Origin of the sequence: Hydrogenophaga sedimenti (assembly GCF_051857515.1) — a bacterium.
Classification (GTDB): Bacteria; Pseudomonadota; Gammaproteobacteria; order Burkholderiales; family Burkholderiaceae_C; genus Hydrogenophaga.
This window is the reverse complement of the sequence record NZ_JBPZHA010000007.1, coordinates 170863-227174: the sequence shown is the minus strand read 5'-3', so window position 1 is coordinate 227174 and position 56312 is coordinate 170863. Positions and strand designations below refer to the sequence as shown.

Genomic DNA, 56312 nt, shown 5'->3' with positions numbered 1-56312 from the left:
GTGGATAGACTGGCGCTCGCACACGGGCTGCGCAAACGGGGGATTGTAGGAGCCTCGGCGGGTGCGCCGAAGGCGAATCGTCTCAGGTTGCGCCGGTCCATGTAAGTGGCTCGTAAGAGCCTTTGCGCACATTCGCCGGGTTCCCAGTTTCATACCCCCCAGAGGAGACACATCCATGTCCACGCCTTCGTCGTCGATCGAATCCACACTGGTTGAAAACCGCGTCTTCGAACCCTCCGAAGCGACGCGCAAAGCCGCCCGCATTTCCGGCATGGACGCCTACAACGCACTGTGCGCCGAGGCAGAAAATGATTTCGAAGGCTTCTGGGCCAAGCGCGCCCGCGAGTTCCTGACCTGGAGCAAGCCGTTCACCAAGGTGCTCGACGAGTCCAACAAGCCTTTCTTCAAGTGGTTCGAAGATGGCGAACTGAACGCCTCGTACAACTGCCTGGACCGCCACATGGGCACGCCGGTCGAGAACAAGACCGCGATCATCTTCGAGGCCGACGGCGGCGAAGTGACCAAGGTCACCTACAAGGAACTGCTGGGCAAGGTGTCGCAGTTTGCGAACGCGCTGAAGGCTCGCGGCGTGAAGAAGGGTGACCGTGTGGTCATCTACATGCCCATGACCATCGAAGGCGTGGTGGCCATGCAGGCCTGCGCCCGCATCGGCGCGACCCACAGCGTGGTGTTCGGCGGCTTCTCGGCCAAGGCGCTGCAGGAACGCATCCAGGACGCTGGCGCCGTCGCCGTGATCACCGCCAACTACCAGCTGCGCGGTGGCAAGGAACTGCCGCTGAAGTCCATCGTGGACGAAGGCATCGCCATGGGCGGCTGCGAAACGATCAAGGACGTGATCGTGTTCCAGCGCACCCAGACCGCCGTGAACATGGTGGCCGGCCGCGACAGCTTCATGCACGAAGTGATGGCCGGCCAGTCGACCGACTGCCCAGCCGAAATGGTGAGCGCCGAACATCCTCTGTTCGTGCTCTACACCTCCGGCTCCACCGGCAAGCCCAAGGGTGTGCAGCACAGCACCGGTGGCTACCTGCTGTGGGCCAACATGACCATGAACTGGACCTTCGATCTGAAGGACAGCGACATCTTCTGGTGTACCGCCGACATCGGCTGGATCACCGGCCACAGCTACGTCGCCTACGGCCCGCTCGCTGCCGGCGCCACCCAGATCGTGTTCGAAGGTGTGCCGACCTACCCGAACGCCGGCCGCTTCTGGCAGATGATCGAGAAGCACAAGTGCACCATCTTCTACACGGCCCCGACGGCGATCCGCTCGCTGATCAAGGCCGCGGAAAGCGACGAGAAGGTGCATCCGGCCCGCTCCGACCTGAGCAGCCTGCGCCTGCTGGGCTCGGTCGGTGAGCCGATCAACCCCGAAGCCTGGATGTGGTACTACAAGCATGTCGGTGGCGAGCGCTGCCCGATCGTGGACACCTTCTGGCAGACCGAGACCGGCGGCCACATGATCACCCCGCTGCCGGGCGCCACGCCGCTGGTGCCGGGTTCCTGCACGCTGCCGCTGCCGGGCATCACCACCGCCATCGTGGACGAGACGGGCAACGATGTGCCCAACGGTGCGGGTGGCATCCTGGTGGTCAAGAAGCCCTGGCCGTCGATGATCCGCACCATCTGGGGCGATCCGGAGCGCTTCAAGAAGAGCTACTTCCCCGAAGAGCTCAAGGGCTACTACCTGGCCGGCGACGGCGCCGTGCGCAGCGCCGACCGCGGCTACTTCCGCATCACCGGTCGCATCGACGACGTGCTGAACGTGTCGGGCCACCGCATGGGCACGATGGAAATCGAGTCGGCGCTGGTGGGCAAGACCGATCTGGTGGCCGAAGCCGCGGTGGTGGGCCGTCCGGACGACCTGACCGGCGAAGCCATCGTGGCTTTCGTGGTGCTCAAGCGTGCCCGCCCGACCGGCGACGAGGCCAAGGCGATTGCCAAGGAACTGCGCGACTGGGTGGGCAAGGAGATTGGCCCGATCGCCAAGCCCAAGGACATCCGCTTCGGCGACAACCTGCCCAAGACCCGTTCGGGCAAGATCATGCGCCGCCTGCTGCGCTCGATCGCCAAGGGCGAGGCCATCACCCAGGACACCTCGACCCTGGAAAACCCGGCGATCCTCGATCAGCTGTCCGAAAACAACTGACCGGTACGCCGCCTCGCATCCGGTGCCCTGGGCGGCACCGGGCAACAAAAAACCCGCTGGATTCCAGCGGGTTTTTTGTTGGAGCGCGAGAAGCGGATTACTTCTGGCTCAGGATCCAGGCGACCAGCTTCTTGGCTTCGGCTTCGCTCACCTGGGTGTTGGCGGGCATCGGGACGGCGCCCCAGACACCGGAACCACCCTTGAGGACCTTGGCTGCCAGCGCGTCGGCCGCCTTGGCATCGCCGGCGTACTTCTTGGCCACATCCTTGTAGGCCGGGCCAACCAGCTTCTTGTCGATGGCGTGGCAGGTCATGCAGTTCTTGGCGGTGGCCAGAGCCTGGTCGGCCATGGCCGAGGTGGAAATGGCGGCCATCGCGGCCATAATGATCAGAGCACGTTTCATGGTGTTGTCCTCGTGGGTAAAAGTGAGAAGCTCACAGACCATCATTCTATCGAGTCGGCCTGTGCGGTCACCACTGCTTACAGTTGCTTGCCGTGTTTTATCGAGCCTTTACCGGAGGGTGTGATGTATTTGTTGCTCGCAGGCATTGGCCTGCTCATCTGGAACTTCAACCGGATCGGTTTGGTCGCCGACATGTCCTGGTGGTGGGTGCTCTCGCCGTTCGCCCTCGCGGTGGCGTGGTGGACCTGGGCCGACATGACGGGCTACACCAAGCGCAAGGCGATGGAGAAGATGGACCTGAAGAAGCAGGACCGGATCGACAAGCAGCGCGCTGCCCTGGGCATCCGCACCCGCAAGCGCTGAGACAGCCCCGGGGCCGTGGTGGGCTTGACCGGTTTCGGTCGGGCGCTGCGGGATAATCCCGATTCCTTGCCGGCCTCTCGGCCTTAACCGTTTCCCCCCATGCCCGCCTACCGTTCCAAGACCTCCACCGCCGGCCGCAACATGGCCGGTGCCCGCGCCCTGTGGCGTGCCACAGGCATGAAGGATGGCGACTTCGCCAAACCCATCATCGCCATCGCCAACAGCTTCACCCAGTTTGTGCCCGGCCACGTGCACTTGAAGGACCTGGGCCAGCTGGTGGCGCGCGAGATCGAGGCTGCGGGCGGTGTGGCCAAGGAGTTCAACACCATCGCGGTGGACGACGGCATCGCCATGGGCCATGACGGCATGCTGTATTCGCTGCCCAGCCGCGAGCTGATCGCCGACTCGGTCGAGTACATGGTCAACGCCCACTGTGCCGACGCGCTGGTGTGCATCTCCAACTGCGACAAGATCACCCCCGGCATGCTGATGGCCGCGATGCGGCTGAACATCCCCGTGGTATTCGTCTCGGGTGGTCCGATGGAAGCCGGCAAGGCCCGCCTGGCCAACCCGCAGACCCAGACCATCGAGCTCAAGAAACTCGACCTGGTGGACGCCATGGTCATGGCCGTGGACAGCAAGGTCAGCGAGAGCGACTTGGCCGAGGTCGAGCGTTCTGCCTGCCCGACCTGCGGTTCCTGCTCGGGCATGTTCACCGCCAACTCCATGAACTGCCTGGCCGAAGCGCTGGGCCTGGCGTTGCCGGGCAACGGCACCGTGGTGGCCACGCACGCCGACCGCGAGCAGTTGTTCAAGCGCGCGGGCCGCACGGCCGTGGCGCTGTGCGAACGCTACTATGAGCAGGGTGACGAGACGGTGCTGCCGCGCTCGGTGGGCTTCAAGGCCTTCGAGAACGCGATCACGCTGGACATCGCCATGGGCGGCTCGACCAACACCATCCTGCACCTGCTGGCGATCGCGCAGGAGGCAGGTATCGACTTCACCATGACCGACATCGACCGCCTCTCGCGCGTCGTGCCGCAGTTGTGCAAGGTCGCGCCCAACACCAACAAGTACCACATCGAAGACGTGCACCGCGCAGGCGGCATCATGGCCATCCTGGGTGAACTCGATCGCGCCGGCAAGCTGCACACCGACGTGCCCACCATCCACGCGAAGACCATGAAGGACGCGCTGGACCTGTGGGACATCGCTCGCAACCCGTCCGACGAGGTCAAGACCTTCTACATGGCCGGCCCGGCCGGCATCCCCACGCAAGTCGCTTTCAGCCAGGCCACCCGCTGGCCCAGTCTGGATCTGGACCGTGCCGAAGGCTGCATCCGATCTTTTGAACACGCGTTCTCGAAAGAAGGCGGTCTGGCGGTGCTGCGTGGCAACATCGCGCTCGATGGTTGCGTGGTCAAGACCGCGGGTGTGGACGAGTCCATCCTGGTGTTCGAAGGCTCGGCCTACGTGACCGAGTCGCAGGATGAGGCCGTGGCCGAGATCCTGGCCGACAAGGTGAAAGCCGGTGACGTGGTGATCGTGCGCTACGAAGGCCCCAAGGGCGGCCCTGGCATGCAGGAAATGCTGTACCCGACCAGCTACATCAAGTCCAAGGGACTGGGCAAGGCCTGTGCGCTGCTGACCGACGGCCGCTTCTCGGGCGGCACCTCGGGCCTGTCCATCGGCCACTGCTCGCCCGAAGCGGCCGCTGGCGGCGCCATCGGTCTGGTGCGCCAGGGCGACCGCATCCGCATCGACATCCCCAACCGTTCGATCGACGTGCTGGTGAGCGACGAAGAACTCGCCAAGCGCCGTGCCGAGCAGGACGCCAAGGGCTGGAAGCCGGTCCAGCCGCGCCCGCGCAAGGTGTCGGCCGCGCTCAAGGCCTACGCCTTGCTGGCCACTTCGGCCGACAAGGGCGCGGTGCGCGACCTGTCGCTGCTCGGCGACTGAGTCCAACGCCTGACTTCCACGATCAACAGCCTCTTCGGAGGCTGTTTGTTTTGTTGCATCGTCAAAACCGCAGGCGCCGGCGGGCAGAGCGCTGCGTGCACAATCCCCAGCCATGTTGATTCATCCCCAGATCGATCCCGTCGCCCTGCAGTTTGGCCCGCTGGCCATCCACTGGTATGGCATCACCTACCTGGTGGCCTTCGGGCTGTTCCTGCTGCTGGCGCGTGCCAGGCTCAAGCACGAGCCTTTTGTTTCCATCCGGCAACCCCGGCCCTGGCAGTTGCGCGACGTCGAGGACATCCTGTTCCTGGGTGTCATGGGCGTCGTGATCGGCGGACGCCTGGGCTATTGCCTGTTCTACAAGCCCGCCTACTACTTCAGCCATCCGCTGGAGGTGTTCTATGTCTGGACCGGCGGCATGAGCTTTCACGGCGGCATGCTCGGCGTGCTGGTCGCCATGGTCTGGTATGCGCGCAGCCGCCAGCGGCCCTGGCTGCAGGTGATGGACTTTGTCGCGCCCTGCGTGCCCACCGGGCTGGCGGCCGGGCGGGTCGGCAACTTCATCAATGGCGAGCTCTGGGGTCGGGTCGCCGATCCTTCGCTGCCCTGGGCGATGGTGTTCCGTGGCGCCGGAGATCTGCCGCGCCACCCGTCGCAGGTCTACCAGTTCCTGATGGAGGGCGTGCTGCTGTTCGTGCTGCTGTGGCTGTACGCCCGCAAGCCGCGCGCGACGGGGCAGGTGGGGGCGGTGTTCCTGTTCGGCTATGGCGTGTTCCGTTTCATCGCCGAGTTCTTCCGCGAACCCGATGCGCATCTGGGGTTGCTGTCGCTGGGCATGAGCATGGGGCAGTGGCTGTGCGTGCCCATGATCGTCGGCGGCGCGCTGCTCTGGCTGTGGAGCAGCCGGCGCGCCGGCTGAGCCCTGTGGGGGAGGGCGCAAGGGCCTTCCCCTGAAATCCCTTCGGATGTCGCCGGTGCAAGGGTAAATACCGGTGATTGAGCTTGTGACTTGGATGAAAATTATCTGTAATTACAGGTAATCACAGATGCGACTGGTGCTCAACTCCCTGCACGACGAAGTGGCGGCCAAGCTGCGCGAACGCATCTTCGCGGGTGAACTGGCGCCCGGCAGCTTCATCGACGAACCGGCGCTGTGCGCCACGTTGTCCATTTCGCGGACGCCGTTGCGCGAGGCACTCAAGGTGCTGACGGCGGAAGGCCTGCTGCGCCATGAGCCACGCCGGGGCTGCTTTGTCAGCCAGATCACCGAGCAGGACCTGGACGAGATCTTTCCGGTGATTGCGTTGCTCGAAGGGCGCTGTGCCTTCGAGGCAGCCAACAACGCGACCGATGCCGACCTGGCCGCGCTGGAGCAGCTGCATGACCGGCTGCAGCGCAGCGCCAAAGCCAAACGCATCACCGAGTACTACGAAGCCAACTTCGCGATCCACGAAGCCATCATCGTGCTGGCCAACAACCGCTGGCTCGCCCAGGTGATCGGTGACCTGCGCAAGATCGTCAAGCTGGCGCGGCTGCAACAGCTGCACGCACCCGGGCGGCTGGAGCAAAGCCTGTCGGAGCACATGGCGGTGTACGCCGCGCTGAAGGCGCGCGACGCCGAAGGCGCCGAAGCCGCGATGCGCACCCACCTCACCCGCCAGCGCGTGGCGCTGCGCGAACTGGCCCGTCACCAGACCTCGAGGATTTCGGCATGAACACCCGCGAATGGCTGACCGAACGTGTCTCGCGCCTGCGCGCGCCTGCGCCCGTGCCAGTGGTGCGCTCCACGCAGGAGCGGCTCAAGGCGCGGCTGCGACAAGGGGAGGAGGCGCTGTCGCCCCGCGCGCTGCGGCAAAAGCTCGACGGGCTCAAGGCCATCGTGGACCCGCTGGTCAGCGAGATCGAGGGCGGTCGGCGCGCGGGCGCGCTGATCGACTGGTACTCGGGCGCCTCTGAGGCCCACCGGCGTGATCTCTGGCTCCTGATGAGCGAGCGCTTCGTGGCCGATCCGCTGCAGGTCAAGGCGGCACAGGAGCAGTACCTGAAGGCCGTGGGCACGCCCGACCAACCCGCTGCCGAGGTGCAGTTCCGCCGCGCGACCGTGTCGCCGCGGCGGCGCCTGCTGCAGCGCTTCAGCGCCCATCCGGACGGCATTCCCTTTCTGGTGAACCTGCGGGCTGAGATGCAGCCGCAGCTCAAGGCCGACAAGCGCCTGCTCGCGCTGGATGTGGAGATGGAGTACATGTTCTCCACTTGGTTCGACGTCGGCTTTCTGGAGCTGCGCCGCATCAGCTGGGACTCGCCCGCTTCGCTGGTGGAAAAGCTCATCAAGTACGAGGCGGTGCACGACATCCGCAGCTGGGACGACGTGAAGAACCGGCTGGACAGCGACCGCCGCTGCTACGGCTTCTTCCATCCGCGCCTGCCGGGCGAGCCGCTGATCTTCGTGGAGGTGGCGCTGATCAACGAGGTGGCGGCGAGCATCACACCGCTGCTGGACGAAGCCGCCGCGCCGGCCGACCTGGACCGCGCCACCACGGCGATCTTCTATTCCATCAGCAACACGCAAACCGGTCTCCGTGGCGTGAGCTTCGGCGACTCGCTGATCAAGCGGGTGGTGGAGTGTCTGCACGAGGAGTTTCCGCGCCTCAAGACCTTTGCGACGCTGTCGCCGATCCCCGGGCTGCGGGCCTGGCTCAACAAGAACGCGCCCGCCGAACTGCTGCAGGCCTGGGACGCCGCCCCCGAACTGGCCGAGAAGTCGCCGCCACGCGTGGCCCTCAAGCAGTGGGCGGCCCGCTACCTGGCCAGCGAACTGCAGGACGGCAAGCCGCTGGACGCGGTGGCGCGTTTCCATCTGGGCAACGGCGCCCGGGTGGAGCGGCTGAACTGGGCGGCCGATCCGTCGGCCAAAGGCCTCCGGCAGTCCTACGGGCTGATGGTGAACTACCTCTACGATCTCAAGAAGCTCGACAGGAACCGGGCCGCCCTCGCGCAAGGCAAGATTCCGATCGCCCCGGCGATCAAGGACCTGCTGCCCTGATACCGACACTTTGACAACCACAACGGAGACAAACCATGCAAGCAAACGGATTCCAGCGGCGCGATGTGCTGCGCCTCGCCGCGGCCAGCGCCACCCTGTTCGGCACCGTCGGCCACGCGCAGAGCACCTGGCCCAGCAAACCGGTGACCCTGATCGTGCCGTTCCCGGCCGGTGGTGGCACCGATGCCTTCGCCCGTCCGATGGCGGCCCAGTTCAGCCGGCTGGCCGGCAAGTCGCTGGTGATCGACAACCGCGGTGGCGCCGGCGGCACGCTGGGGGCCGGCATTGCCGCCAAGGCCGCGCCCGATGGCTACACCCTGTTCATGGGGGCGGTGCACCACACCATCGCGCCCAGCATGTACGCCAAGCTGGACTACGACCTGGAGCGTGATTTCGTGCCACTGATCCTGGTGGCCAGCGTGCCGCAGGTGCTGGTGGTCAACGCCAAGAAGTTCGCCAACCAGGACTTCAAGGCCTTCCTGGCCCAGGTCAAGGCCAACCCGGGCAAGCTCAACTACGGGTCGGCCGGTGGCGGCACCTCGCACCACCTGGCGGGCGAGCTGTTCAAGCAGCAGAGCAAGACCTTCATCACCCACATTCCCTACCGCGGCGCCGGCCCGGCGCTCAACGACCTGATTGCCGGGAACGTGGACATGATGTTCGACGGGCTCGGTTCTTCGGCGACGCACATCAAGGGCGGCCGGATCAAGGCGCTGATGGTCTCCGGCAGCAAGCGCAATGCGGCGTTCCCCGACGTGCCCTGCGCGGCCGAACTGGGGCTGCCTGACTACAACGTGACCACCTGGTACGGCATCTGGGCGCCCAAGGGCACACCGGCCGACGCGCAGTCGCGCGCGGTGGAGGAAATCCGCAAGGCGGCGCAGACCGACGAAGCGAAAGCGGTCTGGGCGGCGCAGGGCGCCGAGTTCCCCAACCTGACCGGCGCGCAGTTCGACGGCTTCATCAAGGCCGAACTCAGGAAGTGGGCGCAGGTGGTCAAGGCCTCGGGCGCCACGCTCGACTGATCCTCCACACACCCAGCAGAAAGGCACGCATGACCGGACAGGTCCGTCAGACCCTTGAAGGCAGCACCGCGAAGGTGACCCTGTCGAACCCCGCCAAGTTCAACGCCATGTCGCGCGCGATGTGGCGGGCGTTGCGAGAGGTATTCACCGGGCTGCAACGAAACCCCGAGGTGCGGGCCGTGCTGGTGGCCGGGGAGGGCGGGCATTTCTGCGCCGGCGGCGACATTGCCGAATACACCGACTTCCGTTTCCACCCCGACGGCCTGAGGGACTTCCACGAGAACGACGTCTGGGGTGGCCTGTCGGCCATGCTGGACTGCGACCTGCCCGTCGTGGCGCAGATCGAGGGCAACTGCATGGGCGCCGGCGTGGAGATCGCCAGCTGCTGCGACATCCGCGTCGCGGGGCAGGGCGCGCGCTTTGGCGCGCCGATCGCCAAGCTCGGCTTTCCGATGGCGCCGCGCGAGGCCGCGCTGGTGGCGCGCGAGGTGGGATTGGCCACGGCGCGCCAGATGCTGCTGGAAGCCGCGGTGCTGGACGCCGGCACGCTGCTGGCACGGGGCTTCCTGCACACGGTGGTGGCCGATGCCGACGTGCCTGCCGAAACCTTGTCGCGCGCCCAGCGCATCGCCCGCCTGGCGCCGCAGGCCGCCCGTCTGAACAAGCAGGCGTTGCGCGCCCTGGCGCAGGGACAGACCGCCGAGAGCCTCCTGCCGGCCGCCTACGACTACGCCGACAGCGCCGAACACCGGGAGGGGATTGCCGCCTTCCTGGCCAAGCGTGCGCCCCATTTCTGAACGTTTCCCCGACCACACCATGAACAACAGGAACCTCTTTGTCGCGTTGCGCGACGCCTTTCCCGCCGACCTCGACCGCGCCGCCGTCGAGACCGACAACGGCCTGACCTATTCCTGGCGCGACCTGGAACGCGCGACGGCCATGATGGCGAACCTGCTGGATTCGCTGGGCCTGCCGCCCCAGTCCCGCATCGCCGTGCAGGTGGAGAAGTCGGTCGAGGCAATGGTGCTGTACCTGGCCACGCTGCGCGCCGGCCACGTCTTCCTGCCGCTGAACACGGCCTACCAGAGCGCCGAGATCGAATACTTCATCGGCAACGCCGAACCGGCGGTGGTGGTCTGCAGCCCGAAGAACCACGGCTGGGTCAGCAAGATCGCCTTCACCGCCGGCACGCAATACGTCTTCACCCTGGGCGAAGATCGCAACGGCAGCCTGCTGGACCGCGCGGCGCACATGAGCGACCGACACTCCCCCGCCGTCAAGGGAGACGACGACCTCGCCGCCATCCTCTACACCAGCGGCACCACCGGCCGCAGCAAGGGTGCCATGCTGACGCACGGCAACATGCGCAGCAACGCGGTGATGCTGCGCGACTACTGGCAATGGCAGCCGGACGACGTGCTCATCCACGCGCTGCCCATCTTCCACGTGCACGGCCTGTTCGTGGCCATCCACGGCGCGCTCATCAACGGCAGCAAGATGATCTGGCTGTCGAAGTTCGATCCGAAGCTGGCGATCAGCAAGTTCTCCGAGGCGACGGTTTTCATGGGCGTGCCCACGCTGTACGTTCGCATGCTGGCCGAGCCGACACTGACTCGGGCCCAGGCCGCCCACATGCGTCTGTTCATCTCCGGATCTGCGCCGCTGCTGATCGAGACCTTCACCGAGTGGCAGCAGCGCACGGGTCACACCATCCTGGAGCGCTACGGCATGAGCGAGACGGTGATGCTGACCTCCAATCCCTGCGGGCCGGACGCGCGCTACGGGGGCGCGACCGAGCGGCGCGGTGGGACGGTGGGTTTCCCGCTGCCCGGCGTGAGCCTGCGCGTGATGGAAGACGATGGCAAGGCGGTGGCGCCGGGCGAGATCGGGGGCATCCAGGTCCATGGACCGAATGTGTTCAAGGGCTACTGGCGCATGCCCGAGAAGACGGCGGAAGAGTTCACGGCCGACGGCTTCTTCAAGACCGGTGATGTGGGCAAGGTCGATGCCGATGGCTACGTCACCATCGTTGGCCGCAGCAAGGACCTGATCATTTCCGGCGGCTACAACGTCTACCCGGCCGAGATCGAGGGCTACATCAACGACATGCCTGGCGTGGCCGAAAGCGCCGTGATCGGCGTGCCGCACCCTGACTTTGGCGAGGTCGGCGTCGCGGTCATCATCGCCAAGCCCGGTGCCACGGTGGACCCGGACCGGGTGATCGCCGAGCTCAAGGCCAAGCTGGCCAACTTCAAGATCCCCAAACGCTGTGCCGTGGTCAGCGAACTGCCGCGCAACACCATGGGCAAGGTGCAGAAGAACCTGCTGCGAGACCAATACAAGGGCGAGTTCGCCTGATCTGACCTTGCCAAGAAAAAGGCCCGCGACTGCGGGCCTTTTTCTTGGGTGTCTGCTCAGCGCAGCACGAGCACAGGAATGTGCGAGTGGGTGAGCACCTGTTGCGTTTCGCTGCCCAGCAGCAGGCGCTTGATGCCCTTGCGGCCGTGCGAGGCCATGACGATCAGGTCCACCTTGTTGCGCTTGGCGGCCGCGATGATGGCCTCGGCGATCAGGTCGGACTTGACGGTGACCGGCTTGACCTTGACTTCCATCTTCTGGCCAGCGGCCTTCACCGCATTGACGGCCTCCAGGGCTTCATCGTTCCACTGCTTCTCGATGCGGGCCACTTCGGCGGCTGCCAGTGCCACGCCACCTTCGAAATAGGTCTGCGGATAGCGTGGCACCACCTTGAGCGCAATGACTTCCGCGCCGGTGATGTCGGCCAGGTTGATGGCGTGTTCGACCGCCAGGTTCGACAGTTTGGAGCCATCGGTGGCCACAAGGATGCGCTTGTACATGGTTTTCTCCTATGGTGAGGGAACTTGAACAGACAATATAGGCTATGCGACGCTCGCCGGGTGGCGCTTGACGCATGTCAATCGAATGAATCGCGACCTCCAGTACCCTCGCGGCATGAACGAGGCTGCCACCGTGCCCCCGGTGGGGCTGATGATGAACAACGCACCCACGAACCCGGCGTCCCCTGCGGAAAGCCTGTTCGGGAGCCACCGTGGGCCGCTCACGGTCACCGACGACTTCACCGTCCTGGACGATCCGGTCGAGCAGCGCGAATTCACGGAAATCAAGGAAATCGACGGCCAATCGGTCGCGGAATCCGTGCTGCTGGTGCAGGGCATGTACTGCGCGGCCTGTGCAGACACGGTCGAGTGCGCCCTGCAGGATCTGCCGGGCGTGCGCAGCGCGCGCGTGCATGCGGCCACGCGGCGCCTGATGCTGCAATGGGACCCGTCCGCCACCCGCATGTCGGCCCTGGCCGGCGCGGTCGGTGCCACGGGCTACCGGCTGCTGCCGCTGCAGCAGGCCCTGTCGATCAGTGAGCGCCTGAAGGAAACCCGGTTGGCGCTGTGGCGCCTGTTCGTGGCCGGTTTCTGCGCCATGCAGGTGATGATGTATGCGTGGCCCGCCTATGTGGCCGGTCCGGGCGAGATGGAGCCGGACATCGAGCAACTGCTGCGCTGGGCCAGCTGGGTGCTGAGCGTGCCGGTCGTCACCTTTGCCAGCGGACCGTTCTTCCGCGGCGCCTGGCGCGACCTCAAGCTCGGGCGCGTGGGCATGGACACGCCGGTGTCGATCGGCATCTTCGTGGCCTTTGTGGCCAGTTCCGCCGCCACCTTCGACCCGACCGGGCCATGGGGCAGGGACGTCTGGTTCGACTCCATGACCATGTTCGTGTTCTTCCTGCTGGGCGGGCGTTACCTCGAACTCAAGGCGCGCGACCGCACCGCCGGAGCGCTGGATGCGCTGATGAACCGCCTGCCCGAGACTTGCGAGCGCCAGAGGCCCGATGGGGCCTTCGAGACGCTGTCGGTGCGGCGCCTGGAGGTGGGCAACGTCGTGCGGGTGCAGGCAGGGCAGGCCTTCCCCGGCGACGGGCGGCTGCTGGCCGCATCGGCCACCGTGGATGAAGCCCTGCTGACGGGCGAGTCCCGCCCGGTGACGCGCAGGGCGGGTGAGTCGGTGGTGGCGGGCAGCTTCAATCTTGCGGGCCCGGTGCTGGTGCAGGTCGAGCGGCTGGGCCGGGACACGCGCTTCTCGCAGATCGTGGCGCTGATGGAAAAGGCCTCGACCGAAAAACCGCGCCTGGCGGTGCTGGCCGACCGGATCGCGGCGCCGTTCCTGATGCTGGTGCTGGCGGCTGCCGCTGCGGCCGCCTGGTACTGGTGGCACATCGACCACTCCAAAGCCCTGGCGGTGGCCATCGCGGTGCTGATCGTGACCTGCCCCTGTGCGCTGTCGCTGGCCACGCCGGCGGCGATGCTGAGTTCTGCCGGCGCGCTGGCCCGCCGGGGCATTCTGGTGCGGCGCCTGCAGGCCTTTGAAACCCTGGCCAATATCGACACGGTCGTCTTCGACAAGACCGGCACCCTGACCCAGGACCGTCTGGTGCTCTCGGGCATCGCACTGCGGGATGGCGCAGACCGTCAACAGGCGCTGATGCTGGCGGGTGCATTGGCCATGGGGTCGCTGCATCCGGTGTCGCGGGCCATCGCTGAGGCCGCCAAGACAGAGGACGCGGAGATGCCGGTCCTGGCCGACATCGTTGAAACGCCAGGGCAGGGCATGCAGGGCCGCGATGCACATGGCCGCCAGATCCGTCTGGGCTCGGCCGCGTTTTGTGGCGTGGCGGATGCCGATGGCGATGCGGACACCCGGGTGTGGCTGGCCGATGGACAGGGCTGGCTGGCCCGCTTTTCGATGGAAGAGGGGCTGCGCGAAGATGCCAGTGCTGCAGTGGCGGCACTGCACGGTGCCGGGATCAGGACCCGGCTGTTGTCGGGCGATCGCGCTCAGGCCGCCGACACGGTGGCCAGGCTGATCGGGGTGCAGGAAGTCGTGTCCGGCGCCTCACCGGAGGACAAGCTGGCGGATGTGGTGCGTCTGCAATCGCAGGGGCGTCGGCTGGCGATGGTGGGCGACGGGCTGAACGATGGTCCGGTGCTGGCGCGCGCGGACACCTCTTTTGCGCTGGGCCATGCGGCACCGCTGGCGCAGGCGCAGGCCGACTACGTGCTGCAGGGCGGGCAGGTGATGGATGTCGTGTCGACGCTTCTCCAGGCGCGCCGCACCATGCGCGTCGTCCGTCAGAACCTTGTATGGGCTGCGGTGTACAACCTGGTGAGCGTTCCGATGGCCCTGGTCGGGTGGATGCCTCCGTGGCTGGCCGGACTCGGGATGGCGGCAAGCTCCTTGCTGGTGATCCTGAATGCACTGAGACTCGCCGCCGGGTCGAGAGCTTCCGAGCCGGGCGGGCTGGTCGCTGTTTCAGATTGAGATTTTTTTCAAGGAAGGATCCGACATGGACATCCTGTATCTGCTGATTCCTGTTTCCGTCGTGCTGGTCTTCGCGATCATCGGGGTCTTCTGGTGGGCCTTGCACGCAGGCCAGTTCGACAACGTCGAACGTGAGGGTGAGCGCATTCTTAGAGGCGATTGACGTAAGTCAAGGCGTTCACAGGGTTACATGTGGACACTTGAACAGTGGCATTAATGAGGAGTTCTGTATGTCCGTGACAACAAAGACCGGCCAACCGGCGGTCTACAACGACAGCGTCGTCCGCTGGTTCTCCATCGCAGCCGTGGTCTACGGCGTGGTGGGCATGCTGGTGGGTGTGATCATCGCGGCCCAGTTGACCTGGCCCGAGCTCAACATGGGGATCGAATGGATCACCTACGGTCGCCTGCGGCCGCTACACACCAACGCGGTGATCTTCGCGTTCGGTGGATGCACCCTGTTTGCGACGAGCTACTACATCGTGCAGCGCACCTGCCACACAGCCTTGTTCCTGAACAAGCTGGCGTGGTTCACCTTCATCGGCTGGAACATTGTCATCGTCTCGGCGGTGATCACCCTGCCGCTGGGCCTGACCACCGGCAAGGAATATGCCGAGCTGGAGTGGCCGATCGACATCCTGATCGCCGTGACCTGGGTGGCCTACGCCATCGTGTTCTTCGGCACGGTCGGCATCCGCAAGGTCAAGCACATCTATGTGGCCAACTGGTTCTTCGGTGCCTTCATCATCGCCGTGGCCCTGCTGCACATCGTCAACAGCGCTGAGCTGCCGGTCTCGCTCTTCAAGTCCTACTCGGCCTACGCCGGTGTGCAGGACGCCATGGTGCAATGGTGGTACGGCCACAATGCCGTGGGCTTCTTCCTGACCGCCGCCTTCCTGGGCATGATGTACTACTTCATCCCCAAGCAGGCCGAGCGTCCGGTGTACTCGTATCGCCTGTCGATCGTCCACTTCTGGGCCCTGATCTTCACGTACATGTGGGCGGGTCCCCACCACCTGCACTACACCGCGCTGCCCGACTGGGCGCAGTCGGTCGGCATGGTGTTCTCCCTGATCCTGCTGGCTCCCAGCTGGGGCGGCATGATCAACGGCATCATGACCCTGTCGGGTGCCTGGCACAAGCTGCGTGACGACCCCATCCTGCGCTTCCTGATCGTGTCCCTGTCGTTCTACGGCATGTCCACCTTCGAAGGCCCGATGATGTCCATCAAGACCGTCAACGCCCTGTCGCACTACACCGACTGGACCGTGGGCCACGTGCACTCCGGTGCCCTGGGCTGGGTGGGTCTGGTGTCCATGGGTTCGCTGTACTACCTGATCCCGCGTCTGTTCGGCCAGAAGAAGATGTACTCGGTGCCCGCCATCGAACTGCACTTCTGGATCGCCACCATCGGCATCGTGCTGTACATCGCCGCGATGTGGATTGCCGGTGTGATGCAAGGTCTGATGTGGCGTTCGGTCAACCCCGATGGCAGCCTGACCTACACCTTCGTTGAAGGTGTGAAGGCCACCTTCCCGTTCTATGTGATCCGTCTGCTCGGTGGCCTGCTGTACCTGACCGGCATGATCGTGATGCTCTGGAACGTGGTCATGACCGCCCTCCAAGGCAAGGCGCACAACGCCCCCGTCCTGGCCGTCAACCCCGCCCACGCCTGAGGAGAAGAACAACATGGCTAGCAATGAACATCTGTCCGGTCACGCCCGGATCGAAACCAGCAACTTCCTGATGATCGTCCTGATCACCCTCGTGGTGGCCGTGGGCGGTCTGGTGGAAATCGTTCCCCTGTTCTTCCAGAAGTCCACCACCCAGCCGATCGAAGGGCTCAAGCCCTACACCGCGCTGCAGGTGGCGGGCCGCGACATCTACGTCAAGGAAGGCTGCTACAACTGCCACTCGCAGATGATCCGTCCGTTCCAGGCCGAAACCCTGCGCTATGGTCCTTACTCGGTGGCCGGCGAATATGTCTACGACCACCCCTTCCAGTGGGGTTCGAAGCGCACCGGTCCCGACCTGCACCGCGTGGGCGGCCGCTACAGCGACGAATGGCACCGTGCCCACCTGAACAACCCGCGTGATGTGGTGCCCGAGTCGAACATGCCTGCCTACCCCTGGCTGGCCAACAAGACGGTCGACGCTGCCGGCATTCCTCCCCGGATGAAGGCCCTGCGCACGCTGGGCGCTCCGTACTCGGACGAAGAAATCGCCAAGGCTGCCGAAGACGTCAAGGGCAAGACCGAGCTCGAAGCCCTGATCTCTTACCTGCAGGTGCTGGGTACCGCCCGTACGGCTGCTGTCGCTGCAGCTGCGCAACCTGCTGCCGCTCCGGCAGCGGCTGCTCCCGCCGCCGCTGCGCCTGCAGCAGCCGCCCCGGCGGATGCCAAGCCCGCTGCGCCGGCCGCCGAAGGCAAGGCCCAGTAAAGGTACCCATCATGGACATCAACGATCTTCGCAGCATCGTCACGCTGATCAGCATGCTGACTTTCGTCGGCATCCTGGTCTGGGCCTGGTCCAAACGCAATCAGCGCGACTTCGAAGAGGCAGCCCAGCTGCCCTTCCAGGAAGACTGACTCCCTGCGGCACGAACAAGAGAAATCATCATGAGCGACTTCATCAACGACTTCTGGCATCTGTATGTTGCCGGCATTACGCTCGTCAGCATTCTTGCCTGCGCGGTCCTGCTGTACATCAGCGGCACCACCAAGGCAGCGACCCATGCGGACAACACCACCGGCCACGTCTGGGACGGCGACCTCCGTGAAATGAACAACCCGCTGCCCAAGTGGTGGGTGTACCTGTTCATCATCACCGTGGTGTTCGGTCTGGTCTATGGCGCGCTCTACCCGATGTTCGGCAAGTTCCAGGGTGCCCTGGGCTGGTCGTCCCGCGGTCAGCACGCGGCCGAAGTGGAGAAGGTCGAGAAGGCGATTGCCCCGATCTACGCTGCCTACAACGGCATGAAGCCTGAAGAGATCGCCGCCGATCCCAAGGCGATCGCCATCGGTGAGCGCCTGTTCATGAACTATTGCGCCCAGTGCCATGGTTCTGATGCCCGCGGCTCCAAGAGCTTCCCCAACCTCGCCGACGGCGACTGGCTGGGTGGTTCGGGTCACGAGTACATCAAGACCACGGTCACCAACGGCCGCACCGGTGTCATGCCGCCCATGGCTGCCGCTGTCGGTTCGCCAGAGGATGTGCGCGACGTGGCCAACTATGTGCTGAGCCTGTCGGGCAGCCCGCACGACTCCGTGCGCGCCGCACAAGGCAAGGCCAAGTTCGGCGCTTGCGCTGCTTGCCACGGTCCTGACGGCAAGGGCATGCAGGCAGTGGGCTCCGCCAACCTGACCGACGGCGTTTGGCTGCATGGCTGGGGTGAAGATGCCATCATCCGTGCCGTGAACAACGGCTTCACCAACCAGATGCCGGCACAGGCTTCCAAGCTCAACGCTTCGCAAATCAACGTGCTCGCTGCCTACGTCTGGAGCCTGTCGAACAAGCCGGCTGCCAAGCAATGATGGCCAACCGCCATTGATTTCCCTGTAGCCAGGTTTCCCGTGAGCTCTCCCAGTCCCGACGTTGTTTCATCTTCCGTTCAGTCACCAGTGATTGCCATCGTTCCCGGAGCGCCTCAGGGCGTGCCCGAGGACGATGAGGTGATGGTCTCCCTGTACGCCGCGCGTCAGAAGATCCATCCCAAGGCGGTGTTCGGACTGTTTTCGAAGTGGCGTTGGGTTCTGGTCTGGTTGACCCAGATCGTTTTCTACGGGCTGCCCTGGCTGGAGTGGAACGCCCGTCAAGCGGTGCTCTTCGATCTCGATGCGCGCCGCTTTTACATTTTCGGGCTGGTCCTGTATCCGCAGGACTTCATTTATCTGACGGGCCTGCTGGTCATCTCGGCGCTGGCCCTTTTTCTGTTTACTGCCATCGCCGGACGACTGTGGTGCGGCTATGCCTGTCCCCAGACGGTCTACACCGAGATCTTTCTCTGGATCGAGAAGAAGGTGGAAGGCGACCGGTCGGCCCGCATCCGCCTCGACGAGGCAGCGCTCAACGCGCACAAGTTCGGCAAGAAGTGGCTCAAGCACACGCTCTGGGTTCTTTTTTCGCTGTGGACCGGCTTCACCTTTGTCGGCTATTTCGCCCCCATCCGTGAAGTGGCCGCATTGACCTTGTCGGCATCGCTGGGGCCCTGGCAGACGTTCTGGATCTTCTTCTACAGCTTTGCCACCTATGGCAACGCCGGCTTCCTGCGCGAGCAGGTGTGCAAGTACATGTGTCCCTACGCGCGCTTCCAGAGCGCGATGTTTGACAAGGACACGATGATCGTGACCTACGACCAGGCGCGGGGTGAGCCCCGCGGGCCGCGGTCGAAGAAGGCCGATCCCAAAGCCCTTGGACTGGGGGCCTGTGTCGATTGCACCCTGTGCGTCCAGGTGTGTCCCACGGGCATCGACATCCGCAAAGGGCTTCAGTACGAATGCATCGGCTGCGGTGCCTGCATCGATGTGTGCGACGAGGTGATGGACAAGGTGGGCTACCCACGGGGGCTGGTGAAATACTCGACCCAGAACGGGGTGGCCCAGGGCTGGACGCGTGACCAGATGATCCGCCATGCTTTCCGGCCCCGTGTACTGGTGTACTCCGCCATCCTGGGGGCCATCACACTGGCCGTGTTCGTCAGTCTGTTCTTGCGCACCCCGCTCAAAGTCGATGTGATCCGGGACCGTGGCGCGCTGGCCCGCATGGTGGAGCAGGGGCGCATTGAAAACGTCTTCCGGCTCCAGATCATGAACGCGACCGAGTCGACGCAACACTATTCGATCAGCGTGGATGGCCTTGAGGGCGTCGTGATCGCTTCGGAGAGCTCCGCGGAGGTCCTGCCGACGGAGGTTCGCTCTGTCGCCGTCCGGGTCCAGACTCCGCCCAATGTGGCGCCAGCGGGCTCCCATCCGATTCGTTTCACCATCCGGTCCCAGGGACCGGAGGTGGCGCAGGTGGTGGAAAAGGCCGTTTTCATCGTTCCGCGCTAAACTGAAAGCACATTCCCATGCAAACCGTCATGTCTGCCCAACCTGCTGCCCCTGCCTCCCCAAACCGCACCCCCTGGTGGAAAGTGCCCCACATGTGGATGGTGGTCGGCGGCCCTCTGGCGGTGGTGGTGGCCAGCGTGGTGACATTCGTGATCGCTGCCAGCCATCCTGACCCTGTGCTCAACAAGGCGGACTACGAACGTGATCTTGCGGCGGCCCAGCGGCTGCAAGGGCAGGCGAGGGTGGACGCATTGATCACCCTGCAGCCGGCCGGCCAGGCACGCAACCACGCGGCCTCGCCGGTGGCTGGAACCACCGACCCGACCAAATAAGCGCCTCACCCACCCGTTGAGGCCTCAGACGAACAAGGAGACAGTTCATGAAGACTCAACGGTGGATGTGGATCGCGTGGCCAGCCTTTCTGGTCGCTGCTGTGCTGGAGATGATCGTGTTTGCGATGGTCGATCCTGGTGACCTTCACTGGTTTGGAAACCCGTTGGGGCTTTCGCGGCAGGCGATCTACACACTTGCCTTTTTTGTCTTCTGGGGCGTCACCATGGCCTCCAGTGCGCTGACCACGCTGTTGGCCATGTCCCCTTTCGAGGTCAATCGTTGCCCGGTTCCAGAGTCGCAACGTCCCGAGGACTGCGCCAGAAACGGGCAGTGCTGTTGAGAAGACTTCTGGTCTGAACAACAAAAAGCCCCGCATCAGCGGGGCTTTCTTCATGAGGTGCAGTGCTGCTGCTCAGCGGCAGGTCTGCGGATTCACGATCAGCTTGAGTGCGTCGGTGTTCTTGATGTGCACGTAGCGCTGCTTGACTTCGATGATGCCCTCGTCGACAAACTTGGAGAAGGTCCGGCTGACCGTTTCCAGCTTCATGCCCAGGTAACTGCCGATCTCTTCGCGCGTCATCCGCAGGATGAGTTCGGACTGGGAAAAACCACGTGCATGCAGGCGCTGCACCAGATTCAGCAGAAACGCCGCCAGACGCTCTTCCGCACGCATGCTGCCCAGCAGCAGCATCACGCTGTGGTCTCGCACGATTTCCCGGCTCATGATCTTGTGCACATGGTGCTGCAAGGTGGTGAACTCACGCGAGAGTTCTTCCACCTGGTCGAACGGCATGACACAGACCTCGGCATCTTCCAGGGCGATGGCGTCGCAGGAATGGCGGTCGCTGACGATGCCATCCATGCCAATGATCTCGCCCGTCATCTGGAACCCGGTGACCTGGTCTCTGCCATCCGCGGTGGTGACGCTGGTCTTGAAGAATCCAGAGCGCACCGCGTACAGCGAGGTGAACTTGTCCCCCGTGTTGAACAGTGCCGACCCGCGCTTGATGCGCCGGCGGGTCGAGATCACGTTGTCGAGCTTGTTCATCTCTTCGGGGTTGAGCCCCATGGGCAAGCACAACTCCCGCAGGTTGCAGCTCGAACAAGCCACTTTGATGCTTTGAATATCCATAATTCTTCCGGAATTGGGGCGAAGCTTAACCCATGGCTGGTGCCAGCATCAAGGCGTGGCGGGAAGCAGCAAGGGCGGCAGGGGGAAAACCCGAGAGGCTGAGGACCCCTTGATCAAGATCAAGGGCCTCGCCGGAGCCTTGGGGCACATTCGTCGCCTGCACTGGAGAATTGTTTGTGAGTCACGCCATTTCCGACGAATTGCTCAAGCGATTTGACATCCCCGGCCCCCGCTACACGTCGTACCCGACGGCGGACCGCTTTGTCGAAGCCTTTACGGAAGCCGATTACATCCAGGCACTGGAGCAGCGCCGGGCCGGCTCTCTGGCATTGCCGCTGTCGCTGTATGTGCACATCCCTTTCTGTGAATCGGTGTGCTACTACTGCGCCTGCAACAAGGTCATCACGAAACACCACGAGCGCGCGGCCGAATACCTGCGGTATCTGTCGCGGGAAGTCGAACTGCAGGTGCAGCACTTCGGCAAGGGACACAGCGTCTCCCAGCTGCACCTGGGCGGCGGCACGCCCACCTTCCTTTCCGACACGGAGCTCGAAGACCTGCTGGCCATGATCCGGCGCAACTTCACCTTGGTGCCGGGCGGGGAATATTCGATCGAGGTGGATCCGCGCACGGTGACGGGACAGCGTCTGCAGACCTTGGCCCGGCTGGGCTTCAACCGGCTGAGTTTCGGCGTGCAGGATTTTGATCCGGCGGTCCAGAAGGCCGTGCACCGCGTTCAGCCGGTGGAGCAGGTGTTCGAACTGGTCGAAACCGCTCGCAAGATCGGCTTCGAATCGGTCAACGTCGATCTGATCTACGGCCTGCCGCTGCAGACGCCCGAGTCCTTCGCCCGTACGCTGGCACAGGTCAACCAGTTGCGGCCGGACCGCATCGCGCTTTACGCCTATGCCCACCTGCCGACACGCTTCAAGCCGCAACGGCGCATCGTGGCGGCGGAGTTGCCCAGTGGCGGCGACAAGTTGTCGATGCTGTCGGCTTCGCTGGATGCGATGAGCGAGGCGGGCTATGTGTATGTGGGCATGGACCACTTTGCCCTGCCGACCGACGCGCTGGCCGTGGCCAAGCGCCAGGGACGTCTGCACCGGAATTTCCAGGGGTACAGCACACAGCCGGACTGCGACCTCATTGCTCTGGGTGTTTCCGCGATTGGCCGCATCGGGGCCACTTACAGCCAGAACGCGAAGACGATCGAAGAGTATTACGACGCACTCGACCAGGGGCGCCTGCCGATCGTGCGCGGCCTGGCGCTGACACGGGACGACCTGTTGCGCCGCTCGGTCATCATGTCGCTGATGTGCCAGGGCCAATTGCAGTTCGAATCCATCAATCTGGGTCATCTGATCGACTGCAAAACCTACTTTGCCAGGGAGCTCGAGGTCCTCCAGGACTATGCGAAGCAAGGGCTGGTTCGGATCGACGAGTCGGGTGTCGAAGTGACGGCGGCTGGCTGGTATCTGGTGCGTGCCATCGCCATGGTGTTCGACAAGAATCTCCAGGTGGATCAGGACCGCGCCAGGTTCTCCAAGATCATCTGAGCGGCACCGGTTCGACAGGCGCGGCGGGTGCGCGCCTGCTAGAGTTCCCGCATGCAAACCTCCATGGCCCTGACGGCCCTGTTCATGGGCATCGCCGGTGGTCCGCATTGCGTGGCCATGTGTGGTGCTGCGTGCGCCGGCATCAGCCGCGGTGCGGCCGGGCAGAAAAGCAGCAACGTCGCCTTGCTGACCTTCCAGGTCAGCCGCATGGTGGGCTATGCGACCTTCGGCGCGTTTGCCGCCGGTTCGGTGCAGGGGCTGGCCTGGCTGGGCACCAATACGGCGGTCATCCGCCCTGTCTGGGCCATGTTCCACGTCGCGGCCCTGTTGCTGGGCATCGTGCTGCTCTGGCAGGCCCGGCAGCCGGCATGGCTGGACGGTGTGGCACAAGGGGTCTGGCGTCGCACGAGACCGATGCTGCACCGCCTGGGTGGCCGTGCGCCTATGGTCCTGGGCGTGGCCTGGGCCCTGATGCCCTGCGGGCTGCTGTACTCGGCGTTGATGGTGGCCTCGCTGTCTGCGAGCGCGTTGCAGGGCGCGATGATCATGGCCCTGTTTTCCGTCGGCACTTCACTGTCGCTGACGATCGGGCCGTGGCTGCTGTTGCGCCTGAAGGGCGATGGCTCGGGCGGGTGGGGCATCCGGCTGGCGGGGTTGGCACTGGCGGCCACTTCGGGCTGGGCGCTCTGGATGGGCCTCACCAACCCCACGGGACTGTGGTGTGCCTGATCAGGAGGCCCTGCTCGGCAGCGTCGCCAGAACGAGCCCCAGCAGGGCCACCGCGAACGCCACGATCTGGCCCGGTGTCAGGGTCTCGCCCAGGAAGATGACGCCCACGGCGGCCGCGCTGACGGGCAGCATGACCGTGAAGACGCCGGCCCGCGACGCGGGAATCGACTTCAGACCGGTCATCCAGAGCCAGACGGTCCACATGCTTGCGGCGAGCGCATAGAAGACCAGCAACGCCCAGAGCGGCGGGGCGACGTTCGCGAAGGCGAAGTCCCTGGCCGCCCAGATGCCCATCGGCGTCACCAGGACGAATCCCCACAGATTGATGATGGCCGAGATGCGCTTGGGGCCAAGGCCTTCGGTGAGCCGCTTTCCGATGACCACATAGGAGGCTTCGCACACCACTGCCGCGAAGACCAGGATGTTGCCCCAGACTTGCCGCGAGAGTCCAAGCAAGGCTTCGGGGTCGCCATGGCTGGAGGGGCCCGATTTCTGCATGGAAAACAGGCCGATGCCCACCGCGGCGCAAACAATGCCCGCCGCGGTTTGCCGGGTGAGTCGCTCCCTCAGAAAGACCCATGAGAGCACGGCAACCACGGCGGGGATCGAGGACATGATCACGCCCGCGGAGACCGCCGTTGTCAGGGCCACGCCAAACAGCATGAACACCGAAAACAGAAAGTTGCCGAGGAACGACTCCAGAAAAAGCAGCCGCCTGGTGTGTGCTGACAACGGCTGCTCGTCCGCGGGCTTTTTCAGCCAACGCCACATGGCAAGCCCTCCGATGGCAAAGCGCATCCAGGCCAGCAGGAACACGGGGAAGGCGGCAACGAGCGGTTTGGACAGGGCGACATAGCTGCCGACCAAGGACATGCTGGCCGCCAGGCAGAGGTAGGGCAGGGCTTTGGCCACCACCCTCAGATTCGGTTGTGCAAGAGGCATGGGTCGGCATCATGCCGCAAGGGCCAGCCATGTCGGCCGCGGGCACGGCGAAGTGCATGAAGGCACCACGATGAACCAGCGTTGCCGAAGCCAAGGGGCAGCTGTTTCCGCATGGGGATACTTTGATTTTGCATTATGAGATGATCAAATGCTGCGGTGCACGAATATTTCTTGATACAAGAAAAGTATTTTCGCATTGCGGTTTGTGCCGGTTAAGCTGTTGATATGTAATGACAAAATTCATCTCTTATATAAGACATAAGAGCTTCAAAAAGTCTTCTATAAGACTTACATTTACTCCATCGGCACTGCACTTGCATGAGCAGTCCGCCAGACCCTTCTTCAACCTCAAGGAGTTAGCACCATGCCCCAATCCCTGAAAGAACAACTGAGCCGCCAGCAGCAGATCGAAGCCCTGGAAAAAGACTGGGCGACCAACCCCCGCTGGAAGCTGGTCAAGCGCGGCTACTCCGCCGCCGACGTGGTGCGTCTGCGTGGCAGCATGCAGCCCGAGTACACGCTGGCACAGCGTGGTGCTGAAAAGCTGTGGGACAAGGTCAACGGCGGTGCCAAGAAGGGCTACGTCAACGCCTTTGGCGCCATCACCGCCGGCCAGGCCATGCAACAGGCCAAGGCTGGCCTGGAAGCCGTGTACCTGTCGGGCTGGCAGGTCGCTGCCGACGGCAACACCAGCGAAACCATGTACCCCGACCAGTCGCTGTACGCCTACGACTCGGTGCCCACCATGGTCCGCCGCATCAACAACACGTTCAAGCGTGCCGACGAGATCCAGTGGGGCCGTGGCGTGAATCCGGGTGAAGAGGGTTTCGTCGACTACTTCCTGCCCATCGTGGCCGATGCGGAAGCCGGTTTCGGCGGCGTGCTCAACGCCTTCGAACTGATGAAGAACATGATCGCCGCCGGCGCTGCTGGCGTGCACTTCGAAGACCAGCTGGCTGCCGTGAAGAAGTGTGGCCACATGGGTGGCAAGGTGCTGGTGCCGACGCAGGAAGCCGTCGAAAAGCTGATCGCTGCGCGTTTCGCCGCCGACGTGATGGGCGTGCCCACCATCGTGCTGGCACGTACCGACGCCGAAGCCGCCAACCTGATCACCAGCGACCACGACGCCAACGACAAGCCCTTCCTGACCGGCGAGCGCACCCAAGAAGGCTTCTATCGCGTCAAGAACGGCCTGGAGCAGGCCATCAGCCGTGGCGTGGCCTACGCCCCCTACGCCGACCTGGTGTGGTGCGAAACCGGCGTGCCCGACATCGGCTTCGCCCGCGAGTTCGCGCAGGCTGTGCACGCAGCCTGCCCGGGCAAGCTGCTGAGCTACAACTGCTCGCCGTCGTTCAACTGGAAGAAGAACCTGGACGACAAGCAGATCGCTTCGTTCCAGGAAGACCTGTCGGCGCTGGGCTACAAGTACCAGTTCATCACGCTGGCCGGTATCCACATCAACTGGTTCAACACCTTCCAGTTCGCTCACTCCTACGCCCGTGGCGAAGGCATGAAGCACTACACCGAGATGGTGCAGGAACAGGAATTTGCCGCACGCGAGAAGGGCTACACCTTCGTGTCGCACCAGCAGGAAGTCGGCGCTGGCTACTTCGACGACGTGACCACCGTGATCCAGGGTGGTTCGTCTTCCGTGAAGGCCCTGACGGGTTCGACCGAAGAAGAGCAGTTCCACTGATCGCCAGGACCATCATCGCCGCCTCCGTGCGGTGATGACCGCGTCCCGCCGACCCCGGTCCGTCTTGTGCGCGGCCGGGGTTTTTTCTGGTGGAGGCTCAGACGTTTGTCGCCAATAACATACATTGGCCGCTGCGGCAGAGCGATAGACTCGGCCGGTGGGGAATTTGCCTCTGGTGGCAGGTCGTACCAAACGTTACGAAACAGGAGAGATTCACGTGTTGAGCAAATGGAAATGGGCCTCTGTGCTCGCTTTGGCTTCCTTGGTGTCTGCGTGTGGTGGTGGTGGTGACCCCACGGCGCGTGGTTCCATTGCTTACGATCCTTCCACCGGACGCGGTGCCATTGTGGTGGACTACACCTCCCAGCCAGAGGCGAACAGTGATGCCTTGTCTGCTTGTGGTGCGGCAGGTTGTTCTGTGGTGCTTGAGTTTTCGGGCAATGGTACTTGTGGGTCTATTGCGGTGTCTGGCAATGGGGCTTGGGGCGCCGCAAGTGGTGGCTCCAAGGAGCTTGCAGACTCGCGGGCTGTTGCCGATTGCCAGAAACGGGGTGGTGGTTCTTGCGCGATCCCCCAAGATTTGACAACCCAATGCAATTGATGTGGCGTCGCTGATGATGTCACGCACGCAGATGTGCAAAACGAAAACGCGGCCTTGGCCGCGTTTTTTGTTGCACGCGCCGGCAGGCTAAACACCGCGCAGATGCGGCATCCACAGCCCCCCGTCGTCCGAGTGCGCGGGTGTGAAGTTACGCTCTGGAGAGATGGCTTCCAGCACCGCGTCGGAATCGTCTGCCAGGTAGCCGTATCCGATCGGCTGGTACTTCCAGTCCGGGTCCAGGTGGGTGTAGAGCGCCGCTCTTGCTGCACGGCGCTCCGGGGTGAGCATTTTGAGGTGATACAGGTTGAAGGTGGTGTCCACCACCTGCACGTCGGGAATCATCCTGTCCCAGGGCGTGTGCAGCGGGCGTGGCTGCGGGTGCCACTGCGACGGCAACCTGAAGAGGCGCGTCTGGCGTTTCTGGCCCCACACCCCGTCGACGCGGTAGTGCTGTGTGGTGAACATCTCGCGCAACGCAAATGAGTAGGCGATCGGTCCCCGGGCGGCTGTCAGCAGTGGCATCGCCTGGGCCAGTCCGGCCTCGAAGCGCTCGTCAGGGTCGATGGCCAGTACCCAGTCGGCGCCAGCCGCCTTGGCGGCTTCCAGCAGCCGATGGCGGCGCGCAGGTTCGTCGCTGTAGAACTCGGTGCTGGCCCGGTCGTCCCAGGCAATCCATCCATCGACGAGCGGCCGGATGTTTGCCAGCAGATCCGGGACCAGGCCCGCGTCGTACCGGAAACAGAAGACGGCGAAGATGCGCTCAGTGGCCGCGGGGTGGCGTGGTTGGTGGTGTATGGAAATCATCGCGCGGCGCGTGCGGTGCTTGGCGTTGTTCGCGTTCCTGGCGTGCCTGACCAGGCGCCTGCTGCATAGACCAGGCCGCCCAACGCGATCAGGGGCAGTGCCACCAGCGTGCTGAGAAGGAACCTGCGCTCCGCGACACGCACCGATATCTGCATGGTCGACGCAATGCGGCCGAGGATGCCCCAGGCGAACGACCGGCGGCTGCGTCCTGCGATGGCCATCCATGCGTCCGAGGCCCGTTTTCCCCGTTGGTATTGATCGCCCACGAAGCCGCGCAGGGTCGACGGACCGCGGTGAACGGTTTGAACCGCCGGACACCAGACCGGGCGTTCGGCCGGGTCCAGCCGCAAGTGAAAATCGGTGTCCTCGCCGCCCTCGATGTCTTCGCGGAACAGCCCGTGCCGTTCGAAGAGCTTGCGGTCGTAGGATGCGCCGTAGCATTGCGCCAGCGCGGCCGGCACGCGGGGCATCCTTCTGCAGAACAAGGTGAGATGGGCAGCCAGCGCAATCGGGTGCCGGGGGCGGTGACACAGCAGCGCGCTGGCGACCGCGCCGTGTCCTGCTTTGTGGGCGTTCAGCCGCTCTGCGACCCAGCCTGGGCTGGCCAGGCAGTCGGACGCCAGGAATGCGATGTAGCGGTGTGCGGTCGATGCCAGCCCCAGGTTGCGGGCTCCTCCTGGGAAGAGCCGGGCATCCCGTTCCACCACCCGGACGCCGAGTCCGGCCTCTTGGAGCTTGGCCTGTGCCCCGCCTCCGCCAGAGTTGACCACCACCACATCCTGGGCATTCTGCTGAACCAGCAATGATCGGACGGCATCCACCAGGGAGTCTGGAGTCTGGTGCGAAATGACCACGGTGCAAAGCCCCCCGTCGGCCTCCGGTGTCCGGAGTCGGTCGTGGGCGGGCGGCGGCGTGGTGTCCCGATCGACCAGGGTGATTGCGACGACGCCTATGCCCAGAGCGCGGGTGTCTGGCCCCGTGCCATCGCCTTGTGGCGATGACGCGTGAGATGTTTCGAAGGAGATGAAGAGGGCGCCGGTTTCTCGCAGCGCTTCGCCAACCGGCACACATCGCCTACGGAGACCGTCGGCCGTTTCTCCATGGTCGATCCAGTGGGCCACAGGGTGACCGTTGACCGAGCAGAGGGTTTGCCGGGTCCCGACCGACGGCGACAGGTACGGGATGTAGTCGATCTCAAGCCACTGGGGCTGATCCGAGGGGGAGCGGACGGCCGTGAGCACAGCATGGTCCTGCGCCGTCCACTGTCCCCAGGGTTCCTGCCCGTGGAACCCGGTCAGTGCAACACGGCAACGGTCGTTGACGTCCGTCCGCTGGTCTGGCGTGAGGGGCATCAGGCCCGTCAGCTCGGTGACCCGCCGTGGTGCTCTGAGTGTTGCCTCCCGTCTCTCGGACGAGGCTGTGGCCGAACACCATTTCTCCATGTGCGTGGCGATGGCGGCGCTGTCGGCAACGGGTGCCTGCTCGCGAAAGCGTTCGATGCACATCCGGTACAGCGCCAGGTAGCGGTTGACCCAGGGCTCCAGCGAACAGTCCTGCCGCACTTGTTGACCGACAGTGGTGGCCTCGGCCTCCGAAAAGCGATCGATCTCCGCGAGCAGAACCTCTTCGGTCAGGGGGCGGGTCAAGGCCCGGAGGCCAAAGTTCTGGGCCCTCCATTCGGGGTAACGCGCCGTGTTGACGAACCCCGCCAGGCCCCGGTGGTCGCACAGGACGACCGGGCGCAGGCAGGCCATGGCTTCAATGGCCGTCAGTCCGCTGGCGAACACCAGGTCGTATTCAGGGAACAGTTGCTCAGGATGCTCGTGCGGGCGTCCGGTGGCCGTCCCGGCCACATCAAGCCGGATGCCACGCGCCTTGCAGGCCGCTTCGATGGGCGCCAGCTGCGCGCTTCCCTTGAGCATGACCAGTGCGTTGCGCGGGCGGGCTGGTGCCGGCGGCCCTGGCCGGAAAAGCTGCATGTCGGTGGCGTTTTCCACCAGGCTCATGCGGGAGGCTTCGATCCCGCATTCCACCGTCAGCCGGTCCCGGGTTGCGTCGCCGACGGCCACGAAATGAAGGATGTTGTCCAGTTTGGGCGGCTCGTCGTGCCAGGCGGTGAAGTCATGGCAAACGAAGATGCCGGGCACCTGGGGAAACCTGGCGGCAGCGACACCCGTCTGGATGACATGGTGCCCATGAAGGATGTCGGGTTCGGTCCTGATCTGATCGATCCGGGACAGCACCGGAATGCCATGTGCCCTCAGTTCTTCTGCGATGGATCCCAAATGCGGGCTGTAGACCATCGGCAGATGGCCCGCTGCCTGGAGGCCCAGCGCCAGATTGCGGGTGACGATTTCGGTGCCGCTGCGCCCGTCCAGGCGGATGTTGGTGATGAGAACGCGCAATGGTCGAAGCGGCGGAGTCATGAATGGGGCCACGGGCCAGATGATGCCTGCGATCACAATGTGCGAAACAATGTATCAGGACTTGGTCCCCAAAAAGTTCTTGGTACGCACCCGGTTTTGGGGCCGCGCGGACAGCGCGGTGTGACCCGGTCGGGTTCCGGCTCGAACTGTGCGAAAATCTCTGTCCAATTCATTTCGAATCTCGACCCACGGCAGCAGGTTATGACACCGCGAACTACTTCTAAGCCATTCTTCGGGGCCTTCTGACCCCAGCAGTTCGCGCCTGCCATTCCGTTCCCAGTCCATTTCCTCCGAAGCGCGGCCCCTGCCGCGCTTTTTTGTTTCCGGATCTTGCCCATGCCCAACATCACGCTCCCCGACGGTTCCCAGAGACAGTTTCCTGGTCCCGTGACCGTGGCCGAAGTGGCTGCCTCCATCGGCACCGGCCTGGCCAAGGCCGCCTTGGGTGGCAAGGTCGATGGCAAGCTGGTCGACACCAGCTTCCAGATTTTCCAGGATGCATCTCTGGCCATCATCACCGCCAAGGATCCCGACGGCCTGGAGATGATCCGGCACTCCACCGCCCACTTGCTGGCCTACGCGGTCAAGGAGCTTTTCCCCGACGCCCAGGTCACCATCGGGCCGGTGATCGAGCACGGCTTTTTCTACGACTTTGCGTACAAACGTCCGTTCACGCCGGAAGATCTTGCAGCCATCGAAAAGAAGATGGCCGAACTGGCCAGCAAGGACGAGGCCGTGGTGCGCCGGGTGCTGCCCAGGGACGAGGCGGTGGCCTATTTCAAGGGCTTGGGAGAAGACTACAAGGCGGAAATCATTGCCAGCATCCCGAGCAATGAGGATGTGTCGCTGTACCGCGAAGGTGCCTTTGAGGACTTGTGCCGTGGCCCGCACGTGCCCAGCACCGGCAAGCTCAAGCACTTCAAGCTGATGAAGGTGGCCGGTGCCTACTGGCGCGGCGACCACCGAAATGAAATGCTGCAGCGCATCTATGGCACGGCCTGGGCGAGCAAGGACGAACTGCAGCAGTACCTGACGATGCTGGAAGAGGCCGAGAAGCGCGACCACCGCCGCCTTGGCCGCGAGCTGGACCTGTTCCACATCGACGAGCACTCGCCGGGCACGGTCTTCTGGCACCCCAAGGGCTGGACGGTGTGGCAGGAGGTCGAGCAGTACATGCGCCGTGTGTACCGAGACAACGGCTACCAGGAGGTCAAGGGCCCTCAGATCCTCGACCAGGGCCTGTGGGAGAAGACCGGCCACTGGGACAAGTACCGCGAGAACATGTTCGTGACCGAATCGGAAAAGCGCGACTATGCGCTCAAGCCGATGAACTGCCCTGGCCACATCATCATCTTCAAGCAGGGCATCAAGAGCTACCGTGACCTGCCGTTGCGCTTCGGCGAGTTCGGCCAGTGCCACCGCAACGAGCCCTCGGGCGGCCTGCACGGCATCATGCGCGTGCGCGCCTTCACGCAGGACGATGGCCATATCTTTTGTACCGAAGAGCAGATCCAGGACGAGGTCGTGGCCTTTACCACGCTGCTGCAGAAGGTCTACAAGGACTTCGGGTTCACCGACATCATCTACAAACTCTCGACGCGTCCCGAGAAGCGCATCGGCACCGAAGAGAGCTGGGATCGGGCCGAGGCCGCGCTGGCCAACGGCCTGAAGGCCTCTGGCTGCGAATTCGAGTACCTGCCGGGCGAGGGCGCCTTCTACGGCCCCAAGATCGAATACACGCTGAAAGATGCCCTTGGCCGCCCCTGGCAGTGCGGCACCATCCAAGTCGATCCCAACCTGCCCGAGCGCCTGGACGCAGAGTTTGTGGGTGAGGACGGCTCGCGCCATCGCCCCATCATGCTGCACCGTGCCATTGTGGGCAGTCTGGAGCGCTTCATCGGCATCCTGATCGAACAGCACGCTGGCGCACTGCCGGTTTGGCTTGCTCCGGTGCAGGTTTCGGTGCTCAACATCACCGATTCCCAGGCGGATTACGTCCAGGAAGTGGTGAAAACGCTGCAAAAACAAGGGCTTAGAGTCGAATCTGACCTGCGCAACGAGAAAATTACGTATAAAATACGGGAGCACGCGTTGCAAAAGCTGCCCTATATCCTGGTCGTGGGCGACAAGGAGAAGGCTGCTGGCGCCGTGGCTGTGCGGGCACGAGGTAACAAAGACCTCGGTGTCATGTCGCTGGAGGACTTCTCCAAATTGATTGCGACAGACGTTTCCTCCAAAGTGTGATTTTCATCCGCTCCGGAAGGGCCCCTCGGCTGCTGCGCTCCATGCGTGGGCCCCGAGGGGCTTTGTTTTTTCAGCCAGTTCTGCCCACGACAAGGAATTCACCATAGCTACCAACTTTCGCGACCGCCGCCAGCGTGAAGAGCGTGCACACCGCCTGAACCGGGAAATCATGGCCCCTGAGGTTCGCCTCAACGGCCCAGAGAACGAGCCCTTGGGCATCGTCAGTCTCCAGGAAGCGTTGCGCATGGCCGGCGAGCTGGACGTGGATCTGGTGGAGATCGCTGCCACGGCCAATCCGCCGGTCTGCCGCCTGATGGACTATGGAAAGTTCAAGTACCAGGAGCAGAAGAAGGCGGCCGAAGCCAAGGCCAAGCAGACGGTCATCGAGATCAAGGAAATCAAGTTCCGTCCCGGTACCGACGACGGCGACTACAACATCAAGATGCGCAACATCCGCCGTTTTCTGGACGACGGTGACAAGTGCAAGATCACACTGCGGTTCCGCGGTCGCGAGATCACCCATCAGGAACTGGGCCTTGCGTTGCTGAACCGGATTCGGGACGACCTCGGTGACACCATCCTGGTCGAGCAGTTCCCGAAGCTGGAAGGGCGTCAGATGATCATGATGATCGCGCCCGGACGCAAGAAAGCTGGTGCCACGCTCAAGGGTGAAGCATCGGCCGCTGCGGAGCAGCCGGCGGCCTGAGCGCCGTCGTTTTGAGTTCAAGGATTGGAGAGGCAGGGTAGTCGCCTGCCTCCCGAGGCCAGTGGCAATTGCCGCTGAGCCGAATGAGTGGTCGAAAGACCGCTCTCAAAAAGTGGCTCGGGGCCAGCAAGTCCGCGGAAGGTTCGCGGCGCCTCACGAGCACAAATGAAAAGGAGCATGAAGATGCCCAAAATGAAGACCAAGAGCAGCGCGAAGAAGCGGTTTCGCGTTCGTCCCGGTGGTACCGTCAAGCGCGGTCAAGCCTTCAAGCGTCACATCCTGACCAAGAAGACCACCAAGAACAAGCGCCATCTGCGTGGTGCGGTGACTGTTCATGAGACCAATATGGGTCACATGGCACAGATGCTGCCCGGCACGGGCATTTGATCAACGACGAACAAGGAGTCACTCATGCCTCGCGTCAAACGTGGTGTAACGGCACGCGCCCGTCACAAAAAAGTTCTCGCCCTTGCCAAAGGTTTCCGCGGTCGCCGCGGTAACGTCTTCCGCATCGCCAAACAGGCGGTGATGAAGGCCGGTCAATACGCCTACCGTGACCGCCGCACCAAGAAGCGTGTTTTCCGTCAGCTGTGGATCGCGCGTATCAACGCCGGTGCACGTGCTTGCGGCCTGACGTACAGCCAGTTCGCCAACGGCCTGAAGAAGGCCCAGATCGAAATCGACCGCAAGGTCCTGGCTGATCTGGCCGTCAATGACGTTGCTGCTTTCAACAGCATCGTGGAGCAAGTCAAAGCCAAGCTGGCCGCTTGATTCACGACGGACGCCAGCCGGCCCGCAAGGGCTGGCATGGCGTCCACGTCGCTCAAAGGGGTTGAGGCTTGAGGGAATTCCCTCGCTGGCTTCAGCCCCTTTTTTGTTTTTACGCACAAGACACCCATGAACGAGTTGGACGCACTGGTCGAGAGCGCGCGCGCAGGTTTCGCGCAGGCCGCCACCCCCGCCGATCTTGAGAATGCCAAGGCGCTGTACCTGGGCAAATCGGGCCGCATCACCGAGCTGATGAAGGGCATGGCCACGCTGCCGGTCGATGAGAAGAAGACCCGTGGCGCGGCGATCAATGTGGCCAAGCAGGCCATCGAGGCCGCACTGACCGAGCGTCGCCAGGCCCTGGCCGATGCCGAACTCGAAACCCAGCTCAGGGCCGAAGCGCTGGACGTGAGCCTGCCGGGTCGTCAGCGCGGGCAGGGCGGTCTGCACCCGGTGAGCCTGACGCTTGAGCGCATCGAAGCGATCTTCGGCTCACAAGGCTTCGAGGTGGCCGAAGGCCCCGAAATCGAGTCCGACTGGTTCAACTTCACCGCACTGAACACGCCTGAGGACCATCCGGCGCGTTCGATGCACGACACCTTTTATGTGGAAGGTGGCAGTGCCAAAGCGCCCAACCTGCTGCGCACCCACACCAGCCCGATGCAGATCCGCCATGCGGTGCAGCACGTCAAGCGCCACCGCGCCGCCCTGGATGCCGGGTTGCCCATGCCCGAGATCCGCGTGATCGCACCGGGACGCACCTACCGCGTCGACAGCGATGCCACGCACTCGCCCATGTTCCACCAGTGTGAAGGCCTGTGGATCGGCGAGAACGTGAGCTTCAAGGACCTGAAGGTGGTGTTCACGGATTTCTGCCGCACCTTCTTCGAGTCCGACGATCTGGTGCTGCGCTTCCGTCCCAGCTTCTTCCCGTTCACCGAACCCAGCGCCGAGATCGACATCCAGTTCCAGAGTGGGCCGCTGGCCGGTCGGTGGCTGGAGGTTGCTGGCTCCGGTCAGGTGCACCCGAACGTGGTGCGCAACATGGGGCTGGACCCCGAACGCTACATCGGCTTTGCCTTCGGCATGGGCCCGGACCGCCTGACCATGCTGCGCTATGGCGTGAACGATCTGCGTCTGTTCTTTGACGGCGACATCCGCTTCCTGCGTCAGTTCGCCTGATCCTTTGCGCCGCTTGCCCACGTACCGAGTCGTCTCATGCAATTCCCCGAATCCTGGCTGCGTGCCTTCTGCAACCCGTCCCTGTCCAGCCAGCAGCTGGCCGACACCTTGACCATGGCCGGTCTGGAGGTCGAAGAGCTGCGCCCGTTCGCTCCTCCCTTCACCGGCGTGGTGGTGGGCCAGATCCTGAGCGCCGAACAGCACCCCAACGCCGACCGTCTGCGCGTGTGCCAGGTGGACGTGGGGCAGGGCGATCCGCTCAACATCGTCTGCGGCGCGCCCAACGCGCGCGCCGGCATCAAGATCCCGTGTGCCACCGTGGGGGCTCTGCTGCCGCCGGGTGAAGACGGCAAGCCATTTGCGATCAAGCTGGGCAAGCTGCGCGGCGTCGAAAGCCAGGGCATGCTGTGCTCGGCTAAGGAGCTGCAGATCTCTGAAGAGAGCAACGGCTTGCTGGAGCTGGGCGATGACGCGGTGATCGGCCGCAACATCCGCGAGCAGCTGGGTCTGGACGACATGCTGTTCACGCTCAAGCTCACACCCAACCTGGCGCATTGCCTGAGCGTGTACGGCATCGCGCGCGAGGTCTCGGCCCTGACCGACACCCCGCTGCAGCAACCCGAATTTCCCAAGGCAGCCGTGCAGGTGCCCGACCGCCTGCCGGTGAGTGTGCAGGCGCCCGACCTGTGCGGCCGTTTCAGCGGCCGCGTGGTGCGCGGCGTGGACACCAAGGCGCAGACGCCGGCCTGGATGGTCGAGCGCCTGGCGCGCTGCGGCCAGCGCAGCATTTCGCCGCTGGTGGACATCTCCAACTACGTGATGTTCGAGCTGGGCCGGCCCTCGCACATCTTCGACCTCGACAAGATCCACGGCGGCCTGCAAGTGCGCTGGGGGCGTGAGGGCGAACAGCTCAAGCTGCTCAACGGCAACACCGTCACCGTGGATGCCGAAGTCGGCGTGATCGCCGACGACAAGGAGGTCGAGTCGCTCGCCGGCATCATGGGCGGTGACGCCACCGCCGTGTCCGACGACACGCAGAACATCTTCATCGAGGCCGCCTTCTGGTGGCCCAAGGCGATTGCCGGCCGTTCGCGCCGCTACAACTTCAGCACCGACGCCGGACACCGCTTCGAGCGCGGCGTGGATCCGTCCACCACGGTCGAACACGTCGAGCGCATCACGCAACTGGTGCTCGATATCTGCGGCGGCCAGGCCGGTCCGCTGGACGACCAGACCCTGGCCTTGCCGGAGGGCAAGCCGGTCACGCTGCGCGTGGCCCGTGCCAACAAGATCATCGGCATGCCGGTCACGCAGGAACAATGCGCCGGTGCGTTGCGTCGCCTGGGCTTGCAAGTCACCGAAGGCGAAGGCACGGTCACCGTCGCTCCGCCGGCCTTCCGTTTCGACCTGCAGATCGAGGAAGACCTGATCGAGGAAGTGGCGCGCGTGATCGGCTACGAGCAGCTGCCGACCAACCCTCCGCTCGCACCGATCACCGCCAAGCTGCGCGCCGAGTCCAAGCGTGGACCGTTTGCCGTGCGCCGCCAGCTTGCCCAGCTGGGCTACCAGGAAACCATCAACTTCAGCTTTGTCGAAGAGCGCTGGGAGCGCGAACTGGCGGGCAACGCGGACCCGATCAAGCTGCTGAACCCTATCGCCAGCCAGATGAGCGTGATGCGCTCGTCGCTGCTGGGCAGCCTGATCGCGGTGCTCAAGTTCAATCTGGATCGCAAGGCCCAGCGCGTGCGCCTGTTCGAGCTGGGCCGCGTGTTTCGCAAAGACGCGTCGGTCCAGGACAGCGACACCAGCGTGGCCGGTTTCGACCAGCCCATGCGTGTCGCTGGTCTGGCCTATGGTGGCGTCGACAGCCTGCAGTGGGGCAGTGCCGAGCGCAACGTCGATTTCTTCGACATCAAGGGCGATGTGCAGTCGCTGCTGGCGCCGCTGCGTCCGACGTACAAGCCGGACGAACACCCCGCCATGCATCCTGGTCGCTGTGCGAGCGTCTGGCTGGGCGAGCGCTGCATCGGCCATGTGGGCGAGCTGCATCCCAAATGGCGCCAGGGCTACGACCTGGCCCAGGCACCGGTGATGTTCGAACTGACGCTGGACGCCGTGCTGCAGCGCGAGGTACCGGTGTTCCAGGCGGTCAGCCGCCATCAGCCGGTGGAGCGCGACATCGCCATCGTGGTCAAGGAATCGGTGACGCATGCGGCAGTGATGGACGCCATCCGGGCGCCGGGCAGCGCCCTGCTGCGCGACGCTGTGCTGTTCGACGTCTACCGCCCGAAGAAGCAGGCCGATGGCAGCGTGGCCGGTGGCCTCGCGGCGGACGAGAAGAGTCTGGCCGTGCGACTGACCCTCAGCCGCGACGACGCTACACTGACCGACGAGGAGATCGAATCGACGGTCGGTGCGGCGATTGCGTCGCTGGATCAACGCCTGGGCGCGCGCTTGCGCTGAGCCCGTTCACCTGGACACGTTTTTGGAGCACATCCCGATGGAACTGGCGGTTGAAAGTCTGGAAACACCAGCGCTGACCAAGGCCCAGCTGGCCGAATTGCTGTTTGACCAGATCGGTCTGAACAAGCGCGAATCCAAGGACATGATCGATGCCTTCTTCGATCTGATCACCGATTGCTTGGTCAACGGTACGGACGTGAAGATTTCCGGTTTCGGCAACTTCCAGATCCGGACCAAGGCACCGCGCCCCGGTCGCAACCCGCGCACCGGCGAACCCGTGGCAATCGAAGCCCGCCGCGTGGTCACCTTCCACGCCAGCCCCAAGCTCAAGGAGCAGGTGCAGGCCGCGGCAGTGTCCGGCTGATGGCCGGTCACCGGATTCGTTCAGCATCCTGAACCCGGCGCCGCGAGGTGCCGGGTTTTTTCATGGGTTTCGCCGCTGGATCGGTCTTCGGAACAGATACAAACGATGCATTTGCAACAGCTTGTACGTTTTTTTGAAGGTCAAGACCCGCTGGTGCGCCTGTTAGAGTAAATTTCAAGGTTCGGTTTCTACCGCTTTGATTTTCATGGAAAAATCGCTCCCCCCGATCCCAGCGAAGCGCTACTTCACCATCGGTGAAGTCGGCGAGCTCTGCGGTGTCAAACCGCATGTGCTGCGGTATTGGGAGCAGGAATTCACACAGCTTCGCCCGATGAAGCGGCGGGGTAACCGGCGCTACTACCAGCATCATGAGGTCCTCATGATCCGGCGCATCCGCGAACTGCTGTACGACCAAGGTTTCACAATCAGTGGTGCACGCAACAAGCTCCAGGAACTGGTGCAGGCTGAGCGCGAGAAGCGCCGCGTGGATGGTGATGAGTTCGGCGAAGTCGGGGATTTCGATGTGGTTGGAGACATTGACGACCGGGTTGACGATGCCGCTGCCGACGTGGTGCCTGACCAGACGTCTTCCCCCATGCCGGCCGCGGCTTGGATGGGGATGCGCCGTGAATTGCTCGAAATCCGCGAGCTTCTGAGCTTCCCGGCGTGAAAGCCTCCATTTACAGGATATAATCTAAGGCTTGTCGGCGTGTAGCGCAGCCTGGTAGCGCACTTGCATGGGGTGCAAGGGGTCGCGAGTTCGAATCCCGCCACGCCGACCAATAAAATCAACGGGTTAGCTCAGAAACGAGCTAACCCGTTTTTCTTTCCAGAGCCCGTGGGGTAAACGTTGGGGTAAACAGACTCAGCGCTGCTGGTTCTTCAACGGATCAGAAGAACGCCCACGACGGCAGGAATCACAATCCTGGCCTCCGCGACTTCCCCGTTCTTGGTTTTGTGGTGGTCAAGCAACGATGATCCGTTGCCTGTGCGGCTTGGCGCCATCCACGTTGGTTCGCCGACGAACGGCAATTTCTTGCCAGACTGTCGCTACACCCCGCGCAGCACACTGAATTCGCGGAAAAGCCGTGCCGGCAACGGCGTCTGCAAGCGCCAGACGATGCTCATGGGCCGGTCGCCCTCAGCAGACTCCAGCGTGACGGGGCCGCAGGCGCGGTAGGCCTCACCTTTGCGCGGTCTCACGAACAGTTGGAACTGCCATCCGTTGGTTGCGCTGTCGAGATAGCGCCGACCGCCAAGCGTGTCCGGGCCTGCGCTGTTCTGGGATTGCCAGTGAAAGCGCTCGGCGCTGATCGCATAGTCGTGATACGCGATGCGGTCGTGGTAGCCCTCGCTCTTGTCGAGCGTGACGAACAGCAGCTCGGTCTGGCGGCTGAGCAACGACAAGGTGCCGGCCTGGAACGGCACGCGGCGCGATGCCGTCAGCCAGCGCACCGCCGTGAGGATTTCGCGTGCACCGTAGCCAGCATGCAGGCACAAGGGCGTGTCTTCGAGACCGGGCACAGGATGCGCGCCCAAGGTGCTGCGGGCCTGCAGAAGGGCAGACAGCTCCACCAGCTCGGCCGTGATGGCTGGGTGACCCTCCATGCGCTCCAGGAAGGCTTCATGTCCCGCGGCCTGCTCGTGGCGTCCATCGATCTGATAGGCCAGCATCTGCACACCCAACGCGTCCTCTGCACTGATTGCTGACGAACTCCATTGGTGCGAACCCACAGCGGCCATCACATCGAGTCGGCGCGGATCATCCACATGCAGCAGATCACCGAAACGGCGACTGAAGTAGTCCTCTTCAGGTCCTGGCTCTGTGACGATCAGGCCCGCATCACGCTTGAGCGCTGTCCATCCGCTGCGGCCTTGTCCGGTCCCGGTGCGGTAGATGTCTTCCAGTTCCAGAGCCTGGTCGTGCAGGAAGTCGGCCAGTTGAATGGCCGATCGGCCACGCAGCGCGGCATAGGTTTGCAGCTCGGTCTTCAAACGGCGCCAGTTCTGCGAGGTCAGGGATCGCAGGCCTTGCAGCACCTGTTCTCGCGTCTGGCGCTGCAGGTGAATGTGGCAGCCGGGCGGCAAGCTGCCGAAGCCGTTCTCAACGCCGTCCACCAGCTCACGTCGCGACAAGCCGGTCAGGCTCGACAACATGCGGTCAAGCCGGAACTCGGCCCGGTGCTGGCCAACGAAGTCGAGCACCAGGCAGCTCTCCTTGCCGGGTGCCAACCGCAGGCCGCGCCCGATCTGTTGCTGGAACAGCACCGGGCTTTGCGTGGGGCGCAGCAGCAACAGCGTGTCCACCATCGGCAAGTCGATGCCCTCGTTGTAGAGGTCCACCGTGACCAGCGCGCACAGCTCGCCACTGAGCAAACGCTGCGGCGCACGTCGACGCTCTTCGGGTGCCGTCGTGCCAACCACACAAGCCGCTGGCAGACCCGCGCGGTTGAGCCAATCGGTCATGAACTCGGCGTGCGCCACAGACACACAGAAGACGATGGCTCGCGACTGCCGCGCATCGGACGCCAGGCGGCGCCATTCGTTGATGACCAGCTTGGCGCGCACGTCGTTGCCGGTGACAAGGTTGTCCACCGCCTCGCGTTCGCCTGGCCTGTCCCACGGCACTTCCGAAAAATCGGTGGCGTCGTCGCAGGCGTAGTACTCGAACGGCGCCAGCAGCTGCAGGTCCAGCGCGTGCCAGAGTCGCAGCTCGACCGCCGGGCTACCGTCCGGGCGCGAATCGAAATACGGCGCAATGGGTTGCCCGTCGCTGCGCTCAGGCGTCGCCGTCAGCCCGAGCAACACACTGGGGCGAACGGCCTTGGCAAAAGCGTCGAACCGATCGGCCGCCAGGCGGTGGCACTCATCCACCACCACCGTGTGCCAGTGGTCGGCGCCGACGGTGGCCACCAGGTCGCGGCTGGTCACGCTGTCGATGGTGGCGAACAGGTGGTCCCAGCGCTCGGGTTGATGACTTCCCGTGAGCAGATCGCCGAACTCGGGATCGCGCAGCACCTCGCGGTAGGTGCGCATGGCCTGGCGCAGGATTTCCTCCCGGTGGGCCACAAACAGCAGGCGAGGGCGCCCACCCTCGATGCGGCAGGTGTTCCGGTAGTCAAACGCGGCCACCACAGTCTTGCCCGTGCCGGTGGCCGCCACCAGGAGGTTTCGGGTCCGACCGTGGGCACGCTCGGTGTTCAGCTGCTCCAGCATTTCCAGCTGATAGGTCTTGGGCTGCAGGTCGAAGAAGCTGATCGTGGCAGAGGGTTCGCCGCCAAACGACTCGCGACCCAGCGCCGCCGCCAGGGCCTGCCGGTGTTCGACGTTGTCCGGGTCGTAGCGCTGAAACTCGCTGTCTGCCCACAGCGTCTCGAAGTGGGCCACGGCGCGGGCAAACAGCGCCTCCTGCGCGCGCTGGGTAAGCTTGACCGTCCATTCCAGTCCACCGGTCAGTGCGGCCCCCGAGAGGTTGGCGCTGCCAACGTATGCCGAACCAAAGCCGGTCTTGCGCTGGAACAGCCAGGCCTTGGCATGCAGGCGGGTGCGTCGGCCATCCAGCGACACGCGGACCTCGCACCCAGGCAGACGCGCGAGTTCGTCCAGCGCGCGAGCCTCCGTCGCACCCGTGTACGTGGTGGTGAGGATGCGCAGCCGGGTCTTCGGTGGCGCCTGCCCATCTTGCTGCGCACCCTTGGCCGTGATCTGCTGCAGCACATCCTGCAGCTTGCGCACACCGGAGACGGTGATGAAACTGACCAGGATGTCCACCTGATCGCTCGATGCCAGCTCGCGACGAATCTCCTGCAGCAGCGACGGCGAGCCTTTGCCGGCCGTGAACAGCCAAGGCACGCCCAGTCCTATCTCTGGTGACACCGGGAACTGCTGGTCGCGCTGCACGGCTCTCAGGACCCGTAACGGTGGTGCGACCAGGTCCACTACTTCGCCAGCCGCAGAGGCACCGTCTGCGCCGTTTTCTGCGAGCCGCTGACGCAGCATCACCAACAAGCCATTCACCAGTTCGAGCTGTCGCTTCGCTTTCTCGGCCTCGTCGCCGGACACATCGTCGAGGATGGTCGAAAGCTGGCGGGTGATGACATCAGCCAGGAACTCGGCGGCTCTACCCTTGAGTGCCGACACATCAGCTCGTGTCGGATCGATGTCTGCCAGCGATCGGGCAAGCCCCTCGGTCAACAGCAGGTCATACAGACCATCGGGCAATGCCATCGTTGTCCTTGCAGTCAGTTGATCGGGCGCGTGCCACGGCAGGCCGGGTAACCGGTGCAGCCCCAGAACTCGTTGCCGGCGTTGGCACCGCGTTTGGCGGTGCGCCGAACCATGGGTTTCGCGCACAGAGGACAAGCCAGCGCCTCGGCTGATGGTGCAGGGGAGTGCGCCACCGGAACAGCAGGCTTCTGGACAGGGGAGCGCTCAGCGCCCGCTTGCGCTTGCCGCAACAGCCCATGCAGCCTCGGTCCATCGACCAGCGTCACATTCCGACCGCTCGCAAAACTGATCGCCTCATCGGTGAACCGCCCCGAGGTCACCACGAACCCGCCGGTGGCACCCTTGGCGGCCATCACCCCGTACAGTTCGCGCACCACGTCCACTCCGACCTTGTAGGCGCGCCACTGCTTGCACTGCACGAGAAACTTCTCGCCGCCGTTCTTGCCCGGCTTGGTGAGCACGAGGTCAATGCCACCGTCGGCACCGCCGCCCCCGGTTTCCACTACCTGGTAGCCCTGCAACCGAAAACCTTCCCCCACGAGCATTTCGAACTCGCGCCAGCTCATGCCATCGAGCGCGTCGGTCGCCTTGCTCCTGGCCACATCAGCCACCAGGTTCTTTCGCTCTCGGCGCCGCCAGGCAGACGTGACCGCACCCAGCACGCAAATGAATGGAACGATGTACTGACCAACAGTGGCCAGCGATTTCCAGATGGACTGTGTGACCATCGCGCCCATTTGACCGGGCTGTGTGGGCGCCACCACCGGTTGAAATGCGATGTGGTGAAGCGCGAAGTAGCTCACCACCGCGAGCAGCACGCCGGCCCACCAGGGCAGCATCGCCACCAATTCCAGCAGGTCATCGGCCGTGCTGGTTCTCTTGCGTCTCGCCATTCTTGATTCCTCCCTTGATGACACTGCTGCCTGGCAGCCATTTGCTGGCGCTCAGCCTATCCTGCCATCCATCCTATCCGTCTCTCCTCTATTGCAGCTGACGGGGTCGGACTGTCCGACCCCTGCTTTCCGTGACTTGGCGAAGCGGCCAACCAGCGGGGCAATACAAAGGTAGGTGATCTGCAGATCGGCTTCATCTGTCAAGCTGCTTGACAACTCTTCTGCAGAAGAAGCACACCCCGATACAGCCACACTCTGCTCCCCACACCTGACCTCCATTCACGCAGCGCGGCCTCTGTGGCCTCATGCAGCGCAATCTTTTCACCCGTGCAAATCACACGTATGCTTTCCGCTCAGCGCTGGGACGTTGTCATTGCCTGTGCTGAACTCATGGCCTGCAATCAGAATGCCCTTGAGCACATAGCTGATCTCTGCGCGGCTGACGCCGAGCCCCGCCACACGGCTGCGATCACGCACGCGCTTGCCGGTAGGAATGTGGAAGGCCGACGAAGGCTGGTCCCGTAAGGGGTGAGCTGTTTGCGATCTTGGTGCAGCGTGATCCGCGAAACGGAGAGATCACAGATGTTATTCGTTTAATATTTGTCTATGGGAGATCGTTGCTGTCTCCGACGGAAATTTGCAGTTGCACCCCTATGAATCCCCCCTTCGTTGATTGGGGAGTACACTTAGACCGTTACTAAGGAGGGTTTTATATGGCCGAACCACGTGCATTTATCAGTTTTGACTTCGATCACAATAGCACTGAGAAGATGCTCTTCGCTGGGCAAGCAAAGAACGCGCGCACGCCGTTCTCCATTCAAGATTGGTCTTCGAAGTCATCGCTTCCCCAGGCGCAGTGGGAGGCGCTGATCAAGGACAAGATCAACAAGTGCAACATGCTGATTGTCCTAGTAGGCAAGACCATGGCGAGTGCCACTGGCGTTGCCAAGGAAATCAAAATGGCCAAAGACCAGGATGTTCCGGTCTTTGGCGTGTACGTCGGGGGTGCCGACTCTTCCAGCAGTCTTCCTGACGGGCTTCAGCGAAATCGCACAATCTCATGGGACTGGGAAAAGATCGCATCCGCGATCGACCAAGTTATGGGGGAAGGAAAGAACAAGTCGTAGATTCGCCCGTCTCTTCTTGTGTCAGATGCACGAGCGAAATCACTCACATTATTAGTTCATATGAATTTCGTGAAGATGCGAGTCGCGTATTTCAAAAAAGGGCGTGAAACAATAAAGTTGACAATTACGCCCCGATAATAAGTCTGCCGAAAGCACCGCTGGCCGGGCCGTCATCCATTACGGGGACGGGGGCTAAGAACATGGGGCAAACAGTTGTGAGGGAAAAGGGATGATTCGTGCTGCGGTATTGATCGGGGTAAACCGGGTGAGGGGGTTGCCGGCGCTGAATGATGCCGTGCGAGGCGCCAGGCGGATGCATGAGTGGGTCCTGGCCCAAGGCTTTGCCCCCGACCACGTGGTACTCATCACCGATGAGAGCGGGCCGGTGGCCGCGTCAGGCGTGCAAGTTGCGATCAAGCGCCTACTAGACCCTATGGCCGGCATTGAGCAGTTGCTGATCTATTTTGCTGGCCATGGGCTCAATATCAATTACGGTGAGTTCTGGCTGCTGAGTCAGGGGCTGGAATGGCCGACCGAATCCGTGGACGTGGCCCGCAGCGCGGTACTTGCCCGCTACAGCAGCGTTCCCCATGTGATATTTATCTCCGACGCCTGCAGAACGGCCGCAGCCGGAGTGCAGCAGCAACTCATCACTGGTTCGCCGATATTTCCTATGGTCGCCAGTGGCGGGATTGAGAAAGCGGTGGATCAGTTCTTCGCCTGCACCCTGGGCAATCCGGCACTGGAGGTTCAGGCCCAAGATGCAGCCAATGCGGGTACCTTCGTAGCACTGTACACAGAAGCCTTGTTGGCAGTACTCGACGGCGACGAGCCAACAATCATCGAGGTGGCCGGCGACGGTGAGATGCCGAAGGGGGTGATCCGTCCGTGGCCCCTCAAGCATGTGCTGCGCGAAAGGGTGGGCAAACTTCTCGTCGAACGCGGTCTACACACCCGGGCCTTTCAGACGCCAGATGCGCGCATCTCCTCCGACCCGCAATTGGCGTGGATCGCTCGGCTAGCGCTCACCCCGCCGCCTGGACCGGTATCACGCAATAGTGATGTGCTGAATTTCAGTGTCAGGGCGACGCGCAACTTTGGACGAGTCGGCTCAGATCAGTCCGCGCCCAGCTTGCCGAACTGGGCTGATGCGACGCTCGACACCCTGCTTGGTCGACGGAGGCTTCCGGCCTTTTCGGCCAACCCATCCGAGGCCAAGGAAATCGTCAAGCAGGCCCAGCGCCAAAGCGAGGAATTCGCTCCCCTATGTTTTGACACCCGGTGCGGCATCAAGCTGCGCGGTGGGAAGGCCATGGAGGCGATCTGCCCCGGCGCGCACGTAGAGTGGGTCGTCGAGGGCGAGATCCTGCGAGCATTTCCCCAGTCACCCCAGGCCAATGATCGGGTCCTGTTGATCTTCGAGGATGGCTCCGGCGTGATGGTGCCATTGCTGCCTGAGTTCATCGCAGAGCTGTCTTTCGACAACGGCCAGTGGGTGGGCCTCGCTTACGAGGCTTCCGAGAACTCCCAACTCCACGAGTCCGATTTGGCGAAACGAGTCCAGGATCGCTATCTGCGCGAATTCGTGGCGGCGGCGGTTGAGCGCGGAATCTTCCAGCCTAACCGAGGCACTCTGACCGCGCTCTCCGCGCGATTGCTGAAAGCACCAGCTCCCGATCCAATGCTATTGCTCTATCTTGCATACGCCCTTGACGATGTTGGGATGGTGGGGCAACTTCGCGATCTGCTTATCGCGTTGCGGGCTAGTGGAATTCCCCTTCTCTTCGACATGGCGCTTCTGGTCAGCAGGCCAGGAGAGGGTTTGGATGAGTTGAGCGCCATATCACCAGGTATGCCCCTGCTCGCTCGCGGCTGGGCTGGTCTCGCCGCTCGGGGCGGGAAACTTTCCGAAGAACTGAGCAACATTTCGCGGATGCGCCATCCAACCATGTGGTCCCACTTTACGTCAGAGGCCGTCCATATCATTCGACAACAACTGCGTCCACCGGAGGTTCATCATTATGCGTGATTTGGTTTTTGTTCATGGCCGTGCCCAGCAGCATAAAGATTCCATGGCTCTTAAAGACGAGTGGATTTCCGCTTGGGCCGATGGCCTGAAAAAGAACGGACTCTCTGTGCCGCTACCCCATAGCCAGATTCATTTTCCATACTATGGCGACACTCTCGACCAGTTGGTGGCAGGCAAGTCGCCCGAGGATGCAGCCAAGATTGTCGTCCGAGGGGTCGCCCCCGGGGCTGGCGGCGAACTCTCGCTGGAAGAGAAGGCTTTCATTGAGGCTGTACTGCTTGAATCGGTGGAGCACTTCGAGAAGGATCCGGAAGGCGCGATTCAGCGTGCCCTGCCACCGGGCGCGATCATCGAAAAGGGGGTCCTCAACTGGGGATGGGTGCAAGCCATTCTGGAAGTGCTTGACAAGCACGTCCCTAGCGCGAGCGGCATGAGCGTGGCATTGGCTACGCGGGATGTCTACCAGTACCTCACCAACGACGTCACCCGCACCGTGATTGATACAGGAACCGCATCAGCGATCCCGGAAAACAAGGAAGCTGTGGTCGTTTCACATTCACTTGGCACAGTGGTCGCGTACAACGTACTACGGCAGAACTCCCAAAAGCAGCGCTGGAAAGTGCCACTCTTCGTGACGCTGGGGTCGCCGCTGGCTGTCGCGGTCATCAAACAGAAACTTGCCGGCATCAAGCCACTCGGCTTCCCGGCGAATGTGGCAGCGTGGTTCAACGCGATGGATGAGCGAGATGTGGTCTCCCTGTACCCACTAGACAAGGAGAATTTTCCGCTTACTCCCGCCATCGACAACAACACCGATGTGCACAACGGCACGTCGAACGCCCACGGCATCTCGGGCTATTTAGGTGACAAAGTAGTGGCAAAGAGGATCTACGACGCGGTAATAGCGGAGGCCTGAGTTATTCGGTTTCCCCACCCTTAGCCCCATCACCAAGGAGTTACCTCGTGCGCATAGCTCTAATTGTCGGGATCAACTATTACGACCATGGAAATCCTCTTTACGGATGTGTCGATGATGCACATGCTGTGAAGGCGATCCTAAATCGCCATGGCGATGGATCGATCAACTTCGATTGCAGAATTTTTACAGGAACCGGACCAACGGATCGAGTTGATCGGTCTCTCCTGAAAGACAATGTGATGGAGCTTTTTAAAGAACCTGCCGAAATTGCCCTCTTTTATTTTGCCGGTCATGGGCACATTGAAGCCACCGGTGGCTACTTGCTGTCAACGGATTCTCGGCGTGGCGATGAAGGGCTGTCGCTTTCCGAGGTCTTGACGATAGCCAATCAATCTCCAGCACGGAACAAAATAATCATTTTGGACAGTTGCCACTCAGGTATCGCTGGAACACTTCCATCCGCACAAGGTCTTGCCAGCTTGGCTGAAGGCTTGACGATCCTTACAGCTTCATCCGCCGAGCAATATGCAACAGAAGAAAACGGCAGAGGTGTTTTCACTACATTGTTAGTGGACGCCCTTCACGGAGGAGCGGCCAATCTCACCGGCGACATCACTCCGGGAAGTATCTACGCGCATGTTGATCAATCTCTTGGTTCCTGGGGGCAGCGCCCCATTTTCAAGACCAATGTTAGGCAATTCGTATCCCTGAGAAAAGTGCTCCCGCCGATCCCCCTTGACGAGCTTCGGCGGATTATAGAATTTTTCCCTGGGCGAGGCCACGAGTTCCAACTTGACCCGACGTTTGAGCCGGAGATAAAAGGTAGGGATCCGGGAATGCCGGATCCGATTCCCGAGAACACCAGACAATTTGCTATTCTGCAACGATACAATCGCCTGAATCTTGTCGTCCCTGTTGATGCACCGCACATGTGGCACGCCGCAATGCAAAGTAAATCATGCAGGCTCACGGTTCTAGGTGAGCATTACCGCAGCCTTATCGAAAAGCAACGCATATAGTTCCAAAGTTAGTCCAAAAATCGCCGCAATGAAAATTTTTCTGTCGCACCAAAAATTGGATTCAACAATCGCCGTCGAGGTTAAGAGTCATCTGAAATCAAGACACAATATCGATTGCTATCTCGATCTGATTGACCCAAAAATCAAAGATGGCGAGGATATAGCGGCGCATGTGAAAGAGGAGTTGGGTCAATGTACGCAGCTGCTCGCGATAGTCACTGAGGCGACCAAATTATCATGGTGGGTGCCGTGGGAGATTGGAATTGCCACGGAAAAGGACTACCCACTGGCAACATTCGGACGAAATGTCGCACTCCCAGAGTATTTAATGAAATGGCCATACCTCAAAAATCTGACTGATCTTGACACATATGCTGTTGTATCAAAAGAGTCAGCTAGGCGCGTGACGACTGCAGCCTTGGATTCCGTCTCGTTGGAGTCCTTCGTCTATAGGCGGGATGCAACAAAACATTTCTACCAAACTCTGCGCAGAAGACTCGGTCAGTAATTTGGTCATCCATTTTTAGGAAAATGCTTTACTTTCAGTTGTTCCGAGAAAGTCGAGCAATCTGAATTCGCCTATCTCGCACCAGCTACGGGAGCTATTGACTTTGCCCAACCTTAGCAGCACTGCTTCTTACACCCCGCCCTCCACATTGGCGCCTTCCCGGGGGGGGGGGGGAGCTGCAGAGGAGAGTTCTGGCTATTGGCCGAGAAAAATGCTTCTCTCCTCAGAGTTACCCCCTTTTGCCAGGGACTTTTCTGTTAACCCAGTGGCGAATACGCAATCAGTGAAGTGATTGTTTCGAAACCACTCGGGCTTAAAATATCCTTCAAAGCGGACTCGAACAAACTGCACTCCGTCAAAAATGATCTCTTTCTCCGGAGTTCCCATGTCTAAGGTACCAGCGTCCGGCGGCATGCTTCTCTGAACGATCCAACTGTCTTCCATGATCGACACATCTGAGGAGGACAGGATGTCATTTGGGGGCAAGCGAGAAAGAAAACGGAGCCCCGCTGCCCCGCTGAGGTCCAGCTGCGCTCCTCGGAATTTGCTGTTCAAGAACTCGACGTCCATCATCTGTGTTCCGTCGATGCGCAGGAACCATATGTCAGCATTCACGATACGAGATCGCGCCAGGCTCATGCCCTCCTTGTTTGAGGTCGGTCCGGCCCCGAACAGCAAGCCAGCCATCCGTACACGATCTAGCCTGAGATCGCTGATATCGCCCGTGGCATAGGTAGTGTTCGCCCAAAGCGTATCGGTCAGACGCCCACCCTTCCACCGAATCTGAGGCACATGGACACGCCATTCCTTTTGCCGGCCTAACTCAGCTGCATTCAAGGCTTGCCAGCCGTTGACGCGAACGGTAGCGGCACGCCCGGGGTCCTCTGCAATTCTGCGTAGCCGGTCACTGAGTCCCGGCGCGGTGCCCAAAGACTCCACTCTGTTGCGAACCTCATCACCGGACCAAGCAATAGTCGCTTCGCCAATGTCGGCGATCAGTGCGTCAACGCGGCGGCTCATGTTCAGGGCATTTACTCGGTCCACGGCGAATTGCATCATGGCAACAGCAGCGACGATGACTAGCATCGCGCCACCGGCGCGGACGCCAAGCTTGGTGCGGCGGCGCTTCGCTGCCCTGCGGATTTGTTCCCCGAGTCCATGATTAACAGCATCCCAAGGCAGCCGCTGAATGTCCCTGAGCAACCGCTCTAACGCATCCGGGAGGCGGCTGCCGGTATCGCGCTGCACAACAAAAACAGACATTCCACTTGCAAGGGCATGCTGTACCTCTGCATGGCACCAACTACTCCGTGCCGAGGTTTCGGTTAGAAGCAAAACCAAGCCATCCTGGCGTTCAAGTTGAACATTCAGATCTCGGACGAAATCGTCACCTACAAGCACTTCCTTGCGATCAATCCAAACGCTACATCCCTGTCTCTCCAAGGCCACGGACAAGATGTCAGCAGCATCTTTGTCACTGCGCGAATAACTGACAAAGAGTCGAGGGCGAAACAGTTGAAGTCCCATAACTACCGCCTAGCATTGTTAGACAGAACGTCAAGTGGCTTGCATCGATGAAGCCAACGGCTGCACTGCCAACTGTACTTCCTTCGTCTTGAGGAAGGCCGACAAGGGATGAGCGCAAGGTTGCCGTTCGGCGACAGCCATCGAGTAATCTTGAACCCGGACTTCCACTTTTGATTGGTACGTCTACAGGGGGAAGGTCATCCGAACTAGAGTCAGGCACTGGACTGCGCCAGTTGGTGGCCAGTACGGCCGCTCTGGAGCGAAGGCCGGATGCAGCTGATTAACGCTCCATATCGACAGAGGGCCTGGTTTTCACAATCTCTCGCGTCTGCACCGGGGCGGGCGGTTGTTTGTCCCGGCGCGCAATCTCGCGCTGAATCCGAGGCCAGACCTCTTTGAGGTACGCCGATTCGCCGATGAACCGCAGGATGTGTTTGGCCAGTTCCCGGTCCTCCGGAAGATCGGATGCCTGCAGCGCATTCTTGATGTGCCCCCACGCCTGGAATGCCCCGTCGTGGCTGCGCTCGTAGCTTGCACCTGACTTGACCTGCGGCGCGTCACGCTGGCTCAACCGCCCGTCCTGCCGCGCCTTCACCTGCCAGATGCGTTCATCCCGGCGGTTCGCCCCGCGTGAGGCCTGTCGCGTCGCCTCCGCCTCCACGCCGTACCCGCGCAGCTGCTCGGCAAAGGTCTCGCGCCAGCGGTGCAGGTCGGTCTTGCGCGGGTTCAGTCGCTTGCCGGTGATCGACTCGGCTTTCACGCTCAGATGCACGTGCGGGTTGGCCTGGTGCTCGTGCAGCACCATCACGTAGTGGTGGTCCCTCAGCTCGCGCCTCGCAAACCCGCGCGCGGCCGCCAGCACGATCCGCGCATCGGTGCCCTGCGGCATCGACAGCATGATGTTGAAAGCTTCGCGCCGGTGGCTGGTCTCCGGGATCAGCGATCCACTCACGCGCCATTGTTCGGCGAGGTCGTGCATGGCCTCCTTGCCCTGGCTCACAACGCCCCGGTCGTCCTCCATGCGCAGCTGCCCGTTCTTGCAGATGTAGCGAAAGTGCGCTGCGATGGCGCCCATGCCACGGCCACCCCCGGTGACCTTCACCATCACCTGCGGCGCCCGCCGCATCACGGTGGCGGCGATGCGCTGGCGGATCATGGCCGCACTAGGCCGGTTCGGGTTGTTCAGGCGCGGCGTGGTATCCGGTTTGACGATGCGGCTGGGCGGGTAGAACAGCCGCTCGCCCCACTGCACCAGCACGCCGTCGATGGATGTGCCAGTCGTCATAGGGTGCGTCGGGTGGCCCGCAGCTCGGCCACCAGCTGTGCTGCCACAGCCAGGTGGCCACGGATGTCCTTGTTCAGCGTATCGATGCCAGGCCGATATCGGTCCAGCTCCTGCGACGCACCGGGCTTGACCGTGCGCATGATGCGCAGGAAGTCGCTGAGGTCGGTGCTGATGACGGCCAGCCTGTTGGTGGAGGCCTGCAGCGCGGCCACGGTCTGGGCGTGGTTCGTGGGCGGCGGAGCGCCTTCGATGAGGGAGGCCACATAGAGGCTCTTCGAGACATCGGCGGTGCGGGCCTGCATGTTCATCAACGTGACGTGCGCGGCGGGCAGACTCAGCGTGACCTTGACGACCCGCTTGTCGCGCACCATGGTCACGAGTTTCCGGTCAGGTGCCTGGTCGCCGGACTTCAGCGTAAGGTAGGCCAGCACCGCCTGGCGCACCAGGGCCGCCGGGGTCATCTGGTACAGCTGAGCGTGGTTCTGCAACGGCGTGCGTAGGCCGCGTAGATCGATGGTCACCCGGTCACGCTGAGGCTTTCCCATGGCCGACCTCGGCACGGACGGGTGTGGTTTCGGGAGCCAGTCTGGCGGCCAGTTCGGCGACACGCTGGCGCAAGGCCAGCAGCTGATCTTGGGGGAGGGCGTGAATGCCTCCCGACCGGTTCAGCCGCTGCAACGCGGTGTCCAGCCGGTCACAGAGCCCGGTGGCGCGGGCCAGTGCCTGCGCCATCTTGTCCGGGCGCGGGGGTGTTGGTGCCGGCCTGTCAGCTGGGGGCACAACCACGCGAGCCGCATCACGCAGGCTGGCCACGGCCTCGCGGGTGATGGGCTCCGAACCAGAGACAAGCGCCGCGACTTGCTCCGGCTGTTCTTCGTGCAAGCGACTGAGTTCGTGGAGCGTGCGCGGGGATTCGCAGCGCCCGCTCCTGAGCGCCTGTTCGAGCACGGGCGGCAGGCTGAGCAGGGCGAGGTGGTGTGCCACTGTGCTCAGGTCCATGCCCAGCTGGCGGCCGACCTCGGCGTTGGATTCACCAGCATCCACCCGCAAGCGGATGAACTGCGCGAGTTCGAGCGGGGAGAGGTTCTGCCGCTTCAGGTTCTCGGCCACCTGGTCGTAGGCATTGCGAACCTCGACCGCGAAGATGACGGGCACGGTGGTCAGCCCAGCCTGGATGGCGGCCCGCCAGCGCCGGCTGCCAAAGCGGATCAGATAGCGACCCTTGTCGTTCCGGTCGCTGACCACGATGGGCTGCAGCATGCCGCGTTGGGCGATGTCCTGCGCCAGTTCCTCGATGGCCTCCGCTGAAAATTCCTTGCGCGGGTTGTCCGGGTCTTCGTCCAGCTGGTCGACAGGCACCAGCAATGCCAGTCCCGTTGGCACGGGTTTGCCCTCGAACAGGTCCAACTGATCGAGACTCAGTCCAGGGGACTTGCGATTGGCAAGGAAGTTGGAAAGCGCGCCCATGATCTATCGCCGAAGGTGACGACGACCACTCTAGGAGGCAGAGCAGGCTGGTGGCGCGCTGGATTCGGGCTGAAATCAAGCGGGGAAGGCGGCGGTCTTGGCCGCGATGACTTGGTGGCAATGTTCCGATTTACCGTCGAATGTTTGGATTCGACGAAACAACGGAACATTTCTTCGAGAAGCTTGATCGGGTCAAATGCATCAAATGCTATTCTCTGTGTCCTAAGGACACAGAGAATAGCATTTGAACGGGTCTAATTTTTTTGCCACGCATCTGCCATCAGTGATGAAGGCCATCCAGCAAAAGCTGGGCAACTGGGAGCGTCCGGTCGTGACCGACTACGAGCTGGCTGTGCTCGTGACTTCACAGATGGCGCATCTTGAAGAACGGCCAACCCTTCGCCTATATGAGGAGGTCGTCGACAGCCTGAGTTCCTTTGGCCTGATCTCCCCAAGCAAGGATTTCAAGCCATGGACGGTGTACCACCTGTTTGGGCGCGCAAAGCCGAAGGCCATGGAGGTCGCGTGTGCGGCAGACCCCTTTGCCTACATCTCTCACCTCAGTGCCATGGAGTTCCACGGGCTGACGGACCAGTTCTCCAAGATCCTGTACCTGACCACGCCACCCGACACCGAGTGGAAGGAACTGGCCAAGGACCGGATGCTGAAAGACTTGCGTGAGCACATGGAACCCTTTCAGAAGGCCAAGTTGCCACTGCTCAGGCGCCCCGTCTTTGATCGCGTCGAAGGCATGCGTGTCGAGCTCATGCGTCGCTCCAGCCGGGGGGCATTCAAGGCCATCAAGTCCCCCACGATCCGGGTCGCCATGGTCGGCAGGGCTTTCCTGGACATGGTGCGTGAGCCGGGCAACTGTGGCGGGATGCAGCACGTCGTGGACACGTACCTCGAACATGGCGCCAGGTACCTGGCGCTCATCGCCGAGGAGGTGGAGCAGCACGGCAACGCGGTTGAAGAAGTCCGTGCGGGCTACCTGCTCGACGAGGTCTGCCGGCTTCAGCACCCGCTGGTGGACGGCTGGACATAGAAGGCCCAGCGCGGTGGCTCCAGGCTGCTGGACCCCCTCGGGGAGTACGTCCCCCATTACTCGGAGAAGTGGAAGCTCTCGATCAACGTGGCGTCCCTGATGCCCGGGGGGGCGGAGGACGCTTCGTAAACAAGATCGACAACCAGGGGGCACCGCGCAGGGGAAAGGAGAGCGCTGTGTTGATCCGAACTTTGACCCCAGGTCGTTCAGGCCTCGGGTCGGTTCTCGAAGAAAAAGCACTCGGGCAGGAAAGCTGGTGCAATGTAGTCGATGTCCTTGGCTGATACGCCGCAGGCAAAGAAGCTCTCCTGCCAGTGCCGGACAACATCGACCAGACGGTCGATTTCCGCACGCGCGTCGGCCGCAGACAGACCAAACCGCCCGGCCTGCGAAATCAGGTTGTAGATGCTCGCCGTGCGGCCGTGGTCGCCAATGCTCAAGGCCAGGTCGCGCCTCTCCAGGCTGACCACGGGCGAGGGCACCAGATCGTAGGCGGGCGACAACCGCCATCCCTTCTGCCTGTGCAGCAGGGCGTGGTTGCGGGGGTGGTCGTCGTTGTTGGTCACGGCCGCGTTGAAGACCATGCGCCGGAACAGCTCCGTGCAATCGGCCTCTGGCTTGTCGGACCAGCGCCGCAGGTTGTCGGCCAGCAGCGGATAGGACCAGCGCTCCCGGTCCAGGTGGCTGTCACCACAGTCGAGGACGGTCAGCCCGCTGACGAGGCCGAAGCGCAGATAGCCCTGGTTGGTGTGTTCACGGTCGAAGCGCTGCACCATGAGCACATCGCTGGCGCCCACCGCCTGCAGCCGAGCCTGCGCGACGTTCAGGCCACAGCGGCGTGCGAGGTCGAGGGTCGCGAATTCGACGCGCTGCAGATTGAAGCGATCGTCGCGTGCGGGAAACTTGCCGAGCCACAGGCTCTGCGCGTCCTCGATCGTGGCCTTGGGGCGCGCCCCGCCCATGCTGGTGCCAGGGTCGAGCTGTTCGAGCAGATGTGCAGCCACTGGTCGCCCGTCCTCAATCGCCTGGGTCGCCGCGATCAGTTCGGCCAGCTGGTGCGTGCGGTTGTAGGTGCGCCTCGGTGCGGGGGGATCCACCTTCAGTCCGAAGCTCAGGCAGCCCGCCCCGTCTTGTGGTCCGTGCAGCAGGTAGTCGATCTCCTGAAGGTCGGCGGCGTTTCGCTGCAGGGTGTGCTCGATCACACGCCGACCCCAGGCATCGGGGCTGGCGTCTCGCACTGCTCCTGGGATTCCCTTGAGCTGCGTGAACTCGTACACCGTCCTTGCAAGGGGAAGCCGAAATGGATCGAGCGCGACGGCGTCAGGGCGTTGCAGGTAGCGGTCGCCGTACCGGAACCGCCCGATCCGCACCCCGTCGGACAAGGTCTGCACCTTGAGCAGCGCGGCAGGCACCGTTTCCAGGGTGCCGGGCAACTGGATGTAGACGTAGGCCTGGCGTTCAGAAGTCATAGCTTTCGCTGGGCTTCGTGGACCTGCCCGCCCGCGCCGGACGGCGCGAGGATTCGAGTGCCTTGCCGTGCAGGTCGGTGTCGGGGTCGGCGACAGCGTCCAGCGTCTTGTCCAGGCCCAGCGCCCAGAGCACGGTGAAGCACACGCCGACCGCTGTGCCCGGCCGGCCGAGCTCCAGCGCGGTGAGGGTGTTGCGGTTGATGCCTGCCTTGCTGGCCAGATCGGCAACGGACCAGCCCCGCCGGATGCGTGCGGTCCGGATGCGCTGTCCCAGCTGCGCCACCTGTTCGACCACCTGCGGCGGCGTTGAAAAGTTGCTCATTTAGATGGGCGTTAATGAATTTAATGCTCATCATAATAGGCAAATATCAATCGGATGGCAACGCTGTAGTATCAGTTTTGATGCTTTAAGTAGGCGCAATGATGGATAACGCCCAGTATGTTGGGCATCTTGTGGGGGTTCTGAAGCAAGAGGGATCGGTTATGCCGTGCCTGCCTGCGCCAAGATGGCATCAATCTGCTTCCCCAGCTTCTCCCAGGCCGCCTTCTTCTCATCGGCGAACTCGTGGTGCAGGTAGTGCCGCCGCACCCGGCTGCCGGCCATGACGTGGTTCTGGCAGCGGTCGATGATGTCGGGCAGGACGCCCAGCGCCTGCATCATGGTGGCGCCGGTGCGCCGCATGTCGTGCGGGGTCCATTCACGGTGGCTGCCGCTCTTGAGGACCAGCGCGTTGTCGTTGGCCCGGCGTGACAGGTCCTTGCGGTTCTTGAACTGGATCTGGCGGTCACCGACCTGCTTGGACACGGTCTTGACGCAGACGTGGGTCTCTTCCTTGAGGTTGCGGGCCGGGAAGCAGTAGGGCGAGGTTCCGGTCATCTCCTTGAGCGCCTGGAACTGGCGCAGCGAGAAATCCGAGAGGTAGACCCGGTGGCCTTGCTTCTTGCCCATCGGCCCCTTGACGTTCGCGACCGGGATGGTCCAGTAGCGCTCCGCCAGGTCCACGTCTTCCCAGCGCGTCATCAACAGCTCGCCAATGCGGCACAGCGTGCCCAGGCAGATCCAGACCGCCGGTTGGGTCTCGCGCTTGAGCGGGCGCTGCACCTCGTACTTGTGACCGGCCGGGGTCTCTTCGTAGTCGGCCTCCATGCGTTCGAAGATCGACTGCAGTTCCTGCAGCTCCCTGGCCGTCAGCACGCGGTCGCGCTCGTTGACCATGTCAAAGTCCTTGGAGACGATCTTGCGGATCTCGATCAGGTCGGCCGGATTGCCTTCGATCAGCAGGCCGCGCCAGGGCTGGCGCTTCTCGGCCCAGGCGAACAGCTGCACCAGGTCCTGGTGCACGCGCACGGACATGCGGTTCACGCCGCGAGCCACCATGGTCCGCAGGACCTTGCGCAGGTCGTGCTCGGTGATGCTGCGCACGGGCTTGTCGCCCAGTACGGGCAGCACGTCTTTCTCGAACGAGCGGCGCAGTTCGGCGTTGCCGT

Annotated in this window: 51 protein-coding genes and 1 tRNA gene (1 of these 52 running past the window's edge); 37 read left to right on the top strand and 15 right to left on the bottom strand. The window is 62.9% G+C overall.

Going from position 1 to position 56312, the window contains the following annotated elements; translation table 11 throughout:
* The first annotated feature begins 175 nt into the window (after positions 1-175).
* Positions 176-2170 (top strand): acetate--CoA ligase, encoded by a 1995-nt coding sequence (acs, locus tag ACS5NL_RS13735; protein ID WP_439354422.1) that lies wholly within the window; start codon positions 176-178, stop codon positions 2168-2170.
* A gap of 97 nt (positions 2171-2267) precedes the next feature.
* Here acs and ACS5NL_RS13730 read toward each other — a convergent pair whose 3' ends face one another.
* On the bottom strand, positions 2268-2573 hold the full coding sequence (locus ACS5NL_RS13730; protein ID WP_439354421.1) for a c-type cytochrome: 306 nt from the start codon (positions 2571-2573) through the stop codon (positions 2268-2270).
* 123 nt (positions 2574-2696) lie between these two features.
* Between ACS5NL_RS13730 and ACS5NL_RS13725 the strand changes: the two genes are divergently transcribed.
* From ACS5NL_RS13725 to ACS5NL_RS13690, 8 genes are all read left to right on the top strand, one after another.
* The gene (locus tag ACS5NL_RS13725) at positions 2697-2936 is read left to right on the top strand and encodes a TIGR04438 family Trp-rich protein (RefSeq protein ID WP_439354420.1); all 240 of its coding nucleotides are present in this window, start codon (positions 2697-2699) and stop codon (positions 2934-2936) included.
* 99 nt (positions 2937-3035) lie between these two features.
* Positions 3036-4895: a dihydroxy-acid dehydratase gene (gene ilvD / locus ACS5NL_RS13720; RefSeq protein WP_439354419.1), complete on the top strand. Its 1860-nt coding sequence runs from the start codon at positions 3036-3038 to the stop codon at positions 4893-4895.
* A gap of 112 nt (positions 4896-5007) precedes the next feature.
* A complete protein-coding gene (lgt, locus tag ACS5NL_RS13715) occupies positions 5008-5814 on the top strand; it encodes a prolipoprotein diacylglyceryl transferase (RefSeq protein WP_439354418.1) in 807 nt (268 codons plus the stop codon).
* 127 nt (positions 5815-5941) lie between these two features.
* Entirely contained in the window at positions 5942-6610 is a 669-nt protein-coding gene (locus tag ACS5NL_RS13710) for a GntR family transcriptional regulator (RefSeq protein WP_439354417.1), read from the top strand.
* Positions 6607-7938, top strand: coding sequence for a malonyl-CoA decarboxylase domain-containing protein (locus ACS5NL_RS13705; RefSeq protein WP_439354416.1), 1332 nt, complete (start codon positions 6607-6609; stop codon positions 7936-7938). The genes ACS5NL_RS13710 and ACS5NL_RS13705 overlap by 4 nt, the downstream gene beginning before the upstream one ends.
* A 35-nt stretch (positions 7939-7973) precedes the next feature.
* On the top strand, positions 7974-8963 hold the full coding sequence (locus tag ACS5NL_RS13700) for a Bug family tripartite tricarboxylate transporter substrate binding protein (RefSeq protein WP_439354415.1): 990 nt from the start codon (positions 7974-7976) through the stop codon (positions 8961-8963).
* Between the two features lie 29 nt (positions 8964-8992).
* Complete coding sequence (locus tag ACS5NL_RS13695) at positions 8993-9760, top strand: enoyl-CoA hydratase/isomerase family protein (protein WP_439354414.1); 768 nt, start codon at positions 8993-8995, stop codon at positions 9758-9760.
* Positions 9761-9779: 19 nt separating this feature from the next.
* The gene (locus tag ACS5NL_RS13690) at positions 9780-11321 is read left to right on the top strand and encodes a malonate--CoA ligase (RefSeq protein WP_439354413.1); all 1542 of its coding nucleotides are present in this window, start codon (positions 9780-9782) and stop codon (positions 11319-11321) included.
* Between the two features lie 56 nt (positions 11322-11377).
* Here the strand turns inward: ACS5NL_RS13690 and ACS5NL_RS13685 are convergent, their stop codons facing one another.
* Complete coding sequence (locus tag ACS5NL_RS13685; RefSeq protein ID WP_439354412.1) at positions 11378-11821, bottom strand: universal stress protein; 444 nt, start codon at positions 11819-11821, stop codon at positions 11378-11380.
* Positions 11822-11936: 115 nt separating this feature from the next.
* Between ACS5NL_RS13685 and ACS5NL_RS13680 the strand changes: the two genes are divergently transcribed.
* The 9 genes from ACS5NL_RS13680 (at position 11937) to ACS5NL_RS13640 (ending at position 20036) form a co-directional block, all read left to right on the top strand.
* On the top strand, positions 11937-14315 hold the full coding sequence (locus tag ACS5NL_RS13680; RefSeq protein WP_439354411.1) for a heavy metal translocating P-type ATPase: 2379 nt from the start codon (positions 11937-11939) through the stop codon (positions 14313-14315).
* A 25-nt stretch (positions 14316-14340) separates the two neighbouring features.
* Positions 14341-14478, top strand: a complete 138-nt coding sequence (gene ccoS, locus ACS5NL_RS13675) for a cbb3-type cytochrome oxidase assembly protein CcoS (protein ID WP_439354410.1) — start codon at positions 14341-14343, stop codon at positions 14476-14478.
* A gap of 67 nt (positions 14479-14545) precedes the next feature.
* On the top strand, positions 14546-15991 hold the full coding sequence (gene ccoN, locus ACS5NL_RS13670; RefSeq protein ID WP_439354409.1) for a cytochrome-c oxidase, cbb3-type subunit I: 1446 nt from the start codon (positions 14546-14548) through the stop codon (positions 15989-15991).
* Between the two features lie 13 nt (positions 15992-16004).
* Positions 16005-16754 carry a cytochrome-c oxidase, cbb3-type subunit II gene (gene ccoO, locus ACS5NL_RS13665; protein ID WP_439354408.1) on the top strand — a complete coding sequence of 250 codons (750 nt, stop codon included), beginning with the start codon at positions 16005-16007 and terminating at the stop codon, positions 16752-16754.
* Positions 16755-16765: 11 nt separating this feature from the next.
* Positions 16766-16903: a cbb3-type cytochrome oxidase subunit 3 gene (locus tag ACS5NL_RS13660; protein ID WP_411367489.1), complete on the top strand. Its 138-nt coding sequence runs from the start codon at positions 16766-16768 to the stop codon at positions 16901-16903.
* A gap of 30 nt (positions 16904-16933) precedes the next feature.
* Positions 16934-17848 (top strand): cytochrome-c oxidase, cbb3-type subunit III, encoded by a 915-nt coding sequence (gene ccoP / locus ACS5NL_RS13655; protein ID WP_439354407.1) that lies wholly within the window; start codon positions 16934-16936, stop codon positions 17846-17848.
* Positions 17849-17989: 141 nt separating this feature from the next.
* Complete coding sequence (gene ccoG / locus ACS5NL_RS13650; RefSeq protein ID WP_439354406.1) at positions 17990-19363, top strand: cytochrome c oxidase accessory protein CcoG; 1374 nt, start codon at positions 17990-17992, stop codon at positions 19361-19363.
* Between the two features lie 92 nt (positions 19364-19455).
* Positions 19456-19695 carry a hypothetical protein gene (locus ACS5NL_RS13645; protein ID WP_439354405.1) on the top strand — a complete coding sequence of 80 codons (240 nt, stop codon included), beginning with the start codon at positions 19456-19458 and terminating at the stop codon, positions 19693-19695.
* Positions 19696-19742: 47 nt separating this feature from the next.
* Positions 19743-20036, top strand: coding sequence for a hypothetical protein (locus ACS5NL_RS13640; RefSeq protein WP_439354404.1), 294 nt, complete (start codon positions 19743-19745; stop codon positions 20034-20036).
* A 72-nt stretch (positions 20037-20108) separates the two neighbouring features.
* On the opposite strand, the gene fnr is transcribed toward ACS5NL_RS13640, so the two are convergent.
* Complete coding sequence (fnr, locus tag ACS5NL_RS13635; protein ID WP_439354403.1) at positions 20109-20828, bottom strand: fumarate/nitrate reduction transcriptional regulator Fnr; 720 nt, start codon at positions 20826-20828, stop codon at positions 20109-20111.
* A 176-nt stretch (positions 20829-21004) separates the two neighbouring features.
* On the opposite strand from fnr, the gene hemN reads away from it, so the two are divergent.
* Together hemN and ACS5NL_RS13625 are read left to right on the top strand one after the other, a co-directional pair.
* Positions 21005-22384, top strand: a complete 1380-nt coding sequence (gene hemN / locus ACS5NL_RS13630; RefSeq protein ID WP_439354402.1) for an oxygen-independent coproporphyrinogen III oxidase — start codon at positions 21005-21007, stop codon at positions 22382-22384.
* A 51-nt stretch (positions 22385-22435) separates the two neighbouring features.
* Positions 22436-23113, top strand: a complete 678-nt coding sequence (locus ACS5NL_RS13625; RefSeq protein WP_439354401.1) for a sulfite exporter TauE/SafE family protein — start codon at positions 22436-22438, stop codon at positions 23111-23113.
* Here ACS5NL_RS13625 and ACS5NL_RS13620 read toward each other — a convergent pair whose 3' ends face one another.
* Positions 23114-24055: a DMT family transporter gene (locus ACS5NL_RS13620; RefSeq protein WP_439354400.1), complete on the bottom strand. Its 942-nt coding sequence runs from the start codon at positions 24053-24055 to the stop codon at positions 23114-23116.
* A 364-nt stretch (positions 24056-24419) separates the two neighbouring features.
* On the opposite strand from ACS5NL_RS13620, the gene aceA reads away from it, so the two are divergent.
* Positions 24420-25751, top strand: coding sequence for an isocitrate lyase (gene aceA / locus ACS5NL_RS13615; RefSeq protein ID WP_439354399.1), 1332 nt, complete (start codon positions 24420-24422; stop codon positions 25749-25751).
* A 157-nt stretch (positions 25752-25908) separates the two neighbouring features.
* Positions 25909-26352, top strand: coding sequence for a DUF4189 domain-containing protein (locus ACS5NL_RS13610; RefSeq protein WP_439354398.1), 444 nt, complete (start codon positions 25909-25911; stop codon positions 26350-26352).
* 87 nt (positions 26353-26439) lie between these two features.
* Here ACS5NL_RS13610 and ACS5NL_RS13605 read toward each other — a convergent pair whose 3' ends face one another.
* Positions 26440-27156 carry a glycosyltransferase family protein gene (locus ACS5NL_RS13605; RefSeq protein ID WP_439354397.1) on the bottom strand — a complete coding sequence of 239 codons (717 nt, stop codon included), beginning with the start codon at positions 27154-27156 and terminating at the stop codon, positions 26440-26442.
* The gene (locus ACS5NL_RS13600) at positions 27153-29594 is read right to left on the bottom strand and encodes a glycosyltransferase (protein WP_439354396.1); all 2442 of its coding nucleotides are present in this window, start codon (positions 29592-29594) and stop codon (positions 27153-27155) included. The genes ACS5NL_RS13605 and ACS5NL_RS13600 overlap by 4 nt, the downstream gene beginning before the upstream one ends.
* A gap of 324 nt (positions 29595-29918) precedes the next feature.
* On the opposite strand from ACS5NL_RS13600, the gene thrS reads away from it, so the two are divergent.
* The 9 genes from thrS to ACS5NL_RS13555 all read left to right on the top strand — a co-directional run bounded on the left by thrS (position 29919) and on the right by ACS5NL_RS13555 (position 38091).
* A complete protein-coding gene (gene thrS, locus ACS5NL_RS13595) occupies positions 29919-31826 on the top strand; it encodes a threonine--tRNA ligase (protein ID WP_439354395.1) in 1908 nt (635 codons plus the stop codon).
* A gap of 103 nt (positions 31827-31929) precedes the next feature.
* Positions 31930-32532, top strand: a complete 603-nt coding sequence (gene infC / locus ACS5NL_RS13590; protein WP_439354446.1) for a translation initiation factor IF-3 — start codon at positions 31930-31932, stop codon at positions 32530-32532.
* A 183-nt stretch (positions 32533-32715) separates the two neighbouring features.
* Positions 32716-32919: a 50S ribosomal protein L35 gene (gene rpmI / locus ACS5NL_RS13585; RefSeq protein ID WP_159596967.1), complete on the top strand. Its 204-nt coding sequence runs from the start codon at positions 32716-32718 to the stop codon at positions 32917-32919.
* 24 nt (positions 32920-32943) lie between these two features.
* Positions 32944-33303, top strand: coding sequence for a 50S ribosomal protein L20 (gene rplT, locus ACS5NL_RS13580; protein ID WP_066151478.1), 360 nt, complete (start codon positions 32944-32946; stop codon positions 33301-33303).
* A gap of 126 nt (positions 33304-33429) precedes the next feature.
* Positions 33430-34482 carry a phenylalanine--tRNA ligase subunit alpha gene (pheS, locus tag ACS5NL_RS13575; protein WP_439354394.1) on the top strand — a complete coding sequence of 351 codons (1053 nt, stop codon included), beginning with the start codon at positions 33430-33432 and terminating at the stop codon, positions 34480-34482.
* Between the two features lie 36 nt (positions 34483-34518).
* Positions 34519-36945, top strand: coding sequence for a phenylalanine--tRNA ligase subunit beta (gene pheT, locus ACS5NL_RS13570; protein ID WP_439354393.1), 2427 nt, complete (start codon positions 34519-34521; stop codon positions 36943-36945).
* A gap of 37 nt (positions 36946-36982) precedes the next feature.
* On the top strand, positions 36983-37309 hold the full coding sequence (locus tag ACS5NL_RS13565; protein WP_439354392.1) for an integration host factor subunit alpha: 327 nt from the start codon (positions 36983-36985) through the stop codon (positions 37307-37309).
* Between the two features lie 205 nt (positions 37310-37514).
* A complete protein-coding gene (locus ACS5NL_RS13560; protein WP_439354391.1) occupies positions 37515-37979 on the top strand; it encodes a MerR family transcriptional regulator in 465 nt (154 codons plus the stop codon).
* A 35-nt stretch (positions 37980-38014) separates the two neighbouring features.
* Positions 38015-38091 (top strand) — tRNA-Pro (locus tag ACS5NL_RS13555).
* Between the two features lie 268 nt (positions 38092-38359).
* Here ACS5NL_RS13555 and ACS5NL_RS13550 read toward each other — a convergent pair.
* Together ACS5NL_RS13550 and ACS5NL_RS13545 are read right to left on the bottom strand one after the other, a co-directional pair.
* Positions 38360-41536 carry a DEAD/DEAH box helicase gene (locus ACS5NL_RS13550; protein WP_439354390.1) on the bottom strand — a complete coding sequence of 1059 codons (3177 nt, stop codon included), beginning with the start codon at positions 41534-41536 and terminating at the stop codon, positions 38360-38362.
* Between the two features lie 14 nt (positions 41537-41550).
* Positions 41551-42429, bottom strand: a complete 879-nt coding sequence (locus ACS5NL_RS13545; protein ID WP_439354389.1) for a restriction endonuclease — start codon at positions 42427-42429, stop codon at positions 41551-41553.
* Positions 42430-43142: 713 nt separating this feature from the next.
* Between ACS5NL_RS13545 and ACS5NL_RS13540 the strand changes: the two genes are divergently transcribed.
* The 5 genes from ACS5NL_RS13540 (at position 43143) to ACS5NL_RS13520 (ending at position 48031) form a co-directional block, all read left to right on the top strand.
* On the top strand, positions 43143-43556 hold the full coding sequence (locus ACS5NL_RS13540; RefSeq protein ID WP_439354388.1) for a TIR domain-containing protein: 414 nt from the start codon (positions 43143-43145) through the stop codon (positions 43554-43556).
* A gap of 229 nt (positions 43557-43785) precedes the next feature.
* Positions 43786-45585: a hypothetical protein gene (locus tag ACS5NL_RS13535; protein WP_439354387.1), complete on the top strand. Its 1800-nt coding sequence runs from the start codon at positions 43786-43788 to the stop codon at positions 45583-45585.
* Positions 45578-46501, top strand: coding sequence for a hypothetical protein (locus ACS5NL_RS13530; RefSeq protein WP_439354386.1), 924 nt, complete (start codon positions 45578-45580; stop codon positions 46499-46501). The genes ACS5NL_RS13535 and ACS5NL_RS13530 overlap by 8 nt, the downstream gene beginning before the upstream one ends.
* Positions 46502-46548: 47 nt before the next feature.
* Positions 46549-47523, top strand: coding sequence for a caspase family protein (locus ACS5NL_RS13525; protein ID WP_439354385.1), 975 nt, complete (start codon positions 46549-46551; stop codon positions 47521-47523).
* Between the two features lie 28 nt (positions 47524-47551).
* On the top strand, positions 47552-48031 hold the full coding sequence (locus ACS5NL_RS13520; RefSeq protein WP_439354384.1) for a toll/interleukin-1 receptor domain-containing protein: 480 nt from the start codon (positions 47552-47554) through the stop codon (positions 48029-48031).
* Positions 48032-48226: 195 nt separating this feature from the next.
* Here the strand turns inward: ACS5NL_RS13520 and ACS5NL_RS13515 are convergent, their stop codons facing one another.
* The 4 genes from ACS5NL_RS13515 to ACS5NL_RS13500 all read right to left on the bottom strand — a co-directional run bounded on the left by ACS5NL_RS13515 (position 48227) and on the right by ACS5NL_RS13500 (position 52310).
* Positions 48227-49558: a toll/interleukin-1 receptor domain-containing protein gene (locus ACS5NL_RS13515; RefSeq protein WP_439354383.1), complete on the bottom strand. Its 1332-nt coding sequence runs from the start codon at positions 49556-49558 to the stop codon at positions 48227-48229.
* A gap of 280 nt (positions 49559-49838) precedes the next feature.
* A complete protein-coding gene (locus ACS5NL_RS13510) occupies positions 49839-50843 on the bottom strand; it encodes a relaxase/mobilization nuclease domain-containing protein (RefSeq protein ID WP_439354382.1) in 1005 nt (334 codons plus the stop codon).
* Positions 50840-51388, bottom strand: a complete 549-nt coding sequence (locus ACS5NL_RS13505; RefSeq protein WP_439354381.1) for a hypothetical protein — start codon at positions 51386-51388, stop codon at positions 50840-50842. Before ACS5NL_RS13505 ends, ACS5NL_RS13510 begins: the two co-directional genes overlap by 4 nt.
* On the bottom strand, positions 51369-52310 hold the full coding sequence (locus ACS5NL_RS13500; protein ID WP_439354380.1) for a ParB/RepB/Spo0J family partition protein: 942 nt from the start codon (positions 52308-52310) through the stop codon (positions 51369-51371). The genes ACS5NL_RS13505 and ACS5NL_RS13500 overlap by 20 nt, the downstream gene beginning before the upstream one ends.
* Before the next feature lie 286 nt (positions 52311-52596).
* Here ACS5NL_RS13500 and ACS5NL_RS13495 point away from each other — a divergent pair, with 286 nt between their 5' ends.
* Positions 52597-53355, top strand: a complete 759-nt coding sequence (locus ACS5NL_RS13495) for a type IV toxin-antitoxin system AbiEi family antitoxin domain-containing protein (RefSeq protein ID WP_439354379.1) — start codon at positions 52597-52599, stop codon at positions 53353-53355.
* Positions 53356-53561: 206 nt separating this feature from the next.
* On the opposite strand, the gene ACS5NL_RS13490 is transcribed toward ACS5NL_RS13495, so the two are convergent.
* The 3 genes from ACS5NL_RS13490 to ACS5NL_RS13480 all read right to left on the bottom strand — a co-directional run.
* The gene (locus ACS5NL_RS13490; RefSeq protein ID WP_439354378.1) at positions 53562-54824 is read right to left on the bottom strand and encodes a type II toxin-antitoxin system HipA family toxin; all 1263 of its coding nucleotides are present in this window, start codon (positions 54822-54824) and stop codon (positions 53562-53564) included.
* The gene (locus ACS5NL_RS13485; RefSeq protein WP_297655429.1) at positions 54814-55146 is read right to left on the bottom strand and encodes a helix-turn-helix domain-containing protein; all 333 of its coding nucleotides are present in this window, start codon (positions 55144-55146) and stop codon (positions 54814-54816) included. Before ACS5NL_RS13485 ends, ACS5NL_RS13490 begins: the two co-directional genes overlap by 11 nt.
* Before the next feature lie 159 nt (positions 55147-55305).
* Positions 55306-56312 carry the 3' portion of a tyrosine-type recombinase/integrase gene (locus ACS5NL_RS13480; protein ID WP_439354377.1) on the bottom strand. Its footprint extends 427 nt past the window's final position, so the window shows 1007 of its 1434 coding nt (coding positions 428-1434); its start codon lies beyond the right edge, outside the window; the stop codon is at positions 55306-55308.

What these genes read in the sequence shown, in the direction of transcription:
- acs (WP_439354422.1), top strand. Translation starts at nt 176, where the DNA reads ATGTCCACGCCTTCGTCGTCGATCGAATCCACACTGGTTGAAAACCGC.
- ACS5NL_RS13730 (WP_439354421.1), bottom strand. Translation starts at nt 2,573, where the DNA reads ATGAAACGTGCTCTGATCATTATGGCCGCGATGGCCGCCATTTCCACC.
- ACS5NL_RS13725 (WP_439354420.1), top strand. Translation starts at nt 2,697, where the DNA reads ATGTATTTGTTGCTCGCAGGCATTGGCCTGCTCATCTGGAACTTCAAC.
- ilvD (WP_439354419.1), top strand. Translation starts at nt 3,036, where the DNA reads ATGCCCGCCTACCGTTCCAAGACCTCCACCGCCGGCCGCAACATGGCC.
- lgt (WP_439354418.1), top strand. Translation starts at nt 5,008, where the DNA reads ATGTTGATTCATCCCCAGATCGATCCCGTCGCCCTGCAGTTTGGCCCG.
- ACS5NL_RS13710 (WP_439354417.1), top strand. Translation starts at nt 5,942, where the DNA reads ATGCGACTGGTGCTCAACTCCCTGCACGACGAAGTGGCGGCCAAGCTG.
- ACS5NL_RS13705 (WP_439354416.1), top strand. Translation starts at nt 6,607, where the DNA reads ATGAACACCCGCGAATGGCTGACCGAACGTGTCTCGCGCCTGCGCGCG.
- ACS5NL_RS13700 (WP_439354415.1), top strand. Translation starts at nt 7,974, where the DNA reads ATGCAAGCAAACGGATTCCAGCGGCGCGATGTGCTGCGCCTCGCCGCG.
- ACS5NL_RS13695 (WP_439354414.1), top strand. Translation starts at nt 8,993, where the DNA reads ATGACCGGACAGGTCCGTCAGACCCTTGAAGGCAGCACCGCGAAGGTG.
- ACS5NL_RS13690 (WP_439354413.1), top strand. Translation starts at nt 9,780, where the DNA reads ATGAACAACAGGAACCTCTTTGTCGCGTTGCGCGACGCCTTTCCCGCC.
- ACS5NL_RS13685 (WP_439354412.1), bottom strand. Translation starts at nt 11,821, where the DNA reads ATGTACAAGCGCATCCTTGTGGCCACCGATGGCTCCAAACTGTCGAAC.
- ACS5NL_RS13680 (WP_439354411.1), top strand. Translation starts at nt 11,937, where the DNA reads ATGAACGAGGCTGCCACCGTGCCCCCGGTGGGGCTGATGATGAACAAC.
- ccoS (WP_439354410.1), top strand. Translation starts at nt 14,341, where the DNA reads ATGGACATCCTGTATCTGCTGATTCCTGTTTCCGTCGTGCTGGTCTTC.
- ccoN (WP_439354409.1), top strand. Translation starts at nt 14,546, where the DNA reads ATGTCCGTGACAACAAAGACCGGCCAACCGGCGGTCTACAACGACAGC.
- ccoO (WP_439354408.1), top strand. Translation starts at nt 16,005, where the DNA reads ATGGCTAGCAATGAACATCTGTCCGGTCACGCCCGGATCGAAACCAGC.
- ACS5NL_RS13660 (WP_411367489.1), top strand. Translation starts at nt 16,766, where the DNA reads ATGGACATCAACGATCTTCGCAGCATCGTCACGCTGATCAGCATGCTG.
- ccoP (WP_439354407.1), top strand. Translation starts at nt 16,934, where the DNA reads ATGAGCGACTTCATCAACGACTTCTGGCATCTGTATGTTGCCGGCATT.
- ccoG (WP_439354406.1), top strand. Translation starts at nt 17,990, where the DNA reads ATGGTCTCCCTGTACGCCGCGCGTCAGAAGATCCATCCCAAGGCGGTG.
- ACS5NL_RS13645 (WP_439354405.1), top strand. Translation starts at nt 19,456, where the DNA reads ATGTGGATGGTGGTCGGCGGCCCTCTGGCGGTGGTGGTGGCCAGCGTG.
- ACS5NL_RS13640 (WP_439354404.1), top strand. Translation starts at nt 19,743, where the DNA reads ATGAAGACTCAACGGTGGATGTGGATCGCGTGGCCAGCCTTTCTGGTC.
- fnr (WP_439354403.1), bottom strand. Translation starts at nt 20,828, where the DNA reads ATGGATATTCAAAGCATCAAAGTGGCTTGTTCGAGCTGCAACCTGCGG.
- ACS5NL_RS13625 (WP_439354401.1), top strand. Translation starts at nt 22,436, where the DNA reads ATGCAAACCTCCATGGCCCTGACGGCCCTGTTCATGGGCATCGCCGGT.
- ACS5NL_RS13620 (WP_439354400.1), bottom strand. Translation starts at nt 24,055, where the DNA reads ATGCCTCTTGCACAACCGAATCTGAGGGTGGTGGCCAAAGCCCTGCCC.
- aceA (WP_439354399.1), top strand. Translation starts at nt 24,420, where the DNA reads ATGCCCCAATCCCTGAAAGAACAACTGAGCCGCCAGCAGCAGATCGAA.
- ACS5NL_RS13605 (WP_439354397.1), bottom strand. Translation starts at nt 27,156, where the DNA reads ATGATTTCCATACACCACCAACCACGCCACCCCGCGGCCACTGAGCGC.
- thrS (WP_439354395.1), top strand. Translation starts at nt 29,919, where the DNA reads ATGCCCAACATCACGCTCCCCGACGGTTCCCAGAGACAGTTTCCTGGT.
- rpmI (WP_159596967.1), top strand. Translation starts at nt 32,716, where the DNA reads ATGCCCAAAATGAAGACCAAGAGCAGCGCGAAGAAGCGGTTTCGCGTT.
- rplT (WP_066151478.1), top strand. Translation starts at nt 32,944, where the DNA reads ATGCCTCGCGTCAAACGTGGTGTAACGGCACGCGCCCGTCACAAAAAA.
- pheS (WP_439354394.1), top strand. Translation starts at nt 33,430, where the DNA reads ATGAACGAGTTGGACGCACTGGTCGAGAGCGCGCGCGCAGGTTTCGCG.
- pheT (WP_439354393.1), top strand. Translation starts at nt 34,519, where the DNA reads ATGCAATTCCCCGAATCCTGGCTGCGTGCCTTCTGCAACCCGTCCCTG.
- ACS5NL_RS13565 (WP_439354392.1), top strand. Translation starts at nt 36,983, where the DNA reads ATGGAACTGGCGGTTGAAAGTCTGGAAACACCAGCGCTGACCAAGGCC.
- ACS5NL_RS13560 (WP_439354391.1), top strand. Translation starts at nt 37,515, where the DNA reads ATGGAAAAATCGCTCCCCCCGATCCCAGCGAAGCGCTACTTCACCATC.
- ACS5NL_RS13550 (WP_439354390.1), bottom strand. Translation starts at nt 41,536, where the DNA reads ATGGCATTGCCCGATGGTCTGTATGACCTGCTGTTGACCGAGGGGCTT.
- ACS5NL_RS13545 (WP_439354389.1), bottom strand. Translation starts at nt 42,429, where the DNA reads ATGGCGAGACGCAAGAGAACCAGCACGGCCGATGACCTGCTGGAATTG.
- ACS5NL_RS13540 (WP_439354388.1), top strand. Translation starts at nt 43,143, where the DNA reads ATGGCCGAACCACGTGCATTTATCAGTTTTGACTTCGATCACAATAGC.
- ACS5NL_RS13535 (WP_439354387.1), top strand. Translation starts at nt 43,786, where the DNA reads ATGATTCGTGCTGCGGTATTGATCGGGGTAAACCGGGTGAGGGGGTTG.
- ACS5NL_RS13530 (WP_439354386.1), top strand. Translation starts at nt 45,578, where the DNA reads ATGCGTGATTTGGTTTTTGTTCATGGCCGTGCCCAGCAGCATAAAGAT.
- ACS5NL_RS13520 (WP_439354384.1), top strand. Translation starts at nt 47,552, where the DNA reads ATGAAAATTTTTCTGTCGCACCAAAAATTGGATTCAACAATCGCCGTC.
- ACS5NL_RS13515 (WP_439354383.1), bottom strand. Translation starts at nt 49,558, where the DNA reads ATGGGACTTCAACTGTTTCGCCCTCGACTCTTTGTCAGTTATTCGCGC.
- ACS5NL_RS13510 (WP_439354382.1), bottom strand. Translation starts at nt 50,843, where the DNA reads ATGACGACTGGCACATCCATCGACGGCGTGCTGGTGCAGTGGGGCGAG.
- ACS5NL_RS13505 (WP_439354381.1), bottom strand. Translation starts at nt 51,388, where the DNA reads ATGGGAAAGCCTCAGCGTGACCGGGTGACCATCGATCTACGCGGCCTA.
- ACS5NL_RS13500 (WP_439354380.1), bottom strand. Translation starts at nt 52,310, where the DNA reads ATGGGCGCGCTTTCCAACTTCCTTGCCAATCGCAAGTCCCCTGGACTG.
- ACS5NL_RS13495 (WP_439354379.1), top strand. Translation starts at nt 52,597, where the DNA reads ATGAAGGCCATCCAGCAAAAGCTGGGCAACTGGGAGCGTCCGGTCGTG.
- ACS5NL_RS13490 (WP_439354378.1), bottom strand. Translation starts at nt 54,824, where the DNA reads ATGACTTCTGAACGCCAGGCCTACGTCTACATCCAGTTGCCCGGCACC.
- ACS5NL_RS13485 (WP_297655429.1), bottom strand. Translation starts at nt 55,146, where the DNA reads ATGAGCAACTTTTCAACGCCGCCGCAGGTGGTCGAACAGGTGGCGCAG.